The sequence below is a fragment of the Pseudomonas sp. genome (genome assembly GCF_048269965.1).
Lineage (GTDB): Bacteria > Pseudomonadota > Gammaproteobacteria > Pseudomonadales > Pseudomonadaceae > Aquipseudomonas.
Genome location: NZ_JBLWTV010000019.1, coordinates 56,227 through 99,292 on the forward strand (window position 1 = coordinate 56,227; position 43,066 = coordinate 99,292).

Consider the following 43,066-nt stretch of genomic DNA (forward strand, 5'->3'; position numbering starts at 1 on the left):
CAGGGCCTGCAGGTGTTCCTCGATTTCGCCGAGAGCATCCTGCCGCAGTCGGTGCTGCGCGCCGCCATCACCAGCGCCTATCGCCGCCCGGAAACCGAAGTGGTGCCGATGCTGCTGGAGCAGGCGCGCCTGAACAAGGAGCAGGCCGAGGCCTCGCAGAAGCTGGCCCTGGGCATCGCCGAGAAGCTGCGTAACCAGAAGAACGCCAGCGGCCGCCAGGGCCTGGTGCAGGGCCTGCTGCAGGAGTTCTCGCTGTCGTCGCAGGAAGGCGTGGCGCTGATGTGCCTGGCCGAAGCCCTGCTGCGCATTCCCGACAAGGCCACTCGCGATGCGCTGATCCGCGACAAGATTGCCAACGGCAACTGGAGCCAGCACCTCGGCCAGAGCCCGTCGATGTTCGTCAACGCGGCGAGCTGGGGCCTGCTGATCACCGGCAAGCTGGTGTCGACCCACACCGAAGCCGGCATGACCTCGTCGCTCAACCGCATCATCGGCAAGAGCGGCGAGCCGGTGATCCGCAAGGGCGTGGACATGGCCATGCGCCTGATGGGCGAGCAGTTCGTCACCGGCGAAACCATCGCCGAAGCCCTGGCCAACGCCGCCACCCTGGAAGCGAAGGGCTTCCGCTACTCCTACGACATGCTCGGTGAAGCCGCGCTGACCGAGGAAGACGCCAAGCGTTACCTGGCCTCCTACGAGCAGGCCATCCACGCCATCGGCAAGGCCTCGCACGGTCGCGGCATCTACGAAGGCCCGGGCATCTCGATCAAGCTCTCCGCCCTGCACCCGCGCTACAGCCGCGCTCAGTACGAGCGTGTGATGGACGAGCTGTACCCGACCCTGCTGGGCCTGACCCAGCTGGCCAAGCAGTACGACATCGGCCTCAACATCGACGCCGAGGAAGCCGACCGCCTGGAGCTGTCGCTGGATCTGCTCGAGCGCCTGTGCTTCGAGCCAAGCCTCGCCGGCTGGAACGGCATCGGCTTCGTCATCCAGGCCTACCAGAAGCGCTGCCCGTACGTGATCGACTACGTCATCGACCTGGCCAAGCGCAGCCGTCATCGCCTGATGATCCGCCTGGTCAAGGGTGCCTACTGGGACAGCGAGATCAAGCTGGCCCAGGTGAACGGTCTGGAAGGCTACCCGGTGTACACCCGCAAACCGTACACCGACGTGTCCTACCTGGCCTGCGCACGCAAGCTGCTGGCCGCGCCGGAAGCCATCTACCCGCAGTTCGCCACCCACAACGCCCACTCGCTGTCGGCCATTTACCAGTTGGCCGGGCAGAACTACTACCCGGGCCAGTACGAGTTCCAGTGCCTGCACGGCATGGGCGAACCTTTGTACGAGCAGGTGGTGGGCAAGATCGCCGACGGCAAGCTGAACCGCCCTTGCCGCATCTACGCACCGGTGGGCAGCCACGAGACCCTGCTGGCCTACCTGGTACGCCGCCTGCTGGAAAACGGCGCCAACACCAGCTTCGTCAACCGCATCGCCGACCACAGCATTTCGCTCAAGGATCTGGTGCTCGACCCGGTGCTGCAGGTCGAGCAAATGGCCGCTCAGGAAGGCGCCATCGGCCTGCCGCATCCGCGTATCGCCCTGCCGCGTGATCTGTACGGCAAGGACCGGGTCAACTCCGCCGGCCTCGACCTGGCCAACGAACACCGCCTCGGCTCGCTGTCCTCGGCGCTGCTGTCGTCCACCAATCTCAGCTACGTCGCCGAACCGATGCTCGGCTGCGATGCACCCAACCCGGGCGAGCCGGAGCCGGTACGCAACCCGGCCGATCATCGTGACCTGGTCGGCCACGTGCGCGAAGCCAGCGTCAAGGATGTCGACAGCGCCATCCTCTGCGCCCTGGCCAGCGGGCAGATCTGGCAGTCCACCCGGCCAGCCGAGCGCGCCGCCGTGCTGGAGCGCGCCGCCGACCTGATGGAAGCCGAGCTGCAGCAACTGATGGGCCTGCTGGTACGCGAGTCCGGCAAGACCTTCGCCAACGCCATCGCCGAGGTGCGCGAGGCGGTGGACTTCCTCCGCTACTACGCGATCCAGGCACGCAGCTTCGGCAACGACAGCCACCGCCCGCTGGGCCCGGTGGTGTGCATCAGCCCGTGGAACTTCCCCCTGGCGATCTTCAGTGGCCAGGTGGCCGCCGCGCTGGCCGCCGGCAACACCGTGCTGGCCAAGCCGGCCGAACAGACCCCGCTGATCGCCGCCCAGGCCGTGCGCATCCTGCTCGAAGCCGGCGTACCGGCTGGCGCCGTGCAGTTACTGCCGGGCCGTGGCGAAACCGTCGGCGCGCGCCTGGTGGGTGACGAGCGCGTGCGCGGGGTGATGTTCACCGGCTCCACCGAAGTGGCCGGCATCCTCCAGCGCAACATCGCCGGTCGCCTGGATGCCCAGGGCCGCACCATCCCGCTGATCGCCGAAACCGGCGGCCTCAACGCCATGATCGTCGACTCCTCTGCGCTGACCGAGCAAGTGGTGATGGACGTGGTCGCCTCCGCCTTCGACAGCGCCGGCCAGCGCTGCTCGGCCCTGCGCGTGCTGTGCGTGCAGGACGACGTGGCCGACCGCGTGCTGACCATGCTCAAGGGCGCCATGGCCGAATACAGCCTCGGCAATCCGGAGCGCCTGAACACCGACATCGGCCCGGTGATCGACGCCGAAGCCAAGGCTGGCATCGACACCCACATCGCCAAGCTGCGCGAGAAAGGCCGCAAGGTCACCCAGCTGGCGCGCGTCAACGCTGACGAGATCAAGCGCGGCACCTTCGTCGTGCCGACCCTGATCGAGCTGGACAGCTTCGACGAGATGAAGCGCGAGATCTTCGGCCCGGTGCTGCACGTGGTGCGCTACCAGCGCGCGGATCTCGGCAAGCTGCTGCAGCAGATCAACGACAGCGGCTACGGCCTGACCCTCGGCGTGCACACGCGCATCGACGAGACCATCGCCCAGGTGGTCGGCACGGCTAAGGTCGGCAACCTGTATGTGAACCGCAACATGGTCGGCGCCGTGGTCGGCGTGCAGCCGTTCGGTGGCGAAGGCCTGTCCGGTACCGGCCCGAAAGCCGGTGGCCCGCTGTACCTCTATCGCCTGCTCTCGACCCGTCCGCAGGACGCCGTCGCCCAGTACCTGCAACAGGCCGACGTGCAGGCCCTGCCGGTTCCGACCGAGCTGGACAAGGTGCGCAGTGCCTTTGCCGAATGGGCAGGCAAGCAGGAGCCGGCCATCGCCGCGCTGTTCGAGCAGTACCGCGCGCTGTCGCAGAGCTACAGCAGCCACGTGCTGACCGGCCCGACCGGCGAGCGCAACAGCTACAGCCTGCTGCCGCGCGAGCACGTGCTGAACCTGGCCGACGAACGCGGCGACCTGCTCGCCCAACTGGCCGCCACCCTGGCCGTGGGCAGCCAGGCGATCTGGCTGGAGAGCCAGCGCGCGCTGTACGCCGAACTGCCGAAAGAGGTGCAGAAGCACATCCAGCTGGTGGCCGACTGGAACAGCGTCGACGTGGAGCTGGACGCCATCCTGCACCACGGCGATTCCGACCAGCTGCGCGCGGTCAGCGAGCAGGCGGCCCAGCGCAAGGGCGCCATCGTCGGCGTGCACGGCCTGAACAAGGGCGAGACCGACATCGCCCTGGAACGCCTGCTGGTGGAACACGCGCTGAGCGTCAACACCGCAGCGGCCGGCGGCAACGCCAGCCTGATGACCATCGGCTGATATTCCTCGGCCGGTAATGGCGCGGAAAGCGGGCTGAAAGCTTTCCGCGCCATGCTGCACCCACACGACGCAACTGCCTGCAGGGGCTATCCGCCCGGCGCCGTGCTCTCTCCTCCTGACCTTCGGGTCTGCGCCAGCCTATCCGGCCGGCGCGTCGAGCGGGGCCAACCGCCCCGCCCATTTCATCCCCCCGCCTTCATCCCATCTCAACTCGCCATCATTGCGTAACGGAAAGTACGGACTATCGTGATTGGACTGGCGCCTCAGCGTGCCAGACAGAGCTGCAGTCCTGACTCGTTCAGGTGCTCGACAACGCTTGCAACAAGGATGTGCGTTGACGAATCCCGACCCTTGATTCAAGTCAGGATGCTGTGCTCGCCAAACGCGCTCAATACCTATGTCCCCCTGTGACACGGAGGTAATTGAGATGTCTGATTCAACGCAAAAACTCCGCCTCGGTGCGCTGATCGCGCTGGTCGTCGGCTCCATGGTCGGCGGCGGCATCTTCTCGCTGCCGCAGAACATCGCCGCCAGCGCCAGCGCCGGTGCCACCCTGATCGGCTGGCTGATCACCGGCGTGGGCATGCTGACCCTGGCGTTCGTGTTCCAGACCCTGGCCAACCGCAAGCCCGAACTCGACGGCGGCGTCTACGCCTACGCCAAGGCCGGTTTCGGCGACTACATGGGCTTCTCCTCGGCCTGGGGCTACTGGATCAGCGCCTGGATCGGCAACGTCAGCTACATGGTGCTGCTGTTCTCCACCCTGGGTTACTTCTTCCCGGTATTCGGCGAGGGCAATACATTGCCCGCCGTGATCTGCGCATCCGTGCTGCTCTGGCTGCTGCACGTGCTGGTGCTGCGCGGGATCAAGGAAGCCGCCTTCATCAACACCGTGACCACCATCGCCAAGATGCTGCCACTGGCGCTGTTCATCGTCATCGCCGCCATCGCCTTCAAGCTCGATGTGTTCACCAGCGACTTCTGGGGCCGTGGCAACAGCGAGCTGGGCAGCGTGATGGATCAGGTGCGCAACATGATGCTGGTCACCGTCTGGGTGTTCATCGGCATCGAGGGCGCGAGCATCTTCTCCGCCCGTGCAGAGAAGCGCAGTGACGTCGGCAAGGCCACGGTGATCGGTTTCGTCGGCGTGCTTCTGCTGCTGGTACTGGTCAACATCCTGTCTCAGGGCATCATGGCCCAGGCCGAACTGGCCGGGCTGAAGAACCCGTCCATGGCCGGCGTGCTGGAGCAGGTGGTCGGTCCCTGGGGCGCACAGCTGATCGCCATCGGCCTGATCGTCTCGCTGGCCGGCGCGCTGCTGTCGTGGACGCTGCTGTGCGCCGAGATTCTCTTCGCCAGCGCCCGCGACCACACCATGCCGGAATTCCTGCGCAAGGAGAACGCCAACCACGTTCCGGCCAATGCGCTGTGGCTGTCCAACGGACTGATCCAGCTGTTTCTGGTCATCACCCTGTTCAGCGCCTCCACCTACCTCAGCCTGCTGTACCTGGCCACCTCGATGATCCTGGTGCCGTACTTCTGGTCCAGCGCCTACGCAGTATTGCTGGCGGTACGCGGCGAGACCTACGAGAACGCAGCCGGGGAGCGCAACAAGGACCTGCTGATCGCGGCCATCTCCACCCTGTACGCGGTGTGGCTGGTGTACGCCGCCGGCGTGCAGTACCTGCTGCTGTCCGCGCTGCTCTATGCCCCTGGCGCGCTCCTCTTCGCCAAGGCCAAGCGCGAACTGGGACAGCCCATTTTCACCGGCGTCGAGAAGATCATTTTCGTCGCCGTACTGATCGGTGCCGCCATCGCCGCCTACGGGCTGTATGACGGTTTCCTGAGTCTGTAAGAGAAGGAGTTCGATATGTCCAAGAAGCCCCTCGGCGTTCATTCCGAAGCTGGCAAACTGCACAAGGTGATGGTCTGTTCGCCAGGCCTCGCCCACCTGCGCCTGACCCCCGGCAACTGCGACGAACTGCTGTTCGACGATGTGATCTGGGTATCCCAGGCCAAGCGCGACCACTTCGACTTCATGACCAAGATGCGCGAACGCGGCATCGAAGTGGTGGAGATGCACAACCTGCTGGAAGAGACCGTCAGCGACCCCAACGCGCTGAAGTGGATTCTCGACCGCAAGATCACCCCCAACAGCGTCGGCCTCGGTCTGCAGAATGAAGTGCGCGCCTTCATCGAAGGGCTGGAGCCCCGCAAGATCGCCGAGTTCCTGATCGGCGGCGTATCCGGCGCCGACCTGGCCAAGCACACGGATTCCGAGGCGGCGAAGATGTTCAACGCCTACCTCGGCGAAGCCAGCTTCATCTTCCCGCCGCTGCCCAACACCCAGTTCACCCGCGACACCACCTGCTGGATCTATGGCGGCGTCACCTTGAACCCCATGTACTGGCCCGCACGCCGTCAGGAAACTCTGCTCACCAGCGCCATCTACACCTTCCACCCGGACTTCGCCAATGAGCCCTTCGAGATCTGGTACGGCGATCCGGATCAGGACCACGGCTCGGCCACCCTGGAAGGCGGCGACGTGATGCCCATCGGCAACGGCACCGTGCTGATCGGCATGGGCGAACGCAGCTCGCACCAGGCCATCGGCCAGGTCGCACGCGCGCTATTCGCCAAGGGTGCGGCAGACAGGGTGGTGGTTGCAGGCCTCGGCCGTTCCCGTGCGGCCATGCACCTGGATACCGTGTTCAGTTTCTGTGACCACGACCTGGTGACCATCTTCCCGGAAGTGGCCAACAGCATCGTGCCCTTCATCCTGCGCCCGGACGAGAGCCGCCCTGGCGGCATCGACGTACGCCGCGAGGACAAACCCTTCGTCGACGTGGTCGCCGAATCCCTCAATCTGAAGAAGCTGCGCGTGGTGGAGACCGGCGGCGATGCTTACGAGGCCGAACGCGAGCAGTGGGACGACGGCAACAACGTGGTCTGCCTGGAGCCAGGCGTGGTGATCGGCTACGACCGCAACACCTACACCAACACCCTGTTGCGCAAGGCCGGCGTCGAGGTCATCACCATCAGCGCCAGCGAACTGGGGCGCGGCCGTGGCGGCGGCCACTGCATGACCTGCCCGATCATCCGCGACCCTATCGATTACTGATCACCAAGCCACCCCTCTCCCCCCGGGAGAGGGGCCGGGGGTGAGGGGCATCCCTCGCACAGCATTCTCAACGGAGAACGAATCATGGCTTTCAACATGCACAACCGTAACCTGCTCAGCCTGATGCACCACAGCACCCGCGAGCTGCGTTACCTGCTCGACCTGTCGCGCGATCTCAAGCGCGCCAAGTACACCGGCACCGAGCAGCAGCACCTGACCCGCAAGAACATCGCGCTGATCTTCGAGAAGACCTCGACCCGCACCCGCTGCGCCTTCGAGGTGGCGGCCTACGACCAGGGCGCCAACGTCACCTACATCGACCCCAATTCGTCGCAGATCGGCCACAAGGAATCGATGAAGGACACCGCCCGCGTGCTCGGGCGCATGTACGACGCCATCGAGTATCGCGGCTTCAAGCAGGAGATCGTCGAGGAGCTGGCCAGCTATGCCGGCGTGCCGGTGTTCAACGGCCTGACCGATGAGTACCACCCGACGCAGATGCTCGCCGACGTGCTGACCATGCGCGAGCACAGCGACAAGCCGCTGCACGACATTGCCTACGCCTACCTCGGTGATGCGCGCAACAACATGGGCAATTCGCTGCTGCTGATTGGCGCCAAGCTCGGCATGGACGTGCGCATCGCCGCGCCCAAGGCGCTGTGGCCGAGCGAGGAACACGTCGCCGCCTGCAAGCAGTTCGCCAGTGAAAGTGGCGCACGCATCCTGCTTACCGAAGACCCGAAGGAAGCGGTCAAGGGCGTCGACTTCGTCCATACCGACGTCTGGGTGTCCATGGGCGAGCCGGTGGAAGCCTGGGGCGAACGCATCCAGGAGTTGCTGCCCTATCAGGTCAACGCCGAAATCATGAAGGCCGCCGGCAACCCACGGGTGAAATTCATGCACTGCCTGCCGGCCTTCCACAACAGCGAGACCAAGGTCGGCAAGCAGATCGCCGAGCAGTATCCGCACCTGAAGAACGGCATCGAGGTCACCGAAGACGTCTTCGAGTCGCCCTGGAACATCGCCTTCGAGCAGGCGGAAAACCGCATGCACACCATCAAGGCGATTCTGGTCGCCACTCTGGCTGACATCTAACGCTGCACGCTTGCCTCCCCTCTTCCGCTTGCGGGAGAGGGGCCAGGGGAGAGGGGCTGGCCGGTAACGCCGTCATGTAGCCCGGATGCAATCCGGGAACGACCTGTTCCACTGCCCCGGATTGCATCCGGGCTACGAACACGAACAAGGAGAACACCATGCGACTCGTCATCGCCCTGGGCGGCAACGCCCTGCTTCGCCGCGGCGAAGCCATGACCGCGGAAAACCAGCGTGACAACGTGCGTATCGCCTGCCAGCAGATCGCCAAGGTGGCAGACGGCGTCGAGCTGGTGATCGCCCACGGCAACGGCCCGCAGGTCGGCCTGCTGGCCCTGCAGGGCAACGCCTATGACGCGGCCAACCCCTACCCGCTGGACGTGCTCGGCGCCGAGACCGAAGGCATGATCGGCTACATGATCGAACAGGAACTAGGCAACCTGCTGCCCTTCGAAGTGCCCTTCGCCACCCTGCTCACGCAGGTGGAAGTGGACAGCGCCGACCCGGCATTCAAGAAACCAACCAAGCCCATCGGCCCGGTCTATACGAAGGAAGAAGCCGAACGCCTGGCCGCCGAGAAAGGCTGGAGCATCGCCCCGGACGGCGACAAGTTCCGCCGCGTGGTGGCCAGCCCCAGGCCGCAGCGCATCTTCGAGATTCGCCCGATCAAGTGGCTGCTGGAAAAAGGCAGCGTGGTGATCTGCGCCGGCGGCGGCGGTATCCCGACCATGTACGACGGCAACCAGTTGCGTGGCGTCGAAGCGGTGATCGACAAGGACCTGTGCTCGGCACTGCTGGCCGAACAGCTCAATGCCGACCTGCTGGTGATCGCCACCGATGTCGACGCGGCCTATATCGACTGGGGCAAACCCACGCAGCAATCCATCGCCGAAGCGCATCCCGACGAGATCGAGAAACTCGGCTTCGCCGCCGGCTCCATGGGCCCGAAAGTGCAGGCCGCCTGCGAGTTCGCGCGTAACACCGGCAGCACTGCGGTAATCGGCTCGCTGGAAAATATCGAAGCCATCGTCCAGGGTCGCTCGGGCACGCGCATCAGCCTGGACTACAACAGCATCGCCTATCGCTGAGGGAGGTCTCGATCATGTTCACCCCCGGTCACCTGCACCGCGACAACAACGACCGCCCCGAGCACATGCGCCTGCTGCCGCCGTTTTCGGTGGACTTCTACTACGAGGTGCGCAAGGACCCGCAGCATGGGCCAATGCTGCACATGCGCCTGGTCGGCGACGTGGACGGCCGGCACTTCGACGAAGAGTTCGAACTGCACCGCGACGTCGCCTTCAACTTCGCCAGCGTGGCGACCCGCATCGCAGCCCGCCATGGCCTGCACCCCAACGCCAGCCCGGTGATGCGCGGCCACGACGAGTACGACAAGGTGTTCGCCGACATCCGCAGCAAACTCAACGTCCAGCCGGGCGAACCGGTGAACCTCGACCACGTACTCTGACGCCGAGTACGCAGCGCCGTAGCCCGGATGAAATCCGGGCGACACTCGTAGGGTGCGCCGCGCGCACCGATGCGATCGTTCAATCGACGCAACACCCGACAGGCACGGCCTGGACTACCCGCGACACCCTCCCCCCGCTCTCAGGCCTGCATCGTCCAGCCATGCACCCCCATCGCTGCCTGGCGCCCTGCCTCGGAACGGGTCGGGTGCGGGTGGCAGGTCAGCGCGATGTCCTCGGCCGAGGCGCAGAACTCCATGGCCACGCAATACTCGCCAATCAATTCGCCCACGCTCGGGCCGATCATGTGCACGCCGAGAATCTGGTCGGTGCTGGCATCGGCGAGGATCTTCACGAAACCTTCGGTCTCGTGGTTGATCTTCGCCCGACTATTGGCGGTGAAGGGAAACTTGCCCACCTTGTAGGCGCGCCCCTCGGCCTTCAGTTCCTCCTCGCCCTTGCCGACGCTGGCCACTTCCGGGCGGGTGTAGATCACCCCGGGGATCACCCCGTAGTTGACCTCGGCGGCATGCCCGGCGATACGCTCGATACAGGCCACTGCCTCGTCTTCGGCCTTGTGCGCCAGCATCGGCCCGGAGGTGACATCACCGATCACCCACACGCCCGGTACGCCGCTCTGGTGTTTTTCATTGCCGAGCATGCCGCGCTTGTCGGTGTGCAGGCCGACGCTCTCCAGCCCGAGACCTTTGGTGTAAGGGCGTCGACCGATGGCCACGAGTACGTAATCGGCTTCCAGGGTCTCGCTCGCGCCGCCTGCTGCCGGCTCCAGCGTCAGGGTCACGCCGGGCTTGCCCGTCTTGGCACCGGTGACCTTGGTGCCGAGCTTGAAGCTCATGCCTTGCTTGCTCAGGGTGCGCTGCAGGGTCTTGGCCGTCTCGCCATCGAGGCCGGGGCAGATGCGCTCGAGGTATTCCACCACCGTGACCTGGCTGCCCAGGCGGCGCCACACCGAGCCCAGCTCCAGACCGATCACCCCGGCACCGATCACCACCAGGTGCCTGGGCACCTCGGGCAGCGACAGCGCGCCGGTGGAGTCGAGGATGCGCAGGTTGTCGATCTCCACACCCGGCAAAGGTGTTGGCTCCGAGCCGGTGGCGATGACGATGTTCTTCGTCTCCAGCAGGCGCTCACCGCCTTCGCTCAGCTTGACCTGCACTCGCCCTGGGCCATCGATACGCCCCCAGCCCTTGACCCACTCCACCTTGTTCTTGCGAAACAGAAACTCCACGCCCTTGGTCAGCGCTTCGACGCTATCGGCCTTCTGCTTCATCATCTGCACCAGGTTGAGCGTCGGCGTGACCTCCACCCCCAGGGCGCTCAACTCACCACCGGCGGCAGCCTCGTAGAGCTCGGATGCATGCAGCAAGGCCTTGGACGGCATGCAGCCGACGTTCAGGCAGGTGCCACCGAGCGTTTCGCGCCCCTCCACGCAGGCCACCTTCAGACCCAGTTGCCCGGCGCGAATCGCCGCGTTGTAGCCGCCGGGGCCGGCGCCGATGATGACCACGTCATAGCTGCTCATAGCTTTGTCCTCGAATCAGGGAAGTTTGCCAGCCACCGCAGCCGTGACGGCCGGGCGCACGCGCAAGAGGTGGAAGAACAGAAACGCCAACATGGCGAACAGCGCATTCAAGGCAACCATAGGCCAGGCCGAACCATCCTGCAGGGCGCCGAGCAGCAGGCCAGCCAAGGTGGCGCCGGCCATCTGCGAAAAGCCCATCAGCCCCGCAGCCAACCCGGCACGCTGCGGATTGGGAATCACCGCGCCGGCCACCGCTGCCGGCAGCAGCATGCCACCGCCCAGCGTCACCAATACCTGCGGCAGCGACAGCCCCAACAGCGACAGACCGAACAGCAGATAGATCGCCAGGGTCAGCAACGACCCAAGCAGCACCAGCACGACGCCGATGCCCACCACCTTCTGCGGCCCCAGGCGCTGCACGTTGCGCAGGGTGAACAGCGCGCCGCCGAGCAGGCCGGAAACGATCAGGGCGAAGGTCAGCCCGTATTGCGCGGCGCTCAGCCCCAGCAGGCCGATGTACACCGACGAGGAACCCGCCACCACCACGAACATCGCACCATAGGTGCAGGCGATGGTCAGCGCCAAGGCGCGGCAACTGGGCCACACCTGCAGGTAACTGGCCCACAGGCCTTTGAGCCGACCAGCCAGGGGATCGCGCTGCAGATGGCTCTCACGATAACGGCTAAGCACCGCCAGCAAGGCCAGGCTACCAAGCACCACGGTCGCCAGCAGCGGCGCGCGCCAGCCGCCGTACTGGGTCAGCAGGCCGCCGACCACCGGCGACAGGACGATGGCCGCGAACATGCCCAGCACGGTCAGCGCCAGGGCCGGCCCCGCCTGTTCCTGCCACACGTCACGGACGATGGCGCGCGCCAGCACCAGCGCCGCACAGGCGCCCAGGCCCTGCAGCACACGCATGCCGATCAGCACCTCGATGTTCGGCGCCAGCAGCATGCCCAGGGTCGCCAGCAGATAAAGACTCAGCCCGGCGAGCAATACCGGGCGGCGCCCCAACCGATCCGACAGCGGCCCGAGCAGCAACTGGCCAAGGCCAAAGGCACCGACGAACAGCGACAGCGCCAACAGACTGCTCCCGGGTTCGGCCTGCAGACCACGCTCCAGCTCACCAAGGGCGGGAATCAGCAACTGCGTGGAGGTTTCCCCCAGTGCGGTGAGCAGCATCAGGATGATCAACAGAACACGGGAAGGCTGCATGACGGGGCTCCAATGGACAGCGACTGGCGGCTATTTATATTTCGAACATAATATGAAACATTGAATGTCGTCCATCATATTTATCTGGAGCCCGCATGACCGCCTTGTCCCGAGACGCCCGCCTCGCCACCTGGATCGCCGAGGAACAGGCCATTCGCAACCAGCTCGCCGCTCCCGGCACCCTCAGCCTGGCGGAAGTAGCCGCCATGACGCCGATGGATTTCTTCGACGGCATCGGCCGTGGCGACCTGCCCTCGCCACCGATCAACGCGGTGCTCGACTTCACCCCGGTGCAATGGGCCAGCGGCCTGTTCGTCTTTCAGGGCACGCCCGATCAGCGCCACTACAACCCGCTGGGCAGCGTGCACGGCGGCTACATCGCCACCCTGCTCGACTCCTGCATGGGCTGCGCCGTGCATACCCTGCTCAAGACGGGCCAGGGCTACACCACTGCGGACCTGCGAGTGAGCTACATCCGCGCGCTGCGCAGCGAAGTCGGTCCGGTACGCGCCGAAGGCCGCATCATCCACGTCGGCCGCTCCACCGCGCTGGCCGAAGGCCGCCTGTACGACGTCGACGAACGCCTCTACGCCGTCGCCTCCACCACCTGCCTGATTCTCGACATGAACGCGCCGCGCCAGAACAGCGACGCAAGTGTAAGATGACAGCCAGCATCTGATAGACGAGAAAGCCCATGCGCTATTCGGAAGACCACAAGGCCAAGACCCACCAACGCATCATCGAGGAGGCGGCCCTGCGCTTTCGCCGCGATGGTGTCGGCGCCACCGGCCTGCAGCCGCTGATGAAGGCACTGGGCCTGACCCATGGCGGTTTCTATGCCCACTTCAAGTCCAAGGACGATCTGGTGGAAAACGCCCTGCGCCATGCGGTGGATGAACTGTCCCGCAGCACCGAGGCGCTGGCCAAGGATGCCGAGGCGCCGCTGCCACGCTTTATCGCCAGCTACCTGTCCAGCGCGCATCGCGCCAACCCCGGCAGTGGCTGCCCACTGCCAACCATGTCCGCCGAGTTGGGCCAGCGTGGCGAGGCCAGCGAAACCACCGACGCCCTGGTGCGCGACCGTCTGGACCTGATCGAGAACAACCTCGATGGTGATGATGCCGCCGAGCAGAGCGTGCTGTTGCTCTCGACCATGGTCGGCGCCCTGCTGCTATCGCGTAGCGTCAAGGACCCGGAGCTGTCGGACCGCCTGCTGAAGACGACCCGTCGCCTGTTGATCGAACAGGTGCAGGGGCAATAGCAGACAGGCAAGCGTTGCGCATGGCGCACCCTACGCTCCGTGACATACCGTATGGGTGCGCGACATACCCGTAGGGTGCGCCGCGCGCACCAGCTTTCCACATGAGCGCAGGCGGGTTTCGTGGCAAGTCGCAGACCAGCGTCACCCCGGTGCGCATGGCGCACCCTACGCTCCGTGACATACCGGCAGGGCGCACCCTACCGTCCGCTCGAACCCCCTGGTATCACTTGTAGCGCGCAGCCGCCTGGTCGCGCGACAGGTTCGGCCCCAGCACGGCGCGGGCGTCGACGAAGGCGTCCCAGTCGGCTGCATCCGGCAGCGAGGGTATGGTCACCAGTTCGCCCTGATCGAAGCCGGCCAACGCCGCATCGACCATCTCGCCCACTTCCATGATCATCGACGGCGGCAACGCGGAGGCATCGGTGCCGCTGCGCTCCCAGATTTCGGTGCGCGTCACGCCCGGCATCACCGCCTGCAACTGCACCCCCGAACCACGCAACTCACCTGCCAGGGTCTGGGTCAGGCTCAGCACATAGGCCTTGGTCGCGCTGTACACCGCATTGAACATCTCCGGCGCCAGCGCCACCACCGAACCAAGATTGATGATGCCGCCACGCCCCGCCGCGGAGAAATTGGCCGCAGCCGCTGCGGCCAAACGCGTCAGCGCCACGACGTTGAGCTGGATCATGGTCTCGGCCTGGTCCAGGTCGGCGGCAGCCAGCGGACCGTTCATGGCGACACCGGCGTTGTTGATCAGCAACGCGATGCTCGAGTCCTCGCGCAAACGCTTTTCCACCTTGAGCACATCGGCCTTGCTGGTGAGATCCGCCGGCATCACCTCGATTGCAACGCCGTACTCGGCGCCCAGGCGCTTGGCCAGCGCATCGAGGCGCTGGGCATCGCGCGCCACCAGCAGCAAGTCATGACCACGTCGGGCCAGGCGTTCGGCATAGGTGGCGCCGATGCCGGACGAGGCACCAGTGACCAGAGCGGTTCCGAGGGTGGATTGGGCATTCATGGCAGGTCTCCTGGGTGGCGTGATGAGTGAGAGGAGATCCTCTCACCAATTAGATTACGGTCATAATTTAAATATTAAATTACGATCATAATCAAACTAATCAAGCACAGCTGTGAGAAAGCATCGCCGCAACCGCCAAACGGTTGCGCACCAAGTTATGGCCGTTTTTGTCCTTGTGGTCAGAAAAGGGTGCAACACAGGCGCCTGAGTGAGCCTGAAAAATCCGCGCATCCAATTGATTTGCAACGGATATGAGCAATAAAGAGAATTGGCGCCGTTTTTGCTCTAGCAGCACCAGCCTGACCAGGCGGACAGGTTTAAAAACGCCGGAGGTGTTTTGAACCTCGGTCTGCGACGGCCCGAAGGCTGTCCGCCTTGGATGGCAGGCCACAAAAAATCGCCGGGAGCGATTGTTGACGTCGGCTACGCCGACGGCCCGCCAGGGATAGCAAGCCACAAAAACCATAACGACACGTCTTAACCACCAGGAGCTTCCATGAATCGCACTCTCTCTTCGCTGGCGTTCGTCAGCGCTCTGCTGGCAGGCGGCCAGGCCATCGCCGATGACCTGCTGCAGTGGCAGAACAACAGCCTGACCTACCTCTACGGCCAGGACTTCAAGATCGACCCGGAGATTCAGCAGACCGTCACCTTCGAGCACGCCAGCGGCTGGAGCTTTGGGGACCTGTTCCTGTTCGTCGACGTGATCAAGTACAACACCGACGCCACCAACGGCGCCGGTGACGGCCATACCTTCTACGGCGAACTCAGCCCGCGCTTCTCGCTGGGCAAGCTCACCGGTGCCGACCTCTCCTTCGGCCCGATCAAGGACGTGCTGATCGCCACCACCTATGAGTTCGGTGAAGACGACGTCGACTCCTACCTGATCGGCCCGGCGATCGACCTCGACATCCCCGGTTTCGACTACTTCCAGCTCAACACCTACCTGCGCACCACCGACGGCAGCCGCGCCGGCAGCAACGTCTGGCAGATCACCCCGGTGTGGAGCTACACCATCCCGGTGGGCGAATCGGACATTCTCATCGATGGTTTCATGGACTGGGTGGTGGACAACGACAGCAATCGCCGCGGCGACTACCACGCCAACCTGCACTTCAACCCGCAGATCAAGTACGACCTGGGCAAGGCGCTGAAGTGGGGCGAGAAGCAGCTGTACGTGGGCATCGAGTACGACTACTGGAAGAACAAGTACGGCATCAAGGACGGCGGTTTCGTCAGCGAGAACTTCGTCGGCTCGACCGACCAGAACACCGCCAGCCTGTTGCTCAAGGCGCACTTCTGAAACACGCCATCAAGCGTCACTGGCCAAGGTCGCAGCAACTTGCGACCTTCTGCCAATGCCCTTGACCGGCCTGACGTGTTTAGCTGCCCGGCATCACCAGACCTTCACCCAAGGATGGACGATGCCTGCGCGTATCCTGCTGCTCACCTGCCTCGCCATGCTGGCCTTCGCCGGCAACTCGCTGCTGTGCCGCCTGGCGCTGCGTGAAACCGACATCGACGCGGCCAGCTTCACCGCTATCCGCCTGCTCTCCGGCGCACTGACGCTGTGGCTGCTGCTCAAACTGAGACAGGCCGGGCACCCCATCGCCGGCAACTGGCCTGGCGCGCTGGCGCTGTTCACCTATGCGGCGGCCTTCTCCTTTGCCTACCTGCAACTGGATACCGGCGTCGGTGCCCTGCTGCTGTTCGGCGCCGTGCAGTTGAGCATGCTGCTGTGGGGCTTGCTACGTGGTGAGCGTCTGGGGCTGGGCGCCAGTCTCGGTACGGCGCTGGCGACGGCCGGCCTGCTGGCGCTGCTGCTACCCGGCGCAAGTGCGCCCCCGTTGTTGGCTGCACTGCTGATGCTGCTGGCCGGCATCGCCTGGGGGGCGTATTCGCTGCTCGGTCGCGGTCTGGGTGATCCGCTGGCCGTGACCACCGGTAACTTCCTGCGTGCGGCACCGCTTGCCGTTCTGTTGGCGTTGGCACTGCTGCCGCAACTGAACTGGGACGGGCCTGGCCTGTTCTACGCGGTGTTGTCCGGCGCCCTGACCTCCGGCGTCGGCTACGCCATCTGGTACAGCGCCCTGCCCGGCCTGCGCGCCAGTCAAGCCGCCACCGTGCAACTGAGCGTGCCGATTCTCGCCGCGCTCGGCGGCAGCCTGCTGCTGGACGAGGCGCTGTCACTGCGCCTGATGCTGAGTGCCCTGGCCGTGCTCGGCGGTATCGCGCTGGTACTGGGCAGCCGGCAACGCGCCGGGAGCTAACGGCGCGCGCAGTGGTCTTCTATCCTGAACCCATAACGTCCAGGGAAGATCACCATGTACCCTCTGCTTCGTCTTTGCCTCGTTGCCCTGCTTGCAGCAGGCCTGAGCGCCTGCGCCAGCCTGGGCAATCGTGACCCGCTGCGGGTCGATCTGGTCGGCCTCGAACCCCTGCCCGGTCAGGGCCTGGAGGTCCGTTTCGCGGTCAAACTGCGGGTGCAGAACCCCAATGACAGCGCGGTGACTTTCAACGGCATGGCACTGGATCTGGACGTGAACGGCCAGCCGCTGGCCAGTGGTGTCAGCGACCAGAGCGGCAGCGTGCCGCGTTTCGGCGAGACGGTATTGAGCGTGCCGGTGAGCATTTCAGCGTTTTCGGTGATGCGTCAGGCCTGGGGCGTGGCCGGTTATCAACCTGGCCAGGAGGTGCCCTACATGCTGCGTGGCAAACTCGCAGACGGCCTGTTCGGCACCCGTCGCTTCAGCGACAGCGGCACCCTGAACTGGCCGCAACCGCCAAGCCCCTACTGAAGCAGGAGCCGACGGCTGCAGGGCGATCAGGCAGCCTGACGGCTGTTGCGCGCAGCCACTCGGCGGTGACAGGCATCACCGAAGGCCTGGAAGATCTTCACCGAATCCGGGTTCTTCGCCGCCTGCCATTCCGGGTGCCACTGCACCGCGAACAGGAAAGGCGACAGGCTCGGCGCGTGGATCGCCTCGATCAGGCCATCCTCGGCGGTAGCCAGCACTTCCAGTCCCTTGCCCAGGTTGCGAATGGCCTGGCCGTGCAGGGAGTTGACCTGAATCTCGTCCTTGCCCATCAGCTCGGCGAACCAGCTGCCAGCGACCGGACGGACGCTATGGCTGGCGGCGTACTGCACCTCGACCGGGTCGTCGGGATTTTCGCGATGGTCGTTGAAGCCAGGCTCGGCGTAGACCTTCTGGTAGATGTCGCCGCCCAGCGCCACGTTGATTTCCTGCATGCCACGGCAGATGCCGAAGATCGGCAGACCGCGAGCGATGGCAGCACGAACCAGCGGCAGATCGAACAGGTCGCGGTCGCGGTCCTGGCCCTTGTTCGGCGTTTCGTTCTCCTGGCCATAGAGCGCCGGGTCGATGTTGCTGCCGGCACCGGTCAGGTAAACACCGTCGGCCATGTCCAGATACTGCTCGAGATCCTCGATGCCGCAGCAGGTGGGCACCAGCACCGGCACGCAACCGGAGAACTCGACCAGAGGCTGAATGTATTTGTGAGTCATTACTTGATAGTCGTGGCCCTTGCGCTCTTGAGCGCCCATGGACATCAACACGACGGGCTTGCGGAGACTGTTCTTGCTGGGAGTGCTGCGGATCTTGTTGTCGGACATACGTCACCTTGGGACAGGCCGGGCCTATCGTTGCTGTGCAAGCCGATGCCAAGCAGAAGGCTCTGCTGTGTCACCCATGGCCTGTTTGGCTAACCCCGTGCACCCAAGCTCCTCCTGAGCCAGAGTGTCGCCTTCCGACGGCGGCTCGAACCGGGTCAACTCCATCCGGAGAGGGGGCTGCAGCGACGCTGCCCGTTACCCGGTTCGGCAACGGAATCTGCAGCCAGTCTGCCCGAGCCGTAAAATATGTCAAACAAATCTGCTCGAAACTTTCCAGCAAGCCATTTATCGCACATCGACGAAATGCCCTTTGAAAGGCGTCTGCAGGCAATTCTGGCAAACAACCGCCTGGCAATAAGTCCAATATTTAAAACACCCGCCTCTCAGGACGCCACGCCCTAGAGCGGCGCCCGTGAACAAAACCCTATATAATCTGCGGTTTCTCACCTGCACCGAGGACACCCCTTGACCGCTCTGCCGCCCTGCCCCAAATGCAACTCCGAATACACCTACGAAGACGGCGACCAACTGGTCTGCCCCGAGTGCGCCCATGAGTGGAAAGCCGGCGAGAGTGCCGACGGCGGCGATGACGCGCGGGTGATCAAGGATTCGGTCGGCAACCTGCTGCAGGACGGCGACACCATCACCGTGATCAAGGACCTCAAGGTCAAGGGCTCGTCGCTGGTGGTCAAGGTCGGCACCAAGGTGAAGAACATTCGCCTGGTGGACGGCGATCACGACATCGACTGCAAGATCGATGGCATCGGCGCGATGAAGCTCAAGTCCGAGTTCGTGCGCAAGGTCTGATTCGACAGCGCATTTCGCGCGTTCCTCATGAAACTTGGCTAGCCTCAACTTAGGCCGGTCATGAGGAACGCCACCATGCGCTACCTGCTGCTCGCTCTTCTGGCTCTGACCCATTCGCTGGCAGCACAGCCCTGGCGAGTGGTGGGCGATGAACAGTTCGCCCCCTACAGCTTCGTCACCGCCGAGGACGATACCCCGCGAGGGCTCGACGTCGAGCTGGTCGACGCGGTCCTGCACGAAGCGCAGGTGCCCTATGAAATTCGTCTTTACCCGTGGGAACGCGTCAAGCGCATGCTCGACCGCGGGGAAGTACAGATGGCCTTCCAGTTCGCCGGCACGCCGCAACGTCAGCAGCAGTACGAGCTGGTAGGCCCGCTGCGCAGTGGTTCGACCGTGTTCATGACCACCGCCAAGACCGCGATCAGCGACTGGAAGACGCTGGATGACCTGTCGCCCTATGTGATCGGCCAGGTTCGCGGCTATGCCTACGAAGAGCGCTTCGACCGCGCCGATCTGGCCCGTGACACCAGCGCGCAGAACCCACGGCAGCTGGTGTCGATGCTGCTGGCCGGACGCATCGACATCATCGTCGGCGACCATACCCAGCTGCTCTATTTCATCCGTGAGCAGCGCGCCCTGGAGCAAGTGCGCGTGCTACCGCGTGCGCTGATCCAGATGCCGCGCTTCGTCGCCTTCGCCAAAGGCGATATCGAGCGCGCCCGGCAGTTTTCCGAGGCACTGGTGCGCCTGCGCAAGGCCGGCAAACTGGACGAAATTCAGCAACGCTGGAATCAGTGACGCGCTACTGCACCGGCAGGAAATTCAGCAGGAACAGGCTCTGCGCGTAGTTGGCCCCCATGCGCCGGTAGCGTTCTTCCAGCACATGGGTAAGCAGATCGAGACGCGCCACCATCTTGCCGAACTCCACCGCGTAGCTGAGGTTGTTGCCCTGTTCGGAGAACTCGTTGGATAGCAGCAGCAGCCGGCCCGTGGCATCACGGCGCTGCGAGAGCATCCAGCCGGCCTTCTCCAGATTGCGTGCGGCGTTGTGGATGAATTGCGCATTGAAGCTGTCGGTCAGGTAGAACTCGGTACGGCCACCGTGAGCCGTCACCAGCATGCTGCCGATGGCATAGGTGAAGGCCGCCACGCGGTCGCCCTGGAACCCCGGGCTCAGCGAGTAATCCAGCGCCGCGACATCACGCCGACCGCCCAACGTCGGCCAGTCCTGATTGTGTTCGATGGCGTACTGGATGGCGCGCTCGGCAGCGGCGGCGTCAGGCAGGGAGTTCTTGCGCCACTCGCGCGGGTTGCGTTGATACAGCTTGTTCATCAGCCGATACAGGCTGTTCAGGTTGTTGCGCATGGCCAGGGTTGCCATGCGATCGACGTCGGTCTGCAGCACCTCGGCAGGCTTTATCGGGCTACGCGTGTGAACGATGGCGTCGTTATCCAGACGGCCGCTGCAGCCGCCCAACAGCAACAGCGCGGCCAGCACCGGCAGCACTGACCGTTGCCAACATATTGAGCTGTCGAATGGCCTGCCCTGTGCGGCAGACGCTGGCCTCGCTCCCATGCAGAGGTTCCCTGGCTGGCACGCGCCCCAGTGGCGCGCGCAACACTCAGAACCTCAGTAAAGCGCAAAAATTCCATACTGCCTGTGCCCTGGCGCATAAACCGTGCCCAACAATGCGTGGCACGGCAGAAAAATGCGCCCGCTCGGGCGAATGTCGGTCAAGCATCAACGCAGCGCATTTGCAGGAGCGGCGCCCCGCCGCGAATCAGGGCCGCGCGCCATTGAAAACTGCGCCCCGGGGCGGCGCTCCTACGCAAGGCAGCTTTGTCGGCATTACCCATTCAGGCGGGATTGGCGGCCCATTGCTCCAGGCGCGTCACGCTCTCGCGATAGGGCTTGAGGCTCTTGGCCAGCAGGGTGATCGACATCAACACCGCCAGGGTGGTGACGATCAGCAGCGAGTAGCGCAGCGCGCTGTCATCGGCGAAGACGAAATCGGTCACCAGCGCCACGGCGGTCGGACCAACACCCAGGCCGATCAGGGTGATGACGAACAGATAGATGGCCGACGCCTGACCGCGCATCGAGTTGGGCATGATCTCCTGGATCGCTGCGGGCGCCACGCCGAACGGCATGCTCAGGCAGAACACCGCAGGCGCCAGCAGCAGGCTGGCCAAGAAGGCGCTATCCATCAGCGGGAACAGCACCACCATCGGCAGGGCGCCCAGTGCGGCGTAGAGGCCGACACGCATGTTGGCGTCGCTGCGCCCGCGCTTGGCCATCCAGTCTGCCAGGCGCCCGCCGAAGACGATGCCCAGGCAACCAAACACCGCGACGATGCTGCCGTAGACGATGCCGACCTGGCCGGCGTCCCAGCCATACGTACGGATGTAGAAAGTCGGTATCCAGGCTGCACTGCCGTAACCGGCAAAAGCCAGCCCGGCGAAACCGAAGTTGTGCAGCAGCACGGTGCGGCGATTGGCGCGAATGTAGCGCCCCACTTCGCTCAGCGGCACCGCCACACCCGCACCGACACCGCGCCGGACAGGTTCCTTGATGGCCAGCATCAACAGGGTGAAAAACACCCCCGCCACACCGAGAATCAGGAAAATCAACTGCCAGGGACGCACTTCGCCCAGCACCGGCAGGGTCACATCGCCCTGTGCCGAGGCGAACTGAATGACCAGGCCGCCAACCAGAAAGGCCAGGCCTGAGCCGAGGTAGACGCCCATGGAATAGACGCTGATGGCCGTGGCACGGCGCTCTGCAGGAAAGCTGTCGGCAATCAGCGAATAAGCAGCCGGCGACAACGCCGCTTCACCCACGCCCACGCCGATGCGGCACAACAGGAACTGCCAGTACAGCTTGGCCATGCCGCAGGCGGCGGTCGCGGCGCTCCAGAACAGAATGCCGACGGCGATCAGCCCGCGCCGGCTGCGGGTATCGGCCACACGCCCCAGGGGAATGCCGCACACGGTGTAGAACAGGGCGAACGAGAGGCCCATCAGCAGGCTCATCTGCGTATCGTTGATCGCCAGATCGCGACGGATGGGCTCGACCAGCAGATTGAGAATCTGCCGATCGACGAAGGACAGGACGTACGCCACCATCAGGATGGCAACAGTAGCCCAGGCTCGGGCACTGGAGGGATAGCCGTTATTGTTGTTATGCACGGACGCTCTCCTCGGCACCGCAGAACGCGACGCGCGACGGTTGAAAGAAGCGTCAGCTTAGGACGATATAAACGGTGGTGAGTATCGCTCGAAGGTGTTATCAGGCCGGCGAATGCTTCATACCCGCCAGGGCGAATGCTTCGCCCCGGCGGTCATCGGTCACTCAGATCATCAGCGGCGCTCGCTCGCACAGCACCTTCAGCGCCGCCGCCCAGTCCGGATGATCATTCAGGCAGGGCACCAGTTGCAGGCTCTCGCCACCGGCCTCGACGAACTGCTCGCGGCCACGGTCACCGATCTCCTCCAGGGTCTCGATGCAGTCGGCAACGAAGGCCGGACACATCACCAGCAGCTTCTTCACGCCCTGCGCCGCCAGCTCGTCGAGACGAGCCTCGGTGTAGGGCTCGATCCATTTGGCGCGGCCCAGGCGCGACTGGAAGCTCACCGACCATTGCTCGGGGCGCAGGCCCATGCGCTCGGCGAACAACTCGGCACTGCGCAGGCATTGCGCGCGGTAACAGTTGGCGAGCACCTCGGGCGCAGCGCTGCGGCAGCAATCGTCGCCTTTCAGGCAATGACCGCTGGGGTCGAGCTTGTGCAGGTGGCGCTCCGGCAGGCCGTGAAAGCTCAGCAGCAGGTGATCGAAATCCTGTTCCAGATAGGGTTTGGCACTGGCCACCAGGGCGTCGAGGTATTCCGGCTGATCGTAGAACGGCGGCAGCGTGGACAGGCGCATGTCCAGACCGCGCTCGCGCACTACCCGCCTGACCTCTTCGATCACCGTGGTGGTGGTGCTGTCGGCGAACTGCGGATACAGCGGCGCCAGGGTTACCTCACGAATGCCCTGCGCGGCCAGACGCTGCAGGGTCGACTCGATGGACGGCTCACCGTAACGCATGGCCAACTCCACCGGACCCCGGGTCCACTGCGCCTTCATCGCTTGCTGCAGACGACGGCTGATCACCACCAGAGGCGAACCTTCGTCCCACCAGATCGAGGCGTAGGCGTGCGCCGATGCGGCAGGGCGTTTGATCAGGATCAGCGACACCAGCAAACGACGCAGCGGCCACGGCAGGTCGATCACGTAGGGGTCCATCAGGAACTGATTGAGGTAACGGCGGACATCGGCTACTTCGGTGGACGCGGGCGAACCCAGGTTAACCAGCAACAATGCGTGATCGGTCATGCGAAATCCTAGTCATTGATGGCCCAGCAAATCCGCCAGGGCCACATCCAGATGGGTAAAACGAAAACTGAAACCCGCCTCCAGCAGCCGCGTCGGCACGGCACGCTGGCCGCCGAGCAGCAACTCGGACATCTCGCCGAGCGCAGCGCGCAGGACGAAGGCCGGCGCCGGGAAAATGGTCGGGCGGCTCAGCGCCTGGCCCAGCGCCTTGCTGAACTCGGCATTGCGCACGGGTAATGGCGCGCAGGCATTATAGGGACCGCGAGCGTCGCCCTGCTGCAAGAGAAAATCGATCAGGCCGATTTGGTCGGCGATATGAATCCACGGCATCCACTGCCGACCATCGCCGATGCGGCCGCCGAGGCCGAGCTTGAACGGCAGCAGCAGGCGTTTGAGCATGCCACCCTCAGGGCTCAGCACCAGGCCGGTGCGCAGTAGCACCACGCGAACCCCCAGATCCTCGGCGCGTTGTGCAGTTTCTTCCCAGGCCCCGCACAGCTGCGCGGCAAAATCATCGGTGACCTGCGGCGTATCTTCACTCAGCTCACGTTCACCGCCGTTGCCGTACCAGCCCACTGCCGAGCCCGACAGCAGCACGGCGGGACGCTGCTGGCGCCGTTGCAGCCAGGTCAGCAACTGCTCGGTCAGACCGATACGGCTCGCCCACAGCAGCGCCTTGCGCTTGCTGCTCCACGGGCGGTCAGCAATGGGTGCGCCGGCCAGGTTGATCACCGCATCCAGCGGTTCTTCGCCCAGTTCCTCGAGCCGGGCGATGCCGCGTACATCGGCCCCACAGAGAGGGGCGACCTTGCTCGGCTCACGACTCCATACCGTCAGGCGGTGGCCCTGCTCGGCCCAGTGTGCACAGAGCGCGCGTCCGATCAGACCGGTACCGCCGGTCAGCAGGATATGCATGGCATCGTCCTCGCATGGCAATGGAAGAAACTTCACCTTTAGTCTGGTTCATGACGCGCATACGTGCCGCGTTTGTCCTAAACCTAAAGCAAGGGAGCGCCGCTTTCGGCGACATCTGTACATGAAAACACTCTTGTATAGCTTTTGTCCAAGCCTTAGCCTGTAAAGCATTCAGCGCTGACGAGGTAACCATGAACGCACCCATCGCCATCATTGGCACCGGCATCGCAGGGCTCTCCGCCGCCCAGGCGTTGCACGCGGCCGGCCAGAACATCGAACTGTTCGACAAGAGCCGTGGCAGTGGCGGGCGCATGGCAAGCAAGCGCAGCGACGCCGGCAGCCTGGATCTTGGCGCGCAGTATTTCACCGCGCGTGACCGCCGCTTCGTCGAGGTGGTGCAGCAATGGCAGGCCCGTGGCTGGGTCGCGGAATGGCAGCCAAGCCTGTACAACGCTCAGGACGGCCAGCTCAGTGCCTCGCCGGATGAACAACTGCGCTGGGTCGGCTGCCCGCGCATGAGCGCGATCACCCGCGCCATGCTCGGCGCACTGCCGGTCAAGTTCAGCTGCCGCATTACCGAAGTATTCCGTGGCGACCGCTACTGGAGCCTGCAGGATGCCGAAGGCAACAGCCACGGCCCTTACAGCCACGTGATCGTTGCCACCCCTGCCCCGCAAGCCAGCGCGCTGCTGGCGGCCGCCCCGAAATTGGCTGGCGCCGCAGCAAGCGTGATCATGGACCCGACCTGGGCGGTCGCGCTGGGTTTCGCCAGCCCCCTGGACACTCGCGTCGAGGGCTGCTTCGTGCAGGACAGCCCGCTCGACTGGCTGGCGCGCAACCCCAGCAAACCTGGCCGCGACAACCATCTCGACACCTGGGTGCTGCACGCCAGCAGCGCCTGGAGCCGACAGAACCTCGACCTGCCCAAGGAAGCGGTGATCGAGCAGTTGCACGGCGCCTTCGCCGAACTGATCGGCTGCGCCGTGCCGCCACCGAGCTTCACCCTCGCCCATCGCTGGCTCTATGCACGCCCGGCACAGGCGCATCAGTGGGGGGCACTGGCAGACGCCGACCTGGGCCTGTATGCCTGTGGCGACTGGTGCCTGTCGGGGCGGGTCGAAGGCGCCTGGCTCAGCGGCCAGGATGCTGCGCGCCGTCTGCTCGAGCACCTGCAATGAACCAACCCGGCAACAGGCCTGACAAACGTCGCCTCAACCCGCGCAAACTGCTGCTGTCGAAATGGACAGCCGCGCAGCCGCAGAACCGCGAACGGCATTTCCTGGTGACCGAACTGATCCGCGACGAGCAAGACAACATCCTCGGCGTCGAGCTTCAGGCGGTCCTCACGCAACGCAGCCAGCAACTCGACTGGCGCCAGCTGCAAGACAGCGAACGCTGGCTGCAAGGCTGGCGCTGATGCTACCGCGATACCTGGTGGCGGCACCCTTGGCTGATGCCGCTTGCCTGCACAGGAAAACCAATACCAAACCTATACAAAACATTTGACTTGTATAACTGCACACCTATGATAGACACAAGTTGTACATGGATCACTTCATGTACAAGGTCTAACGAGGTCGGGTCATGCAAGCGAGCAAAGCCAAACTAGGTATCAGCGCCTGCCTGCTGGGCGCCGAGGTCCGCTACAACGGCGGCCACAAGCTGTCGCGCCTATGCAGCCGCAGCCTGACCGAGCACTTCGATTTCATCCCGGTCTGCCCCGAAGTCGGCATCGGCATGTCGATCCCTCGCGAGCCCATTCGTCTGGTCGGCGATCCACAGGCACCGCGTGCGGTCGGCACCGTCGACCGCGCGCGCGACGTCACCGACGCCCTGGCCGCTTATGGCGAACGCATGGCCACTGAGCTGCAGGGCATCAGCGGCTACATCTTCATGCAGCAGTCACCGTCCTGCGGCCTGGAGCGGGTCAAGGTCTATCAGGAAAGCGGACGCCCGAGCGAGCCGGGCCGTGGCATCTTCGCTGCGGCCTTCTGCGCGCGGCATCCGGATCTGCCGGTGGAAGAAGACGGCCGCCTCAATGATCCGGTGCTGCGCGAGAACTTCATCACCCGCGTCTATGCCCACGCCGAATGGCAGCGTCTGTTGCAGCAAGGCCTGACGCGTCGCGCCCTGATCGCCTTCCACTCGCGCTACAAGTACCTGCTGATGGCCACCGACCCGGTGCGCTACAAGTCACTCGGACGCATGCTCGGCGACCTGAGCCAGCACGATCTGGGCGAGCTGGCGCCGCGCTATTTCAGCGAGCTGATGAGCGCGCTGAAGAAATGCGCCACCCGTGGCACCCACAGCAACGTGCTGCAGCACCTGAGCGGCTACCTCAAACGCACCCTGAGCCCTGAGGACAAGCAGGAGATGCAGCAACTGATCGGTCAATACCGCGAGGGCATCGTGCCGCTGGTGGTACCGCTGACGCTGCTCAAGCACCACTTCCGCCGTCACCCGGATCGCTATATCGCCGGGCAGGCGTACCTGCAGCCGCACCCCGAGCCACTCAGCCTGCGCAACGCGCTGTGATGCCATGACCAGCGAAACCATCGCCGAAGAAGAAACCGGCCACGACTACCGCCAGGCGCTCGACGAAGGCTACCTGCCGATCCGCGAGGTGGCACGCAGCACCGGCATCAACGCCGTGACCCTGCGCGCCTGGGAACGCCGCTACGGCCTGATCGTGCCCTACCGCACGCCCAAGGGGCACCGTCTCTACTCACCGGCCAACCTCGTACGCATCAACGCCATTCTCGCCTGGCTGGCTCGCGGCGTTGCCGTCGGCCAGGTCAAGGCGCTGCTCGACCATGAGCAGGTGCCGCAAGCAACCCAGACCGACAACTGGTCACGGCAGCGCAACGAGCTGCTCGGTTGCATCGTCCAGTTCAACGAGCGACGCCTGGATGATCGCTTCAACTCGGCACTGGCGCTCTACCCGGCCAGCACCCTGGTCGAGCAACTGCTGTGGCCGCTGCTCGGTGATCTGCGTCAGCGCTGGCAAGGCCAGTTCGGCGCACGTGCCGAGCAGGTGTTCTTCCTTTCCTGGCTGCGCAGCAAGCTGGCCACTCGCATCTATCACTGCAATCGCCAGGTCGGCGGCGCGCCACTGCTGCTGATCAACCTCGGTGAGGCGCCAATGGAGCCGGGCCTGTGGCTGTGCGCCTGGCTGGCCAGCGCCAGCGACTGCCCGGTGGAGGTCTTCGATTGGCCGCTGCCACCCAACGAATTGCTGACGGCGCTGGAGCACATCGCCCCGCGTGCCGTGCTGCTGTACGCCGAAGAAGCGCTGGACGGCATCCTGGTGCGCCGCCAGTTACCCCGTCTGGCCGAACAATGCCCGGTGCCGTTGCTGCTCGCCGGCCCCGCCGCCCACATTCACCGCGACTCGCTGACCGACCTGGAGTCGGCCAGCGACCCGCTCGCCGCGCACGCCTGGCTGTTGCGCCATGACTTGCTCGGCGCCCAAGAGGTCACCCCATGCAGCAACTGATGTGGTTTCGCAGCGACCTGCGCACCCAGGACAACACCGCCCTGAGCCGCGCCATGAGCAGCGGCGCGACCATCGCCCTGTATCTCGTCACGCCCGGCCAGTGGCAGCGCCATGACGACGCCCCGAGCAAGGTGGACTTCTGGCTGCGCAACCTGGCCGAGCTGAGCAAGGCCCTGGCAGCGCTCAACGTGCCGCTGCTGGTGCGCCACTGCCATGACTGGAGCGAGGCAGCGGTGCAGGTCGCCGAGGTCTGCCATGAACACGACATCAGCGCCGTGCACGTCAACGAGGAGTACGGCATCAACGAGAGCCGGCGCGATCAACAGGTCTGCGCCTACCTCGGCCAGCAGGCCATCGCCTGGCACAGCCACCTCGATCAGCTGTTCTTCAAACCTGGCAGCGTACTGACCCGCTCCGGCGGCTACTTCCAGGTCTACAGCCAGTTCCGCAAGCTGTGCTACGAGCGCCTGCACACGGCCCTGCCGACCTTGATCGCGCTGCCGAAGGGGCAAACGCCGCTGGCCATCGGCAGTGACGCGATACCCGAAACCGCAGAGGGTTTCGCCACCCCCAGCGCCAGCCTGCGTCTGCTCTGGCCCGCCGGAGAGGAGGCGGCCCTGCAGCGCCTGGCGCGCTTTGCCGACGAGCAGGTGACCTACTACAAGGACGAACGCGACTTCCCCGCCAAGCCGGGCACCAGCCAGCTGTCGGCCTACCTGGCCGCTGGCGTCGTATCGCCGCGCCAGTGCCTGCACGCCGCACTGGCGGCCAATCAGGGCGAGTTCGACAGCGGCAACCCGGGCGTCGTCACCTGGATCAACGAGCTGCTCTGGCGCGAGTTCTACAAGCACACGCTGGTCGGCTACCCACGGGTATCGCGCCACCGGGCCTTCCGCCTGGAAACCGAAGCGCTGGCATGGCGCCACGCCCCGGAAGAGCTGGCCGCCTGGCAAGAGGGCCGCACCGGCCTGCCGATCATCGACGCAGCCATGCGCCAGCTGCTGGAAACCGGCTGGATGCACAACCGCCTGCGCATGATCGTCGCCATGTTCCTGACCAAGAACCTGCTGATCGACTGGCGCGAGGGCGAGCGCTTCTTCATGCGTCACCTGATCGACGGCGACCTAGCGGCGAATAACGGCGGCTGGCAGTGGAGCGCCTCCACCGGCACCGATGCGGCGCCCTACTTTCGTATCTTCAACCCGATCAGCCAGTCACAGAAGTTCGATCCCGACGGCCAGTTCATTCGCCAGTGGGTGCCGGAGCTGGCCGGGCTGAACACGCGCGATATCCATGATCCGTCGGCGCTGGGCGGCCTGTTCGCGCCCGCCGGTTACCCGCGCCCGATCGTCGACCTGTCGCGCTCACGCGAGCGCGCGCTGGCGGCGTTCAAGAACCTCCCTGCGCGGGAGGTTCCGGCATGAGTGCATTCCTTCACGACTTCGCCGAGCGCTTCGCCGCGCTGAACAAGGACAACCTCGACCTGCTCGGCGAGCTGTACAGCGACGATGTGCTGTTTCGCGACCCGCTGCATGAGGTGCACGGCCTGACAGCGGTACGCCGCTATTTCGCCGAGCTGTACGCCAACGTGCAGGCGCTGCACTTCGACTTTCACGGTTTCGATCAGGTTGCCGAAGGCGAAGGCTACCTGCGCTGGACCATGCGCTACCGCCATCCGCGCCTGCGTGGCGGTGCCGAGATCGCCGTCGAAGGCTGCTCGCACCTGCTCTGGCGCGACCGTGTCTATCGACACCGCGATTATTTCGATGCCGGCGCGCTGCTCTACGAACACCTGCCAGTGCTCGGCAGCGTGATCGCCTGGTTGAAACGGAGGCTGGCATGAAACGTATCTGGCTCACTGGCGCCAGCAGCGGCATCGGTGCCGCACTGGCCGAAGAATTGCTCAAGGCCGGCCATCAGCTGGCACTGAGCGCGCGTAGCAGCGGCCCCTTGCAGGATTTCGCAACGCGCTATGGCGACCAGGTGCTGGTCGCCCCGGGTGACCTGACCGACGCCGAGCAGGTGCGCGCCATTGGCAAGCGCATCGCGCAACACTGGGGCGCGCTGGATTGCGTGATCCTCAACGCCGGCACCTGCGAATACGTCGAGGTGCGCCAGTTCGAGGCGGCGATGATCGAACGCGTGGTCAGCGCCAACCTGTTTTCCGCCAGTTACTGCATCGAAGCGGCCCTGCCCTTGCTGCGCCAGGGCGAGCGTCCGCACCTGGTCGGCGTCGGCAGCTCGGTGACCTTCATGCCGCTGCCGCGCGCCGAAGCCTACGGCGCCTCCAAGGCCGCCATGCGTTACCTGATGCAGACACTGCGTATCGACCTGGCCAGCGAAGGCATCGACGTCACCCTGGTCAGCCCCGGTTTCGTCGACACCCCGCTGACGCAGAAGAACGACTTCCCGATGCCCATGCGCTGGCCTGTGCAGCGCGCCGCCCGGCATATCGCCGCGCGCCTGGACAAGCGCCCGCACGAGATCGCCTTTCCCACTCCCTTCATCGCCGTACTGAAACTGCTCGGCAGCCTGCCCAGCAGCCTGCAACTGGCCATAGGCCGCCGCATGGCGCGCAACGAGGACAATGCATGAAAATCGCCATCGTCGGCAGCGGCATCGCCGGCCTGACCTGTGCCTACCTGCTCAATCGCCAGCACGACATCCAGGTGTTCGAAGCCAGCGACTGGATCGGCGGCCACACCCACACCGTCGACGTGCAGGTGGACGGTCGCAGCTACGCCATCGATACCGGTTTCATCGTCTTCAACGACTGGACCTACCCCAACTTCATCCGCCTGCTGGAGCAGGTCGGCGTCGGCTTCAAGCCCACCGAGATGAGCTTCTCGGTCAGCGACCCGACCACCGGCGTGGAGTACAACGGCCACGACCTCAACACCCTCTTCGCCCAGCGCAGCAACCTGTTGTCCCCGGCGTTCTGGGGCATGCTGCGCGACATCCTGCGTTTCAACCGCCAGTCGCTGGACGACCTGGCCAACAACCGCATCGGCGCCGACACCACGCTCGGCCAGTACCTCGACAGCAACGGCTATGGCCGCCGTTTCATCGAGCATTACATCGTGCCGATGGGCTCGGCCATCTGGTCGATGTCGCTGGCCGACATGCTCGGTTTCCCGCTGCAGTTCTTCGTGCGCTTCTGCAAGAACCATGGCCTGCTCTCGGTCAGCGACAGGCCGACCTGGCAGGTGATCGAAGGCGGCTCGCGCAGTTACGTGGCGCCGTTGACCGCCAGCTTCGCCGAGCGCATTCGCCTCAACTGCCCGGTCAGCCGCGTCATGCGCGATGAAGACGGCGTCACCCTGCACAGTGCGGCCGGCGCCGAGCGCTTCGACAAGGTGATCTTCGCCTGCCACAGCGACCAGGCCTTGGCCCTGCTCGATCAGGCCAGCGAAAAGGAGTGGGAGATTCTCGGCGCCCTGCCCTACGCCAGCAACGACGTGGTGCTGCATACCGACACGCGCCTGCTGCCCAAGCGCAAGCTGGCCTGGGCCAGCTGGAACTATCGCCTGGGCGGGCCCTGCGGGTCGCTTCAGAGCGTAGCGAGCGAAGGTCAGGCAAGGCGAAATCCGGCGAGGGAGCGCAGTTTACTCGGCGTAAATGAGCATCCCGAGCCGGATTTAAACGCAGCATGGCCGAGCGCAGTAGCTCTGCAGCGATCCGCCGATCAGATGGCGGCCGTGACCTACAACATGAACATCCTGCAAGGCATCGACAGCGATACCACCTTCTGCGTCAGCCTCAACCAGACGGCCGCCATCGACCCGGGCAAGATCCTCGCACGCTTTCAGTACGCCCACCCGCAGTACAGCCTGGCCGGTACCGCAGCCCAGGCGCGCTGGCAAGAGCTGCTCGGCGCCCAGCACACCTACTACTGCGGCGCCTATTGGGCCAACGGCTTCCATGAAGATGGCGTGGTCAGTGCCTTGCGTGTGGCACGTGCCTTCGGAGAAAGCCTCTGATGCACAGCGCCCTGTACAGCGGCTGGGTGCTGCATCGCCGCTTCGCCCCGCGCGCCCATGCCTTTCGCTACCGCATGGGCCTGCTGTACCTCGACCTGAGCGAGCAGGCGCAACTGTTCGCCCTGTCGAAGCTGGCCGGTTCCGGCCGCTGGGCGCCATTCGCCTTTCGCGAAAGCGACTACCTGCCCGAGTTCACCCGCCAGGGCGTGGCGCTGCATGAGGCGGTGCGCGATCGCGTGGAGCAGGCACTGGGCACGCGCCCGCACGGTCGCATCTGCGTGCTGACGCAGCCGCGCAGCTGGGGCCTGGCCTTCAATCCGGTGAGCATTTTCTACTGCCATGACGCGGACCAGCGGCTGATGGCGATTCTCTGTGAAGTCAGCAATACGCCGTGGCGTGAGCGTTATCACTACGTGCTGCCGGCCGAGGGCGAAGGCCGCCATCAGGTCAGCGTCGACAAGGCCTTTCACGTCTCGCCTTTCCTGCCGCGCGAGCTGCAATACCGCATGAGTTTCAGCGCCGTCGGCGAACGCCTGGGCGTGCACATGGCCGACTGGCAGGGCGAAACCAAGATGTTCGACGCCAGCCTCAGCCTGCACCGCGAAGGCCTCGACCGCGCCAGCCTGCACCGCTATCTGCTCAGTTTTCCCTGGATGACCGGCAAGACCCTGGCCGCCATCTACTGGCAGGCGATGCGCCTGCTGTTCAAGCGCATCCCGATTTTCGACCACAAGCCCGCGGAAGGCAGCTTCCGTGTCGCCCGCCCGCAAGTGAAGGACATGCACCATGAAGAGCTCTAGCCTGACCTCCACCAGAAGCCTGGTACGCAGTGGCAACGGCATTGGCGCCGGCTTGTTGCGGCGTGCCGTGATACGCCAGCTGCAGCACCTGCACCACGGCCTGCTGGTCATCCACGAGGCGGGCGACAGCCTGCACTTCGGCAACCCGCAGGCCAGCCTGCGCGCCGAGATCACGGTGCATGACCCGGCGGTCTGGGGCCTGGTGGCGGGTAACGGCTCGATCGGCTCGGGTGAGGCCTATATCCACGGCTACTGGAGCACGCCGGACCTGACGGCGGTGATTCGCATCTTCGTCGCCAACCTCGACGTGCTGGACGCGATGGAAGGCGGTCTGGCACGCCTCGGCCGACCGTTGATCCAGGGTCTGCACTGGCTCAACCGCAACACCCGACAGGGTTCGCGTCGCAACATCGCCGCGCACTACGACCTGGGCAACGACCTGTTCGAACAATTCCTCGACCCGACCATGATGTATTCGGCGGCGATGTTCGCGAACGAGGACGACAGCCTGGAGCAGGCGCAGCTCAACAAGCTCGAACGCATCTGCCAGAAGCTTGCGCTGAAGCCTTGCGACCACTTGCTGGAGATCGGTACCGGCTGGGGCAGCATGGCCATCTATGCTGCGACCCATTACGGCTGCCGGGTGACCACCACCACCCTGTCGCGCGAGCAGCACGCGCACACCGAGCAACGCATTCGCGAGCTGGGCCTGGAGGATCGCGTCACCCTGCTGCTGGAGGACTACCGCGACCTCGAGGGCCAGTACGACAAGCTGGTCTCCATCGAGATGATCGAGGCCGTCGGCCATCGCTTCCTGCCCACCTACTTCGAGCAGTGCGCGCGCCTGCTCAAGCCCGACGGGCTGATGCTGCTGCAGGCCATCACCATCCGCGACCAGCGCTACGAGCAGGCCTGCAAGTCGGTGGACTTCATCCAGCGCTACATCTTTCCGGGCGGCGCCCTGCCCTCGGTGCAGAAGATGCTCGACGTGGTCACCCGGCACACCGACTTCAACCTGCACCACATGGAAGATTTCGGCCTGCACTACGCGCGTACCCTGCGCCTGTGGCACGACAACCTGCGTCACGCGCGGCAGCGCCTGGAGCAACTGGGCTACGACGATTACTTCTATCGCCTGTGGGAGTTCTACCTCTGCTATTGCGAAGGCGGCTTCCTCGAACGCACCATTGGCACCGCGCAACTGCTACTGGCCAAACCGGCCGCTCGCCCTGCGCCTCTGTTAGGAAACTTCGATGCCTAAGCTGATCGCCAATGCCCTCCTGTTCCAGCTCGGCTGGCTGGTCTGCGTCTTTGCAGGTGACAGCCTGTGGCTGCTGGCGGTGGCAGCGATCATCGGCGTGCACCTGTTGTGGGTCAGCAGCTGGGCCGCCGAAGGCAAGCTGCTGCTCAGCGTGTTTCTCGCCGGCAGTGCGCTGGACAGCTTCCTGCTCAACCTCGGCGTGTTCGATTTCGGCGAGGAGCGCCAGCTGATTCCCCTGTGGCTGGCCTTGCTCTGGCTGTTGCTGGCCAGCACCCTCAATCACTGCCTGGCCTGGACCGCCCAGCCCTGGTGGCGAGCCAGCCTGCTCGGCGCGGTTTCCGCACCGCTGTCCTACTACGGCGGCGCCAAGATCGCCGGCGTCGCCCTGCCGCTGGGCACCTGGCCAACCCTGGCGATCTTCGCACTGATCTGGGCCGTGGTGCTGCCGGTGCTGCATGGCTTCGCCAAACTCTATCGGGCGCAATACGAGCAGAGCCTGCGCAACCGCCAATCGACCTAGCCGATAACCTCTACAGGGGCGGCGCCTCGCCGGCCTGCCGCAATGGCGGCGCTGCGCCTGTCAGCCCGAGCCCCGCGTATCCACTGCATGGCGTACACTGCCGCGCCATGAGCCAGACCATTCCCCATACCCAACTGCCAACCGAGCCCGAGGTCAGTTGCAGCACCTGCGCGGCCTGCTGCTGCCAGCTGGAAGTCATGCTGCTGGGCGACACCGGCGTGCCGCAACGCTACATCGATACCGACGACTGGGGCGGTGAGGTCATGCGCCGCCTGGACGACGGCTGGTGCATAGCGCTTGATCGCGACAGCATGCGCTGCACCATCTACGAGGTGCGCCCGCTGATCTGCCGCGAGTTCGAGCTGGGGGCGGCCGAATGCCTGGAAGAGCGCCGCGGTATCGCCGGGGCTTACATCTGACGCAGGGTGCGCCGTGCGCACCGAAGAGCCAGCGCTACCGCCAGCGGTGCGCACGGCGCACCCTGGATGGTCGCTTAGAAGCTCATGCGGTAGTGCAGGGTATAGGCTTCTGCGCCGTCATTGGGGTTCTTCAGACCCGCGTTGGAGTAGTGGATCGCGCGCAAACCAATCTCCTGGCCCGCGAAGCGCAGACCGACGCCGATGCGGTCTTCGAACTGAAACGACGAGCCCAGCTCGTTACTCTCCAGATCGGTACTGGAGAAGGCTGCAACGCCGATGCCGGCCTCGATGTAAGGCCGCACGTTCTGCCCGGCGAATTCGTAGACGAACACGGGCGAGAACGACAGGCTGTGATTGCTCGCCGTTTCGTCGCCATCCCAGTAGGTGTAACCCAGGTCCCAGTAGCCAGTCAGACGGCCATAGCTGCTCTCCAGCCAGCTGCGGTCCCAGTCCCACTGCGCGCCCAAGCGATACACCATGGTGGAATCGCCGCTCTGACCAATAGCTGCGGTTACATCCGCAGCCTGTGCACTACCCAGAGTTCCGAACGTCAAGGCCGTGGCTGCAGCAAAGGCACATAACTTCTTCATGAGTCATTCCTTTTTATAGCGGGAGGTTTTAATCAGGCTCGTTACGAAAATATAGAAGGATTCGATATCAGAGAAAGCGCAAACCGAAAAAAATTCACTAAATCGAAAGCACTTCGGCCGTTTCATTCAACAAGATCGGCAATACGCGGCAAAGCTGCGCGGTTTCTCCGCTGCTCCAGTAGCGCGTGGCCCGTGCGGGCGCGGTTGCCAACATGTCGTGCTGAGTGAGCAGACGCTGCAGTTGACGCGCCACTGCCGCACCGGTGTCGATCAGGGTTACCGAGGCCGGCACCAGCTCGCTTAGCAGCGGACGCAGGAAGGGATAGTGTGTGCAGCCGAGAATCAGCGTGTCGCAGCCCTCGGCCAGCAGCGGCGTGACGTAGCCACGCAGCAGCTCACGGGTCGCCGCTGCCTGCAGTTCGCCCGCCTCGATGCATTCCACCAGCCCCGGGCAGGGCTGCGTGATCACTCGCACATCATTGGCGAAGCGGTCGAGCAGAGCCGCGAATTTGGCGCTCTTGAGCGTACCGGTGGTTGCCAGCACACCGACCACGCCACTGCGGGTCGCCGCCGCTGCCGGCTTTACCGCAGGCTCCATGCCGACGATGGGCAAGTCCGGATAACGCTCGCGCAAGTCGGCGGCCGCTGCCGCCGTCGCGGTATTGCAGGCCAGCACCAGGGCCTTGGCGCCTTGCGCCAGCAGGTGCTCGGTGATCAGCACGCAGCGCTCGCGAATGTATTCCGGGCTTTTCTCGCCGTAGGGCACATGGCCGCTGTCGGCGACGTAGAGCAGCGTCTCGTTGGGCAGCAGCTGACGAATCTCGCGCAGCACCGACAGGCCGCCGACACCGGAGTCGAAAACGCCAATCGGCGCCTGCGACTGACTCATTTCAAATCATCCCCACAACTACGCAGCCTATGCTTAGCAGGCCGTTGAAAAACTACCTGCGTTGGCAATACTGCGTTAAAAACGGCCTCAAAATGCTCATTTACAACACGTAAACTGCGCTTTTTCGGCCGTTTTTGCCTTGTCTTGCCTGCCTCGCCTACGTTTTTCAACGGCCTGCTAGCGCCCACCGCACACCTCACAGGCCGGATCGCGCTTGACCCGCAGTTCGCGAAAGCGCGTGCCCAGCGCATCGATCAACAGCAGACGGCCTACCAGCGGCTCACCGAAACCGGCCAGCAGTTTCAGCGCCTCCAGCGCCTGCAGGCTGCCGACCAGGCCGACCAGCGGCCCGACCACACCGGCTTCGCTGCAGGTCAGTTCGGCCTCGCTGCCGTGGCCATACAGGCAGTGGTAGCAGGGGCTGGCGGCATTGCGGGGATCGAACACCGACAGTTGCCCTTCCAGGCGGATCGCCGCGCCGGAGACCAGCGGTTTGCCGGCCGCGACGCAGGCCGCGTTGACCGCCTCACGGGTGGTGAAATTGTCCGAGCAGTCCAGCACCAGATCGACGGCGCCCACGGCGGCGGCCAGCGAGTCGGCGTCCAGCGCCTGACGATGCGGCACCAGGCTGATAAGCGGGTTGATCGCGGCCAGCCGCGCCATGGCCGAATCCACCTTGGCCTGGCCGATGCTGGCGGTGTCGTGGGCGATCTGCCGCTGCAGGTTGGTCAGGTCCACCCTGTCGAAGTCGGCCAGGTGCAACTCGCCGACGCCAGCGGCAGCCAGGTACAGCGCCACGGGCGAACCCAGCCCGCCCATGCCGACGATCAGCGCACGGCCCTGCCTGAGGCGCAGCTGCCCTTGCACATCGATCTGTTTCAGCAGGATCTGCCGGCTGTAACGCAGCAGTTCTTCATCGCTCAGCATCTGATCACTCACGGTCGAAACGTCCCAAACTGATGCGTTCATGACCGCCCAGGTCACGCCGGCTAGCGACCTCGACGAAGCCGCCCTCGGCGAGCAAGCTGCGCACGTTCTCGGCCTGGTCGAAGCCATGTTCCAGCAGCAGCCAGCCACCGGACAGCAGGTGCTGCGGCGCGGCCTGGATGATCGCACAAATATCGTCCAGCCCGTCGCTGCCGGCGACCAGGGCGCTGCTCGGCTCGAAGCGCACGTCGCCTTCGTTGAGATGGTGGTCATCGGCGCGGATATAGGGTGGATTGCTCAGGATCAGGCCATAGCGTTGCCCGGTCAGCGCGGAGAACCAGTGGCTGTGCAGGAAGCTGGCGTTGCCCAGTTGCAGGCGCTGGCGATTGCGTTCGGCCAGGGCCACGGCGTCCTCGACGCGATCCACACCGGTCACCTGCCAGGTCGGACGTTCGCTGGCCAAAGCCAGGGCAATGGCACCGGTGCCGGTGCCCAGATCGAGCACGGCCAACGGCGCTGCAGGCAGCAGCTCGAGCGCGGTTTCCACCAGCAGCTCGGTGTCCGGACGAGGGATCAGGGTATGCGGCGCCACTTCCAGATCGAGGCTCCAGAAGCCCTGATGACCGAGGATATAAGCGACCGGCTCGCCCTGGCGACGGCGTTGCAGGTTGTTCTGAAACTGGGCCAGTTGATCGACATCCAGCTCACGCTCCGGCCAGGTGCGCAGGTAGCTGCGCGGCTTGTTCAGCGCGGCGGCCAACAGCAGCTCGGCGTCCAGACGCGGCGTGGGCGAATCAGGCAGGTCGGCGGTGTTGAGCAGGGATTCGATGGTGGCCATGGTTCTCTCATGGGGTGGATCGGAGCGCGTCGCTCAGGCTTCATCGATCCACCGTGCGGGATGGTGGATGATAAAGCGTCATCCACCCTACGGACGGTTCCGTGCGCACGGCAATACTCAATCGCCCAACGCCGCCAGCTGATCGGCCTGGTATTCGGCCAGCAGCGGCTCGATCACGGCCTCGACACCACCGGCCATCACTTCATTGAGCGAATACAGGGTCAGGTTGATGCGGTGGTCGGTCACCCGGCCCTGCGGGAAGTTGTAGGTACGGATGCGCTCGGAGCGGTCGCCGGAGCCCACCAGCAGCTTGCGCGTCTCGGAGATTTCCTTGTGCGCCGCCGCTTCCTGCTGGTCCTGCAGCTTGGCCGCCAGCCAGGCCATGGCCTTGGCGCGGTTCTTGTGCTGCGAGCGCTCTTCCTGACACTCCACCACGGTGCCGGTGGGAATGTGGGTGATGCGGATCGCCGAGTCGGTGGTGTTGACGTGCTGACCACCGGCGCCGGAGCTGCGGTAGGTATCGACGCGCAAGTCGGCCGGGTTGATCTCGATGGCGGCCTGCTCGTCCGGCTCCGGCAACACCGCTACGGTGCAGGCCGAGGTATGAATACGGCCCTGGGACTCGGTCTCCGGCACACGCTGCACACGATGAGCGCCGGACTCGAACTTGAGCTTGGCGTAGACGTTGTCGCCTTCGACGCGGGCGATCACTTCCTTGAAGCCGCCGTGCTCGCCCTCGTTGGCCGACAGCACCTCGACCCGCCAGCCTTGCTTCTCGGCATAGCGCGAATACATGCGGAACAGGTCGCCGGAGAAGATCGCCGCCTCGTCGCCGCCGGTGCCGGCGCGCACTTCCAGGTAGACGTTACGCCCGTCGTTGGGGTCTTTCGGCAGCAGCATGCGCTGCAGCTTGTCCTCCAGGGTGACCAGCGCGTCCTTGGCCTGGGCCACTTCCTCTTCGGCCATCTCGCGCATGTCCGCGTCGCTGTCCTTGAGCAGCGCCTGGGCGCCTTCGAGGTCGCCCTGCACCTTGCGCAGCTCGCGGAAGGTGGCGATCACCGGCTCGATCTCGGCATATTCCTTGGAATAGGCGCGAAATTGCGTCTGCTTGGCAATCACCTCGGCGTCGCCGAGCAGCGCCGTCAGTTCCTCGAAGCGGTCGCTGAGGTTGTCCAGCTTGTTCAACAGTGAAGCTTTCATTGCAGACCTTTGTCCTGCGGCGCGCTCTCGTCGAGGGCGAACAATTCCTGGGCCAGGCTGAGCGCGTCGACGCGCCCCTCGGCGGTAAGTTTCTTCATGCGCACGCTGGGTGCGTGCAGCAGCTTGTTGGTCAGGCCGCGCGCCAGTTGCGCCAGTACGTCCTCGGGGTTGCTGCCGTTGGCCAGCATGCGCTGGGCCTTGGCCAGCTCATCGTCGCGCAGGCGCTCGGCCTGCTGACGGTAGGCCTTGAGCACATCGACCGCAGCCAGCTCGCGCAGGCGCTGCATGAAGTCGTCAGTGCCGGCGGCCACCAGCTCCTCGGCAGCCTGCGCCGCGCCCTGGCGGCTCTTGAGGTTTTCCTCGATGACCTCGTGCAGGTCATCGACGGTATAGAGGTAGACGTCATCCAGCTCGCCCACCTGCGACTCGATGTCGCGCGGCACGGCGATGTCGACCATGAAGATCGGCTTGTGCTTGCGTTTTTTCAGCGCGCTTTCCACCGCGCCCTTGCCGAGAATCGGCAGCTGACTGGCGGTGGAGCTGATGACGATGTCGCTATGCGCCAGCTCGTCGGGAATGTCCGAGAGCAGCACTGCATGCGCACCGAACTGCTCGGCCAGCTGACTGGCGCGCTCCAGGGTGCGGTTGGCGACGACGATGCGCTTGATGCCCTGATCATGCAGGTGGCGCGCCACCAGGCTGATGGTCTCGCCGGCGCCGATCAGCAGCGCCTGGCTGCGGTGCAGGTCGGCGAAGATCTGCTTGGCCAGGCTGACTGCAGCGAAGGCGACGGACACCGGGTTCTCGCCGATGGCGGTATCGGTGCGCACGGTCTTGGCGGTGCTGAAGGTGGCCTGGAACAACCGCCCCAGCAGCGGCCCGACGGTGCCGGCCTCGCGTGCCACGGCGTAGGCAGACTTGAGCTGGCCGAGAATCTGCGGCTCGCCCAGCACCATGGAGTCGAGCCCGCACGCCACGCGCATCATGTGCCGCACCGCATCGTCCTCGCTGTGCACATAGGCGCAGGCACGCAGCTCGTCGACGCTCAGGCGATGATAGTCGGCCAGCCACTGCAGCACTTCGTCGCTGCTCAGCTGATCCTGCTCCAGGTACAGCTCGCTGCGGTTGCAGGTCGAGAGGATCGCCGCCTCACGGCTGGGCGTCAGCTGGCACAGCTGCTGCAGGGCTTCGACCAGTTGCTCCGGGGTGAAAGCAACGCGCTCGCGCACCTCTACCGAGGCGGTCTTGTGGTTGATACCGAGGGCGATAAAGGCCATGCAGGGTCGCTGAGGGGCAATACGGAAGCCGGCAATTGTCCTACTTCGCCTCCGAGAGAACAACTCCCGCGACCTATTGTCCCAATAGACAGTTCGCCGCATCGTCCTGGCCAGTGGGCTTGCTCCAAGGCTTGTGTCATGATGCCGCGAACGTCGCAGGGCACGAGTCAACACGGCCGTCGCCCCGGAATAACGCACGACAAGGCACTATGAACAGACCCCTCGCGTTAGTCACCGCCATTGCCCTTCTCAGCGGCTGCCAAACCTTCGCCCCCAGTGAGCCGGACGGTACGCCGCCGGTACAGGAAGCCGACCAGAGCACCCAGCTGGAACCGAGCGAATACGGCTCGTTCAGCCAGGAAACCCTGTTCGCCCTGCTCACCGCCGAGCTGGCCGGGCAGCGCAATCGCTTCGACATCGCCCTCGGCAACTACGTGCAGCAGGCCAACGCCACCGGCGATGCCGGCGTCGCCGAACGCGCCTTCCGCATCGCCGAATACCTCGGCGCCGAACAGGCTGCGCTCGACAGCGCACTGATCTGGGCCAGGAACGCGCCGAGCAACATCGACGCCCAGCGCGCCGCCGCCGTGCAACTGGCCCGCGCCGGCCGTTACGACGAATCCATGACCTACATGGAGCAGGTGCTGCAGCGCCAGGGCGATACCCACTTCGACTTCCTCGCCCTGTCTGCCGCCGAGACCGACCCGGATACCCGCGCCGGCCTGCTGCAGGGCTTCGATCGCCTGCTGAGCAAGAACCCGGACAACAGCCAGCTGCTGTTCGGCAAGGCCATCCTCCTGCAACAGGACGGCCGCTCAGAAGAGGCCCTGCAACTGCTCGAAGACCATGCGGCGGACAGCAACGAAGTGTCGCCGGTCCTGCTGCGCGCCCGCCTGCTGCAGAGCCTCGGCCGTGGCGAAGAAGCCCTGCCGCTGCTGCAAAAAGGCATCCGCAACCACCCCGAAGACAAACGCCTGCGCCTGACCTACGCGCGCCTGCTGGTCGAGCAGGATCGCCTCGACGACGCCAAGGGCGAGTTCTCCAAGCTGGTGCAGGAACACCCCAACGACGACGACCTGCGCTTCTCCCTGGCCCTGGTGTGCCTGGAAGCCGAAGCCTGGGAAGAGGCCATCGTCTACCTCGAAGAGCTGGTCGAGCGCCGCAGCCATGTCGATGCCGCGCACTACAACCTCGGCCGCGCCTACGAGGCACTGAACGACAACGACAGCGCCCTGCAGGAATACGCCCTGGTCGGCCCGAGCAACGACTACCTGCCGGCCCAGCAACGCCAGGCCGAGCTGCTGTTCGCCGAGCAGCGCGGTGAAGAAGCCAGCGCACGCCTGGCCCAGGCACGCGACGCGCAGCCCGATTACGCCATCCAGCTGTACCTGATCGAAGCCGAAGGCCTGAGCAATGACCAGCAGGTCGAGCCGGCCTGGAAGGTGATCAACGAGGGCCTGGAGCAATTTCCCAACGACCTGAACCTGCTCTATACCCGCGCCATGCTCGCGGAAAAGCGCGATGACCTGGCGCAGCTGGAAACCGACCTGCGCTACATCATCGAGCGCGAGCCGGAGCACGCCATGGCGCTCAACGCACTCGGCTACACCCTGGCCGACCGCACCACGCGCTACGCAGAGGCGCGCGACCTGATCGCCAAGGCGCACCAGCTCAACCCGGATGACCCGGCGATTCTCGACAGCCTCGGTTGGGTCAACTACCGCCTGGGCAACCTCGACGAGGCCGAGCGCCTGCTGCGCCAGGCCCTGGAGAAATTCCCCGACCACGAAGTGGCCGCCCACCTCGGCGAAGTGCTCTGGGCCCAGGGCAAGCAGCGCGAAGCCCGACGCATCTGGGCCGACGCCCTCGCCGAAACGCCCGACAGCCCCATTCTGCGTGACACCCTGTTGCGCCTGACCGGTTCCGAGACTCTTTGATGCTTCGTCACCTACTCGTATTCAGCCTCATCGCCCTGCTCGCCGGTTGCGCCGGCCTCACCCCGCACGAAGCGCTGGAAGGCCAGGGCGACCCGGCCAAGTGGAAAGCCCACAAAGAGCAGATCACCCAGCTCGACGGCTGGCAGATCAACGGCAAGATCGGCATCCGCGCCCCGCGCGACTCCGGCAGCGCCACGCTGTTCTGGCTGCAACGCCAGGATTACTACGACATTCGCCTGTCCGGCCCGCTGGGCGGCGGCGCCGCACGCCTGACCGGCCGCCCGGGTGACATCCTGCTGGAAGTGTCCAACCGTGGCCGCTTCCGCGCCGAATCACCGGAAGCGCTGCTGCAAGAGCAACTGCGCCTGGACCTGCCGGTCTCCAACCTGCTCTGGTGGATTCGCGGCCTGCCCGCCCCGGTCAGCCGCAGCCGCATCACCCTCGACGGCGAAAGCCACCTGGCGCGCCTGGAACAGGACGGCTGGCAGGTGGAATACCAGCGCTACACCGAGCAGAACGGCTACGCCCTGCCGGAGCGCCTGAAGCTCCATGGCCAGGACCTGGAAGTGACCCTGGTGATCAAGGACTGGCAACCGCGTCAGTTGGGGCAGTAAGCGACCACCTTCTCTGTGGGAGGGGCTTCAGCCGCGACATTGGCTTGCTCCGTCGCCGCTGAAGCGCCTCCCACAGGAGCCGTAGCCCGGATGCAATCCGGGGACTCTCTCCACCCAGCCCCGGATTGCATCCGGGCTACGAACT

At 64.9% G+C, this 43,066-nt stretch carries 42 protein-coding genes (1 of these 42 cut by a window edge); 27 read left to right on the top strand and 15 right to left on the bottom strand.

The window, feature by feature from the left end; genetic code table 11:
• The 6 genes from putA to ACN0X6_RS19470 all read left to right on the top strand — a co-directional run.
• Window positions 1-3,726 carry the 3' portion of a trifunctional transcriptional regulator/proline dehydrogenase/L-glutamate gamma-semialdehyde dehydrogenase gene (putA, locus tag ACN0X6_RS19445; RefSeq protein ID WP_417706485.1) on the top strand. It extends 210 nt beyond the left edge of the window, so only the last 3,726 of its 3,936 coding nucleotides appear in the window; the start codon falls outside the window, past its left edge; its stop codon occupies window positions 3,724-3,726.
• 427 nt (window positions 3,727-4,153) lie between these two features.
• Entirely contained in the window at window positions 4,154-5,581 is a 1,428-nt protein-coding gene (gene arcD, locus ACN0X6_RS19450; RefSeq protein WP_417706487.1) for an arginine-ornithine antiporter, read from the top strand.
• 15 nt (window positions 5,582-5,596) lie between these two features.
• Window positions 5,597-6,847, top strand: coding sequence for an arginine deiminase (arcA, locus tag ACN0X6_RS19455; protein ID WP_417706489.1), 1,251 nt, complete (start codon window positions 5,597-5,599; stop codon window positions 6,845-6,847).
• Window positions 6,848-6,931: 84 nt separating this feature from the next.
• The gene (locus ACN0X6_RS19460) at window positions 6,932-7,942 is read left to right on the top strand and encodes an ornithine carbamoyltransferase (RefSeq protein ID WP_417706491.1); all 1,011 of its coding nucleotides are present in this window, start codon (window positions 6,932-6,934) and stop codon (window positions 7,940-7,942) included.
• Between the two features lie 158 nt (window positions 7,943-8,100).
• Complete coding sequence (gene arcC / locus ACN0X6_RS19465) at window positions 8,101-9,027, top strand: carbamate kinase (RefSeq protein ID WP_417706492.1); 927 nt, start codon at window positions 8,101-8,103, stop codon at window positions 9,025-9,027.
• A 14-nt stretch (window positions 9,028-9,041) separates the two neighbouring features.
• On the top strand, window positions 9,042-9,407 hold the full coding sequence (locus ACN0X6_RS19470) for a DUF5064 family protein (RefSeq protein WP_417706494.1): 366 nt from the start codon (window positions 9,042-9,044) through the stop codon (window positions 9,405-9,407).
• 140 nt (window positions 9,408-9,547) lie between these two features.
• Here the strand turns inward: ACN0X6_RS19470 and lpdA are convergent, their stop codons facing one another.
• Window positions 9,548-10,948, bottom strand: a complete 1,401-nt coding sequence (gene lpdA / locus ACN0X6_RS19475; RefSeq protein ID WP_417706496.1) for a dihydrolipoyl dehydrogenase — start codon at window positions 10,946-10,948, stop codon at window positions 9,548-9,550.
• 15 nt (window positions 10,949-10,963) lie between these two features.
• Complete coding sequence (locus tag ACN0X6_RS19480) at window positions 10,964-12,163, bottom strand: MFS transporter (protein WP_417706497.1); 1,200 nt, start codon at window positions 12,161-12,163, stop codon at window positions 10,964-10,966.
• Between the two features lie 95 nt (window positions 12,164-12,258).
• Between ACN0X6_RS19480 and ACN0X6_RS19485 the strand changes: the two genes are divergently transcribed.
• Together ACN0X6_RS19485 and ACN0X6_RS19490 are read left to right on the top strand one after the other, a co-directional pair.
• On the top strand, window positions 12,259-12,828 hold the full coding sequence (locus ACN0X6_RS19485) for a PaaI family thioesterase (protein WP_160018476.1): 570 nt from the start codon (window positions 12,259-12,261) through the stop codon (window positions 12,826-12,828).
• 29 nt (window positions 12,829-12,857) lie between these two features.
• Entirely contained in the window at window positions 12,858-13,424 is a 567-nt protein-coding gene (locus tag ACN0X6_RS19490) for a TetR/AcrR family transcriptional regulator (protein WP_417706500.1), read from the top strand.
• Between the two features lie 223 nt (window positions 13,425-13,647).
• Here the strand turns inward: ACN0X6_RS19490 and ACN0X6_RS19495 are convergent, their stop codons facing one another.
• Window positions 13,648-14,442, bottom strand: a complete 795-nt coding sequence (locus ACN0X6_RS19495; protein ID WP_417706502.1) for an SDR family NAD(P)-dependent oxidoreductase — start codon at window positions 14,440-14,442, stop codon at window positions 13,648-13,650.
• 100 nt (window positions 14,443-14,542) lie between these two features.
• Window positions 14,543-14,908: a hypothetical protein gene (locus tag ACN0X6_RS19500; RefSeq protein WP_417706504.1), complete on the bottom strand. Its 366-nt coding sequence runs from the start codon at window positions 14,906-14,908 to the stop codon at window positions 14,543-14,545.
• Between the two features lie 30 nt (window positions 14,909-14,938).
• Between ACN0X6_RS19500 and ACN0X6_RS19505 the strand changes: the two genes are divergently transcribed.
• The 3 genes from ACN0X6_RS19505 to ACN0X6_RS19515 all read left to right on the top strand — a co-directional run bounded on the left by ACN0X6_RS19505 (window position 14,939) and on the right by ACN0X6_RS19515 (window position 17,240).
• Window positions 14,939-15,745, top strand: a complete 807-nt coding sequence (locus ACN0X6_RS19505) for an outer membrane protein OmpK (RefSeq protein ID WP_417706506.1) — start codon at window positions 14,939-14,941, stop codon at window positions 15,743-15,745.
• Between the two features lie 121 nt (window positions 15,746-15,866).
• The gene (locus ACN0X6_RS19510; protein ID WP_417706508.1) at window positions 15,867-16,712 is read left to right on the top strand and encodes an EamA family transporter; all 846 of its coding nucleotides are present in this window, start codon (window positions 15,867-15,869) and stop codon (window positions 16,710-16,712) included.
• A gap of 54 nt (window positions 16,713-16,766) precedes the next feature.
• The gene (locus ACN0X6_RS19515; protein WP_417706510.1) at window positions 16,767-17,240 is read left to right on the top strand and encodes an LEA type 2 family protein; all 474 of its coding nucleotides are present in this window, start codon (window positions 16,767-16,769) and stop codon (window positions 17,238-17,240) included.
• A gap of 26 nt (window positions 17,241-17,266) precedes the next feature.
• Here the strand turns inward: ACN0X6_RS19515 and ACN0X6_RS19520 are convergent, their stop codons facing one another.
• The gene (locus ACN0X6_RS19520; protein ID WP_417706512.1) at window positions 17,267-18,076 is read right to left on the bottom strand and encodes a gamma-glutamyl-gamma-aminobutyrate hydrolase family protein; all 810 of its coding nucleotides are present in this window, start codon (window positions 18,074-18,076) and stop codon (window positions 17,267-17,269) included.
• A gap of 465 nt (window positions 18,077-18,541) precedes the next feature.
• Between ACN0X6_RS19520 and ACN0X6_RS19525 the strand changes: the two genes are divergently transcribed.
• Together ACN0X6_RS19525 and ACN0X6_RS19530 are read left to right on the top strand one after the other, a co-directional pair.
• Window positions 18,542-18,883: a zinc ribbon domain-containing protein YjdM gene (locus tag ACN0X6_RS19525; protein ID WP_417706514.1), complete on the top strand. Its 342-nt coding sequence runs from the start codon at window positions 18,542-18,544 to the stop codon at window positions 18,881-18,883.
• A gap of 75 nt (window positions 18,884-18,958) precedes the next feature.
• A complete protein-coding gene (locus ACN0X6_RS19530) occupies window positions 18,959-19,681 on the top strand; it encodes a substrate-binding periplasmic protein (protein WP_417706516.1) in 723 nt (240 codons plus the stop codon).
• A gap of 4 nt (window positions 19,682-19,685) precedes the next feature.
• Here the strand turns inward: ACN0X6_RS19530 and ACN0X6_RS19535 are convergent, their stop codons facing one another.
• From ACN0X6_RS19535 to ACN0X6_RS19550, 4 genes are all read right to left on the bottom strand, one after another.
• Entirely contained in the window at window positions 19,686-20,459 is a 774-nt protein-coding gene (locus ACN0X6_RS19535) for a hypothetical protein (protein WP_417706518.1), read from the bottom strand.
• Between the two features lie 281 nt (window positions 20,460-20,740).
• The gene (locus tag ACN0X6_RS19540) at window positions 20,741-22,072 is read right to left on the bottom strand and encodes a spinster family MFS transporter (RefSeq protein WP_417706520.1); all 1,332 of its coding nucleotides are present in this window, start codon (window positions 22,070-22,072) and stop codon (window positions 20,741-20,743) included.
• Between the two features lie 163 nt (window positions 22,073-22,235).
• On the bottom strand, window positions 22,236-23,258 hold the full coding sequence (gene hemH, locus ACN0X6_RS19545) for a ferrochelatase (protein ID WP_417706522.1): 1,023 nt from the start codon (window positions 23,256-23,258) through the stop codon (window positions 22,236-22,238).
• Between the two features lie 12 nt (window positions 23,259-23,270).
• The gene (locus ACN0X6_RS19550) at window positions 23,271-24,173 is read right to left on the bottom strand and encodes a TIGR01777 family oxidoreductase (protein ID WP_417706523.1); all 903 of its coding nucleotides are present in this window, start codon (window positions 24,171-24,173) and stop codon (window positions 23,271-23,273) included.
• Window positions 24,174-24,364: 191 nt separating this feature from the next.
• Between ACN0X6_RS19550 and ACN0X6_RS19555 the strand changes: the two genes are divergently transcribed.
• The 12 genes from ACN0X6_RS19555 to ACN0X6_RS19610 all read left to right on the top strand — a co-directional run bounded on the left by ACN0X6_RS19555 (window position 24,365) and on the right by ACN0X6_RS19610 (window position 34,649).
• A complete protein-coding gene (locus tag ACN0X6_RS19555) occupies window positions 24,365-25,351 on the top strand; it encodes an NAD(P)/FAD-dependent oxidoreductase (protein WP_417706524.1) in 987 nt (328 codons plus the stop codon).
• Complete coding sequence (locus ACN0X6_RS19560) at window positions 25,348-25,590, top strand: TIGR02450 family Trp-rich protein (RefSeq protein ID WP_417706525.1); 243 nt, start codon at window positions 25,348-25,350, stop codon at window positions 25,588-25,590. The genes ACN0X6_RS19555 and ACN0X6_RS19560 overlap by 4 nt, the downstream gene beginning before the upstream one ends.
• A gap of 167 nt (window positions 25,591-25,757) precedes the next feature.
• Window positions 25,758-26,708: a YbgA family protein gene (locus tag ACN0X6_RS19565; RefSeq protein ID WP_417706527.1), complete on the top strand. Its 951-nt coding sequence runs from the start codon at window positions 25,758-25,760 to the stop codon at window positions 26,706-26,708.
• 4 nt (window positions 26,709-26,712) lie between these two features.
• A complete protein-coding gene (locus ACN0X6_RS19570; RefSeq protein ID WP_417706529.1) occupies window positions 26,713-27,669 on the top strand; it encodes a MerR family transcriptional regulator in 957 nt (318 codons plus the stop codon).
• Entirely contained in the window at window positions 27,657-29,093 is a 1,437-nt protein-coding gene (phrB, locus tag ACN0X6_RS19575) for a deoxyribodipyrimidine photo-lyase (RefSeq protein ID WP_417706531.1), read from the top strand. The genes ACN0X6_RS19570 and phrB overlap by 13 nt, the downstream gene beginning before the upstream one ends.
• Window positions 29,090-29,512: a nuclear transport factor 2 family protein gene (locus tag ACN0X6_RS19580; RefSeq protein ID WP_417706533.1), complete on the top strand. Its 423-nt coding sequence runs from the start codon at window positions 29,090-29,092 to the stop codon at window positions 29,510-29,512. Before phrB ends, ACN0X6_RS19580 begins: the two co-directional genes overlap by 4 nt.
• Complete coding sequence (locus ACN0X6_RS19585) at window positions 29,509-30,264, top strand: SDR family NAD(P)-dependent oxidoreductase (RefSeq protein ID WP_417706535.1); 756 nt, start codon at window positions 29,509-29,511, stop codon at window positions 30,262-30,264. Before ACN0X6_RS19580 ends, ACN0X6_RS19585 begins: the two co-directional genes overlap by 4 nt.
• Window positions 30,261-31,649 carry an NAD(P)/FAD-dependent oxidoreductase gene (locus ACN0X6_RS19590; protein WP_417706537.1) on the top strand — a complete coding sequence of 463 codons (1,389 nt, stop codon included), beginning with the start codon at window positions 30,261-30,263 and terminating at the stop codon, window positions 31,647-31,649. The genes ACN0X6_RS19585 and ACN0X6_RS19590 overlap by 4 nt, the downstream gene beginning before the upstream one ends.
• Window positions 31,649-32,449, top strand: coding sequence for a DUF1365 domain-containing protein (locus ACN0X6_RS19595; RefSeq protein WP_417706539.1), 801 nt, complete (start codon window positions 31,649-31,651; stop codon window positions 32,447-32,449). The genes ACN0X6_RS19590 and ACN0X6_RS19595 overlap by 1 nt, the downstream gene beginning before the upstream one ends.
• Window positions 32,436-33,710 (top strand): class I SAM-dependent methyltransferase, encoded by a 1,275-nt coding sequence (locus ACN0X6_RS19600; RefSeq protein WP_417706540.1) that lies wholly within the window; start codon window positions 32,436-32,438, stop codon window positions 33,708-33,710. The genes ACN0X6_RS19595 and ACN0X6_RS19600 overlap by 14 nt, the downstream gene beginning before the upstream one ends.
• Entirely contained in the window at window positions 33,703-34,230 is a 528-nt protein-coding gene (locus tag ACN0X6_RS19605; RefSeq protein WP_417706541.1) for a DUF2878 domain-containing protein, read from the top strand. The genes ACN0X6_RS19600 and ACN0X6_RS19605 overlap by 8 nt, the downstream gene beginning before the upstream one ends.
• A gap of 107 nt (window positions 34,231-34,337) precedes the next feature.
• Window positions 34,338-34,649: a YkgJ family cysteine cluster protein gene (locus tag ACN0X6_RS19610; RefSeq protein ID WP_417706543.1), complete on the top strand. Its 312-nt coding sequence runs from the start codon at window positions 34,338-34,340 to the stop codon at window positions 34,647-34,649.
• A 74-nt stretch (window positions 34,650-34,723) separates the two neighbouring features.
• On the opposite strand, the gene ACN0X6_RS19615 is transcribed toward ACN0X6_RS19610, so the two are convergent.
• The 6 genes from ACN0X6_RS19615 to hemA form a co-directional block, all read right to left on the bottom strand.
• Complete coding sequence (locus ACN0X6_RS19615; protein WP_417706545.1) at window positions 34,724-35,239, bottom strand: acyloxyacyl hydrolase; 516 nt, start codon at window positions 35,237-35,239, stop codon at window positions 34,724-34,726.
• A 97-nt stretch (window positions 35,240-35,336) separates the two neighbouring features.
• On the bottom strand, window positions 35,337-36,128 hold the full coding sequence (gene murI / locus ACN0X6_RS19620; protein WP_417706546.1) for a glutamate racemase: 792 nt from the start codon (window positions 36,126-36,128) through the stop codon (window positions 35,337-35,339).
• Window positions 36,129-36,305: 177 nt separating this feature from the next.
• The gene (locus tag ACN0X6_RS19625; protein WP_417706559.1) at window positions 36,306-37,055 is read right to left on the bottom strand and encodes a molybdopterin-synthase adenylyltransferase MoeB; all 750 of its coding nucleotides are present in this window, start codon (window positions 37,053-37,055) and stop codon (window positions 36,306-36,308) included.
• 4 nt (window positions 37,056-37,059) lie between these two features.
• Window positions 37,060-37,893 (bottom strand): peptide chain release factor N(5)-glutamine methyltransferase, encoded by an 834-nt coding sequence (gene prmC / locus ACN0X6_RS19630; protein WP_417706548.1) that lies wholly within the window; start codon window positions 37,891-37,893, stop codon window positions 37,060-37,062.
• Window positions 37,894-38,010: 117 nt separating this feature from the next.
• Window positions 38,011-39,093 carry a peptide chain release factor 1 gene (prfA, locus tag ACN0X6_RS19635; protein ID WP_417706550.1) on the bottom strand — a complete coding sequence of 361 codons (1,083 nt, stop codon included), beginning with the start codon at window positions 39,091-39,093 and terminating at the stop codon, window positions 38,011-38,013.
• A complete protein-coding gene (hemA, locus tag ACN0X6_RS19640) occupies window positions 39,090-40,370 on the bottom strand; it encodes a glutamyl-tRNA reductase (RefSeq protein ID WP_417706552.1) in 1,281 nt (426 codons plus the stop codon). The genes prfA and hemA overlap by 4 nt, the downstream gene beginning before the upstream one ends.
• 209 nt (window positions 40,371-40,579) lie before the next feature.
• Here hemA and ACN0X6_RS19645 point away from each other — a divergent pair, with 209 nt between their 5' ends.
• Window positions 40,580-42,307, top strand: coding sequence for a tetratricopeptide repeat protein (locus ACN0X6_RS19645; RefSeq protein WP_417706554.1), 1,728 nt, complete (start codon window positions 40,580-40,582; stop codon window positions 42,305-42,307).
• Window positions 42,304-42,921, top strand: coding sequence for a lipoprotein insertase outer membrane protein LolB (gene lolB, locus ACN0X6_RS19650; RefSeq protein WP_417706556.1), 618 nt, complete (start codon window positions 42,304-42,306; stop codon window positions 42,919-42,921). Before ACN0X6_RS19645 ends, lolB begins: the two co-directional genes overlap by 4 nt.
• The last annotated feature ends 145 nt before the right edge of the window (window positions 42,922-43,066 follow it).

Coding starts and splice junctions, on each gene's coding strand:
- ACN0X6_RS19550 (WP_417706523.1), bottom strand. CDS start 24,173: ATGCATATCCTGCTGACCGGCGGTACCGGTCTGATCGGACGCGCGCTC.
- ACN0X6_RS19610 (WP_417706543.1), top strand. CDS start 34,338: ATGAGCCAGACCATTCCCCATACCCAACTGCCAACCGAGCCCGAGGTC.
- ACN0X6_RS19565 (WP_417706527.1), top strand. CDS start 25,758: ATGCAAGCGAGCAAAGCCAAACTAGGTATCAGCGCCTGCCTGCTGGGC.
- ACN0X6_RS19625 (WP_417706559.1), bottom strand. CDS start 37,055: ATGCTGAGCGATGAAGAACTGCTGCGTTACAGCCGGCAGATCCTGCTG.
- ACN0X6_RS19560 (WP_417706525.1), top strand. CDS start 25,348: ATGAACCAACCCGGCAACAGGCCTGACAAACGTCGCCTCAACCCGCGC.
- ACN0X6_RS19520 (WP_417706512.1), bottom strand. CDS start 18,076: ATGTCCGACAACAAGATCCGCAGCACTCCCAGCAAGAACAGTCTCCGC.
- ACN0X6_RS19495 (WP_417706502.1), bottom strand. CDS start 14,442: ATGAATGCCCAATCCACCCTCGGAACCGCTCTGGTCACTGGTGCCTCG.
- ACN0X6_RS19645 (WP_417706554.1), top strand. CDS start 40,580: ATGAACAGACCCCTCGCGTTAGTCACCGCCATTGCCCTTCTCAGCGGC.
- ACN0X6_RS19585 (WP_417706535.1), top strand. CDS start 29,509: ATGAAACGTATCTGGCTCACTGGCGCCAGCAGCGGCATCGGTGCCGCA.
- prmC (WP_417706548.1), bottom strand. CDS start 37,893: ATGGCCACCATCGAATCCCTGCTCAACACCGCCGACCTGCCTGATTCG.
- ACN0X6_RS19460 (WP_417706491.1), top strand. CDS start 6,932: ATGGCTTTCAACATGCACAACCGTAACCTGCTCAGCCTGATGCACCAC.
- ACN0X6_RS19615 (WP_417706545.1), bottom strand. CDS start 35,239: ATGAAGAAGTTATGTGCCTTTGCTGCAGCCACGGCCTTGACGTTCGGA.
- ACN0X6_RS19515 (WP_417706510.1), top strand. CDS start 16,767: ATGTACCCTCTGCTTCGTCTTTGCCTCGTTGCCCTGCTTGCAGCAGGC.
- phrB (WP_417706531.1), top strand. CDS start 27,657: ATGCAGCAACTGATGTGGTTTCGCAGCGACCTGCGCACCCAGGACAAC.
- ACN0X6_RS19605 (WP_417706541.1), top strand. CDS start 33,703: ATGCCTAAGCTGATCGCCAATGCCCTCCTGTTCCAGCTCGGCTGGCTG.
- ACN0X6_RS19580 (WP_417706533.1), top strand. CDS start 29,090: ATGAGTGCATTCCTTCACGACTTCGCCGAGCGCTTCGCCGCGCTGAAC.
- ACN0X6_RS19535 (WP_417706518.1), bottom strand. CDS start 20,459: ATGGGAGCGAGGCCAGCGTCTGCCGCACAGGGCAGGCCATTCGACAGC.
- ACN0X6_RS19595 (WP_417706539.1), top strand. CDS start 31,649: ATGCACAGCGCCCTGTACAGCGGCTGGGTGCTGCATCGCCGCTTCGCC.
- ACN0X6_RS19485 (WP_160018476.1), top strand. CDS start 12,259: ATGACCGCCTTGTCCCGAGACGCCCGCCTCGCCACCTGGATCGCCGAG.
- ACN0X6_RS19505 (WP_417706506.1), top strand. CDS start 14,939: ATGAATCGCACTCTCTCTTCGCTGGCGTTCGTCAGCGCTCTGCTGGCA.
- lpdA (WP_417706496.1), bottom strand. CDS start 10,948: ATGAGCAGCTATGACGTGGTCATCATCGGCGCCGGCCCCGGCGGCTAC.
- arcA (WP_417706489.1), top strand. CDS start 5,597: ATGTCCAAGAAGCCCCTCGGCGTTCATTCCGAAGCTGGCAAACTGCAC.
- ACN0X6_RS19490 (WP_417706500.1), top strand. CDS start 12,858: ATGCGCTATTCGGAAGACCACAAGGCCAAGACCCACCAACGCATCATC.
- ACN0X6_RS19480 (WP_417706497.1), bottom strand. CDS start 12,163: ATGCAGCCTTCCCGTGTTCTGTTGATCATCCTGATGCTGCTCACCGCA.
- ACN0X6_RS19590 (WP_417706537.1), top strand. CDS start 30,261: ATGAAAATCGCCATCGTCGGCAGCGGCATCGCCGGCCTGACCTGTGCC.
- arcC (WP_417706492.1), top strand. CDS start 8,101: ATGCGACTCGTCATCGCCCTGGGCGGCAACGCCCTGCTTCGCCGCGGC.
- hemH (WP_417706522.1), bottom strand. CDS start 23,258: ATGACCGATCACGCATTGTTGCTGGTTAACCTGGGTTCGCCCGCGTCC.
- ACN0X6_RS19570 (WP_417706529.1), top strand. CDS start 26,713: ATGACCAGCGAAACCATCGCCGAAGAAGAAACCGGCCACGACTACCGC.
- murI (WP_417706546.1), bottom strand. CDS start 36,128: ATGAGTCAGTCGCAGGCGCCGATTGGCGTTTTCGACTCCGGTGTCGGC.
- ACN0X6_RS19600 (WP_417706540.1), top strand. CDS start 32,436: ATGAAGAGCTCTAGCCTGACCTCCACCAGAAGCCTGGTACGCAGTGGC.
- ACN0X6_RS19500 (WP_417706504.1), bottom strand. CDS start 14,908: ATGGTTTTTGTGGCTTGCTATCCCTGGCGGGCCGTCGGCGTAGCCGAC.
- arcD (WP_417706487.1), top strand. CDS start 4,154: ATGTCTGATTCAACGCAAAAACTCCGCCTCGGTGCGCTGATCGCGCTG.
- hemA (WP_417706552.1), bottom strand. CDS start 40,370: ATGGCCTTTATCGCCCTCGGTATCAACCACAAGACCGCCTCGGTAGAG.
- ACN0X6_RS19510 (WP_417706508.1), top strand. CDS start 15,867: ATGCCTGCGCGTATCCTGCTGCTCACCTGCCTCGCCATGCTGGCCTTC.
- ACN0X6_RS19555 (WP_417706524.1), top strand. CDS start 24,365: ATGAACGCACCCATCGCCATCATTGGCACCGGCATCGCAGGGCTCTCC.
- ACN0X6_RS19470 (WP_417706494.1), top strand. CDS start 9,042: ATGTTCACCCCCGGTCACCTGCACCGCGACAACAACGACCGCCCCGAG.
- prfA (WP_417706550.1), bottom strand. CDS start 39,093: ATGAAAGCTTCACTGTTGAACAAGCTGGACAACCTCAGCGACCGCTTC.
- ACN0X6_RS19530 (WP_417706516.1), top strand. CDS start 18,959: ATGCGCTACCTGCTGCTCGCTCTTCTGGCTCTGACCCATTCGCTGGCA.